This is a genomic window from Vibrio ponticus (assembly GCF_009938225.1).
In the GTDB taxonomy this organism is placed as follows: Bacteria; Pseudomonadota; Gammaproteobacteria; order Enterobacterales; family Vibrionaceae; genus Vibrio; species Vibrio ponticus.
Map to the genome: position 1 here is coordinate 346,029 of NZ_AP019658.1, position 57,671 is coordinate 403,699.

Consider the following 57,671-nt stretch of genomic DNA (forward strand, 5'->3'; position numbering starts at 1 on the left):
CCAACGCATAGGTTATGGCGAGACCAGACAAGGCAAGCAGTCGTTGCCAATAGATCTGCAATGGTCGCCAAATGGTTTGGAATATAACCGCAATGGCGTGGTTAAAGCAGGCAAACAGGATCAATAAATAACTGTAGCTTGCTTCATTGGTGAGTTGAATCAAACTCCAGACGAGGATAATTTCAGCCGTGGTGAACCAAGGCCACAGCTTACGCGTGGTTAAAGTGTAAACCGCCAGCTTAAAACCGGTTGGCAACAATAGACCAGCCAACAGAACATCATGAGAAAGATAGAGGCTGACATTCCATAGGCAGAACCAACAAATTACGTAACCTAGAATGGCAAAAGTGTAACTAAAGCCATGAGTTAAAATCAGTTTTGGTAAATGTTTACGCCGGGCGACTTCACTCATACCGTTTCATCACTCAGCAATTTGTGCTGCAGTGCAAAGCGAATCAGATCAACGTTATTGGAAAGATTTAGCTTACTCAAAATATTGGCACGATGAACATGGATGGTTTTGTGGCTGATTGAGAGTTTGTTGCCGACCTCTTTAACATCGAGACCCTGAATTAAATGATCAAATACCTCACGTTCGCGCTTAGTCAGTTCTTGGAGAACAGATGGCGAAGAGGAGGCGTTGCTCAGATTGATGAGTGCATCAGTACATAAATAGTGATCGCCTGCCGCGACTTTGCGAATAGCGGTGACTAACTCTTCAGGTCCGCAACGCTTTGATAAATAGCCAAACGCGCCCACCTCAATCGCTTTACTCACAAATGAAGCGGAATCATAAATGCTAAGAATAATCGCTTTTAATTCAGGCTGTTTTTTACGCAGTTTCTCTAATAGAACTAAACCACTTTCATCAGGCATTGAGATATCAATCACCGCGACGTCAATATTGGATGCCGATAGCACGCGATACGCCTCATGAGCGTTATCAAATTCACTGTGGATTTTTATGTCTGGTTCACATGCCAATAACTGGGCAAAACCTGAGCGAACCATAATATGGTCATCGACAAGAGAGACTGAAATCATAGCGACATCCTTGATGGGAACGCTTGATGATTACAAATTCTTACAGGTGTTTCAAAGTCAACACGTAACTCTGTGATAGCGGTCGAGAATTGGTTTTGTGAAATATTTCTAGTTTTTTTAGTATCTTACTTGCTTTAGCGTGAAAGTTAACCCGCTGGGATTAGCGGGTTAATCAATTGAAAGGATTATGCTTCCTGCGGCTCAGGGCAACTAAAGCCACGGAAGATATTGGCTAAGGTAATCGTGGCGAATAGCACAATTACTAGCGATAAGTGCCAAGCTTGGCTGAGACCTAATTGGACTAACGCCATACTGACAATTGACGATACCACCATCTGACCACCGCCCGACATGGCTGCGGCTGCGCCAGCGTGTTTTTTGTATGGCAGCATGACCATTGCTTGGGCAGTAGGCATAGCAATACCGTTGCCAAGAATCATCATCAGTTGTCCCAGCATCAGATAAAGTGGTTCAACCGGGCAGAAGAATAGCCAAGTTGCCGCGCTTAAGTGCAATACCGGCGTCCAGAGCAGCATTTTTTTACTGCCGATGATTGGGCGGATGCGATTACAAATACTGGTACCCGCAAGCATCCCAAGGGCTGGGATGATCGCCCACATCGCGTATTCGTCAGACGTCATGCCAATTTGGTTCTGCATAATGAATGGCATCACTGAAACCGTGGTGATCATCAAAGCGAAGTTAAGCCAACCAATGCTGGCAAAGCTCATGAAGTAACGCGAAGTGATAAGATCACGGTACTGCAGCAGCATCTTCTTAGCTGAGGGCACTTTCGAACGTTGTGCGACGGTTTCTTGAAAGCGAAAAGCAATAATGATCCAAGCCAGCAACACGTAGCAAAGCAATGAGATAAACACCATGCTCCAGCCGAAATGGAAGTTAATAAAACCACCGATCACCGGTGCAAATAGCGGGGTAATCGAGGCTGCCATGGCAATGTAGGACATGGCTAGCGGAAGATCGGGTCCACTAAAGCGATCGCGGGTCGAGGCGCGGGCAAGCACAGCGCAGCAGCCAGTCCCTAAACCTTGTAGAAAACGTCCGGCAATCATACCGGTAAATGAGTCACTCAAGCAGATGATCATCACCAAGCCCGTCATGGCGATCAGTAGCCCACTTAGCAGCACCACTTTACGCCCGAGCGCATCAGAGATAGGACCATAGAGAAACTGCGATGGACCAAAGCCAAGTAAGTAGATACTCACTAACAACTGTGCTTGGTCGAGTGAAATAGAGAAGTCTTTAGCGATCCAAGGCAGAGAAGGAAAAACTAATCCCATGCTCAATTGCCCAACGCTAATGATCAGGCAGGCGAGCAGTATGGTTTTGATATCGAAAGCTTTATTCACGATTCATCACCACCACGCTGGTGGATGTGTCCGCGACGTCTCAGTCCGCCTTCATCATCAATTTTGTTGAGTTTTGCTTTGACTCGTTTCACCGTTGATAGGCTAACATCACACTGTTCGGCAACGCTTTGTAGTGTGTGTCCCTCTAAGAGTAAGGTGGCGATTTGTTTGTGCTTGGCGCGATCAGCAGGGCGTCCACGGAATTTTTGCTGCCAAAGCTGAGGATCATTTTTGATCGCTTGGCGTCCTTGTTCAGCAGCAAAAAGGCGATGCATGGTTTGTACTTTCTCATAGCCAAACAGCAAACTGAGTAGGGTCTCACTCTGTTGTGAATTTGGCTCGAAGCAAATGGGCTCACACATTAATTGCAGTGTTACTCCTTTGTTTAAAAGCAGCCTTACGGTTGCGTTCACTTGGCTAAAGTCTTTGCCAAATGCGGTTAGCCACCAGATGACGACCGTATCGCCATCTTGAAGCGCATCAAACATCTGCTTAAATGCTGGTCGCTCTAGTGGGGGGACAAATCCACGAACTTGGTCTTCGATGTGTTTAGCATCTGGAGCAAAAGCGCGCAGCGCGGCAACATGCTCTTGATAGGCTTGATTCTTGGGTGAAAAGCGGGTGTAGAGATACTGCGTCATCGTTATACCTCAACGACTAAAATGGGTCATATGCTGTTATGGGTCATAATATAGTATGGCTCACAAATATTCACAACACCAAATGAGCCATTTGGGGCAAATTGAGAACAGTTTGAGGGTGATAAGTAGACAACTAAAGTGGGTTGAATGGAAGCGTAAAGCTCGAGATAATCGATAAAATGTTTTTGTAAAAACAATTACTTTGTGTGGAATTTGCTCAACTTTGCGTGTGAGAAATTTCTTACGCCAGAACGGATTGTTAACGGTTAACTAATTGGGTAAACGCCAATACAATACGCTAGTTGTTATATTGGTTGTTATACATGAAGAAAATCTGTTTATTCCCTTTGCTGGCACTTTCCCTGCCAGCTTTTGCTTCTCCATACGTTGGATTAGAGATGGGACGCGCTGTCCCTCACCATGATATCAAAGTGGTTGATACCACAAAAAATATCAGCATTAGCCCAGACTCTGACGATATCTTTTTAGGTTTACATGCCGGGTATGTGTTAGATAAGAGTTGGGCGGTAGAGTTTGGTTATCAGAAAAATCAATACACCGGCACTCATAATACGCATTACCAAACGACGCTAGAGAGCACGCAGTTTGCCCTCGCTCCGGTATACAAAATGTCTTTGACTAACGATCGCGAATGGGATCTAAAAGTGAAAGTCGGCGCGACTTATACCCAGTATGATTTCACGGGTAAGAATACGGTTGTTAGCGGGTCGAAAAGCAGTAATGAGCTGGGGTTGATTGGTTCGATTGGCGTAGAGTATGAGCTAATGCCTGAGCTTGGTGTCGGGGTTAACTATAAATACCAGTCTGACAGCTTCTCGAGTGCCAGCTACTGGACGGTTTCAACCAGCTATTACTTTTAGTACCAAGCAGCGTTAAAAAAGGGTCTATGACAGACCCTTTTGACTTGCTATCAAAACTCACACGTAATTAACTGATATTGATGTCTCTTGCCTGAGGCATATCAGGCTCGATTTTTGGCACGACTACGACCAACACCCCATCGGTAAACTCGGCATAGATGTCATTGGCGTTTAGGTTGTTGTTGAGAGTAAAACTACGAACCATCTTGCCTTCGTAACGCTCTTTATGAATATACTTGCCTTCACTTGCGTGTTCGTCTCTTTGTAAAGTAGCCGCAGATATTGTTAGAACATTTTTGTCGTAAGTTACTGAAATATCTTTTTTATCAACGCCAGGTAAGTCTGCAATAAGTTCAAATGCAGTCTCTTTTTCTATGACGTCAACATTCGGTGAAAATTGACCATGGCTCCAGCGAGCATTGGTGTGTGGAAGAGTCGCATCCAATAAACGGTTGAAGTCTGACCAAGAGTCTCTCGGTAGTAAACTCATAATCATTTCCTCATGTGGCTTTCGCTTCACTTAAAGCGTAGGTCGCCTAGAGGGCAAATCAACCTTAATAACATTATTATTAGTGTGGTTATTGTAAATGATAAAAAAGAGCGGGTTTTCTTACCTAAAACTCACTCTTTAGTTGCATTAAAAAGCCCGTTACCGGGCTTTCAAAGTGAGTTAGCGCTGAAGTTTGAATTCTCTTAACATTCGGCTTTGATTCTCTGCCAGTTCAGATAGGAAACTTGACGCTTGGCTCGATTGTGCAATGCCTGTGACGTTTTGTTCAATCACATCTTTGATGCCGTTGAGTGACGAGCTAATCTCTTCCGCCGCGTGAGCTTGTTGCTCTGCTGCAACCGACATCTCTGCTGCGCTGTTATTGATACCAGAGACAGAGCTTTGGATTGATACCAGCTTATCAACCGCTTCCTGAGACGATTGATGCACGGTTACCACTCGCTTCAAACAGCTATTAACTCGTCCTTGTGCCAAATCTGAGTTTTCTTGCAGTTCGGAGATGATATTTTGGATACGTCCAGTTGATTGTTGTGTCTTTGCTGCTAAAGCACGCACTTCATCGGCAACGACTGCAAACCCGCGACCATATTCCCCCGCTCGGGCGGCTTCAATCGCGGCATTAAGCGCCAGCAGATTCGTTTGCTCAGAGATACTGTTAATCACCCCAGCAACTTCGCCAATGCTATGACAGCGTTGTTTTAACTCTTCAACCACTTCGGCTGTTTCATTGAGTTCTGATGTGAGAACCTCAGCGTAGCGTTTGTTTTGCTCTACAATCTCATGCCCATCATAGCAGGCTTCCAGCGCTGACGATGCATTGGACTCGGTATGTTTAGCGGTTTTGGCAACTACACTTGATGAAGTCGACATTTCAGTTACCGCGGTCGCAATTTGATCGACTTGGCTACTTTGTTGTTCTGCGTTAGCAGAAGCTTCCGTCATGACCGCCGCCAACTGAGTCGAGGATGAGGAAACCTCATTGCTTTGGTCACGGACTTCGTTGATCACTTTCGACATTGTCAAAATAGATGCTTCCATATCTTGCGCAAGTTTGGCGAACTCATTACGTCCTTTAATTTGAGAATGGACAGAGAGATCTTTTTTCGACATCGCGCTAAGAGATGCTGATAGTAACTTAAAAATATTGAGGATATGTTGCGCCAAGTAGAGCGTCATGATCGTTGCGACGGTTGCCGCGAATAACCAAGCAGCGATTTGGATCAGGCGCAGTTGTTCAATTGCAGTGTTGCTTGCGGTGGTTGCAGCGTGTCGATGCTCTAAGCTGATTTCAACGATAGTATCAATCTGCTCTCTGACATTTGCTGCGTAATCTAAGCGACGAAGTTCGGTTTGTGCATCTTGTTGTAACAACTCAATCGCGCTGTTCATTGTCTTGGTGAATTCATCAAAAGTGAATGCTTTAAAGTCAGACACCGCAGGCACATAGTTAAACTGAGTCAGTGTTTTTTCGGCATTAGTATGGAACATCTTCATCAAGTCGACGTCCACGAGTTGATGCATAGAGATGATTTGTGACAGTCTAGAGTAGAAATAGTCTAAGTTATTGACTAACTTTTGCCCTTCAACAGTCCATGTAAACGTTTCAAGGTCATCATTGTTTTCTGCGTATTCATCGACTTTGTTAACCATATAAAACAATGGTTTCCACATCTGTGGCGTTTCTAGCCACCAAAGATCGTATATTTTTTGGTAATTATCTGAGGATTGTTCTAGAAGATCTTTGTAAGCAGCCATGGATTGAGTGATTTGTGTAATGGCGATGCGTTCTTGCTGAGTATCTAGAGTCGCTAGAGAAAAGGACTGTTCAATGATTGCGTTGATATTTTGAATCTCGCTGTCAATCTTCTCCATTGGCTCAGACATGCTATTGACATCGCCACTGAACATATCGCGAGTCAGGATTCGTACGTTCGCCCAGTTCTCATCGAGTTTTGCTGCCGCTTCGGATCTTTCGACCTGCTGAGTAACGATATCTGATTGGTTTTGCACGTGGTCTAAATTGATGTACATCAGCACGAGAACGCCGGCAAAAAGAGTTAATGTAAGAGTTAGAGGGAGTAGTAGCAGCGATTTTAGCGAAAGCGTGGTAACCCACTTAGGAATATTTTTAGTCATTTGTTTCTACATCCATATTTGTAACAGTTTGAATTCAAGTTCGTTCTAATGATCGAGATCTGCCTTCTGTGGGCATGACGACTATGATTACGCCTTTCATGTCAGAAAATACTGACTGCAATAGATGAGAACCAACAATTAAAATTGCTCCTAACAATAACTATTTGAATTGATGGTATTTTGAAGGACGGACGATAAAGTTAACTTTCCTTTATGATTTAAAATAACAATAGATATAAATATGCACTTATTTTTATAGTGCATTATTGCAATAAGATTTTTTCTGGGCTAGACGAAGATTTAAGCTTTGCTACCTAACTTGATTGCTGTTTAAGTGTTTTATATAAAACCAAACGATAGAGCTCTGATGCATATTGTAATTTGTTTGTATCGACAAAATTATTAAATGATGGAAAAGCCTGACGAAACAGACCTGAAGACTTGGTTGATGCAAATTGCCCTCTATTTCGCTGCGGTGTTTTCTGCAACTCGATTCAATTACAACGCTCTGAGTCCTATTGATGGACTTCATTTCGGAATATTCATCTGCTACTAACCACGTCTATACAATATTGGCTCCCTTAAGCTCAAGTTTAATATAACCATTTGTAAGTTTGTTTCTTGATACCTTTGATAAGTAATTGAAAACAATAGGTAGATAGAAAGAGGAAATAATAGTGCTCAATATCACTAAAATGGGGTTAACTGTGATACTTACGACATCTTGAATTTATATTCGAGTCGCTTTTTTATCCAGATCACATTTGCTGTTTATTTAAGTGTATTAATTAATCGCCTTGTATAATACTGAACTCGTCAACCCACTAATTGCTTTCAACGAAGGAACATAAGATGAAAATGTGCCTCAATATGCAATACGAAATATGGCTAACATCGTTAGCTTGGTACACACGCGACCATACGCTATCTATCTTACCTTCTTCTGATCACATCTAGGGCAGCCTTGCCTCATCGGGCTTGTACTAGCTTGATGGTTCAACTATTCAAAATCTAAACGTATTCATAATACAATTTCCTCCAATTGATTGTATTTGGCTTTCTATTAGTTTTTGTTTTGGTTGTTTAAATAAATTTAATTGAATTATGTCGCCAAATTAAATCTTAATTAATTTGGTCTAAAACTCTACATCTTAATTTAAATAAGATGCGAGTAATTATATTTAAAATAAAGTGCGTGAGCACAATATAGAAATAAAAGGTATTATAATGGAAAACTTCAAACACCTACCAGAACCATTCCGTATTCGCGTTGTTGAGCCAGTAAAACGTACCACTCGTGAGTACCGTGAAGAAGCCATCCTAAAAGCAGGTATGAACCCATTCTTGCTAGATAGTGAAGATGTGTTCATCGATTTGCTAACCGACAGTGGTACTGGCTCTATCACGCAAGAGATGCAAGCAGCAATGCTACGTGGTGATGAAGCATACAGCGGCAGCCGCAGTTACTATGCGCTTTCAAACGCAGTGAAAGAGATCTTTGGTTACGAGCTGACTATTCCAACTCACCAAGGTCGTGGTGCAGAGCAGATCTACATCCCTGTACTAATCAAGAAAGCGGAAAAAGAGCGCGGTCTCGATCGCACTAAGATGGTGGCGCTGTCTAACTACTTCTTTGATACCACTCAAGGTCACACTCAAGTTAACTGCTGTGTGGCGAAAAACGTCTACACTGACGAAGCTTTCGATACTGCAGTGACTGCGGACTTTAAAGGTAACTTTGACTTAGAGAAACTAGAAGCTGCAATTCTAGAAGCGGGTCCAAACAACGTTCCTTATATTGTAAGTACTATCACTTGTAACTCAGCCGGTGGTCAGCCAGTTTCAATTGCTAACTTGAAAGCAGTGTACGAAATGGCACAGAAATACGGCATTCCAGTCATCATGGACTCTGCACGTTTTGCTGAAAACGCATACTTTGTTCAGCAGCGTGAAGAAGGCTACAAAGATTGGACTATTGAGCAAATCACCTACGAAACATACAAGTACGCTGATGGTCTAGCAATGTCTGCGAAGAAAGACGCGATGGTACAGATGGGCGGTCTACTTTGTTTCAAAGATGAATCATTCATGGATGTGTACACTGAGTGTCGTACTCTTTGTGTGGTTCAAGAAGGCTTCCCAACATACGGTGGTCTAGAAGGCGGCGCAATGGAGCGTTTGGCTGTGGGTCTACGCGATGGTATGCGTCAAGAGTGGCTAGCTTACCGTATCAACCAAATTGAATACTTGGTAAATGGCTTAGAAGCAATCGGTGTGGTTTGTCAGCAAGCTGGTGGTCACGCAGCATTCGTTGATGCAGGTAAACTGCTTCCACATATCCCTGCTCACCAATTCCCAGCGCACGCATTAGCTTGTGAGCTTTACAAAGTAGCAGGTATCCGTGCGGTAGAGATTGGCTCAATGCTACTAGGTCGCGATCCTGCAACAGGTAAACAACACCCATGTCCAGCAGAGCTGCTACGTTTAACGATTCCTCGTGCAACTTACACGCAAACGCACATGGATTTTGTTATCGAAGCATTCCAAAAAGTAAAAGAGAATGCGAAGAACGTAAAAGGTTTGGATTTCACTTACGAACCTGCAGTACTTCGTCACTTTACTGCTCGCTTGAAAGAAGTTGAGTCAGAAGTAACAGCAGCGCCAGAAAAGAAAGAGCTAGCTGAAGCTTAATGTCATTGGCGTGCCCAAATTGGGCACGCCTTATCTTAAGCCCCACTATAAAAAATTACTTAGCTTAAGAGACAGTCTTATCCAATAACGTGAAATATAACAAAGAGATATACATATGAAAGGATCTCCCTCACTATTAGGTGGCTCGTGTATTATCGCCAGTGTGTGTGTAGGCGCGGGTATGTTAGGGCTCCCAAGTGCAGGTGCTGGCGCATGGACGACTTGGTCTGTAATTGCAATTACATTAACAATGGCGATAATGACCATTTCGGGCTGGATGCTGTTAGAAGCGTTTAAGCACTATGATTTAAAAGTTTCATTTAACACTGTAACCAAGGATATGCTTGGCTCGGGTGTTAACAATTTCAATAACTTAACGGTTTATTTCGTTGGCGGTATCTTGTTGTATGCCTACATCACTTCTTCAGGTCTGATTCTGGAAGGGTTGTTAGGGATCAACAGCAAAATCGCTTCAATTCTGTTTGTATTAGTTTTCTCTACTTTTGTTTGGCACTCAACTCGAGCTGTAGATCGCATCTCTGTTGTTCTTATCGCTTTCATGATTTTTACCTTCGTGTTTGGTGTGTCTGGCATGGCTTCAAACATCGATCTTGGCGTATTGTTCGACACGGCGAATAAGCAAAATAGCTATGCACCTTATGCAATGGCGATGTTACCAGTGGCGTTGACCTCTTTTGGTTACCATCACTCGGTATCTTCAATGCGTGCATACTATGGTGAGGAGCGTCGTGCAAAATATGCGATTTTAGGCGGCACCGTTATCGCTTTGACGCTTTACCTACTTTGGATGGTCTCTATATACGGTAACTTGCCTCGTAACCAGTTCGGTCCTGTGATTGAACAGGGTGGTAACGTTGATGTATTGTTGTCTGCGCTTGGGTCAGTGATTGCTTCTGATAATGTGGCAAATGCGATTAACAGCTTCTCAATGGCAGCACTATTGTCATCTTTCATTGGTGTAGGTCTGGGTGTGTTTGACTTTATCGCCGACCTATTTAGATTCGATGACACTAAGCAAGGTCGCACTAAGTCATGGGCAGTGACTTTCTTCCCACCATTGATTATGTCGCTACTGTTCCCATTCGGCTTTGTGATTGCGATTGGTTATGCAGGTGCAGCGGCAACGGTTTGGGCATGTATTGTTCCTGCGATGTTGGCGTACAAATCGCGCGCTCGCAAAGATGGTCATGAGGGCTTTATGGCACCAGGCGGCACTGTGATGCTGGTAGCCGTTATTGCTTTCGGTGTGTTAACAGCGATTTTCCACATCCTATCGATGCTCGGTATGTTGCCAGCCTTCCTGGGCTAAATCTTAGTAGGTGAAAAATAGACCCTAATGGGTTCTTGTGTGGAGTTGGGTACTTATCTCACGGTAAGTACCCTTTTTCTTTATTAGTGCGAGCTTAAGCCGCTGTCTCGTTTGGTTGTTTAACGCGTAACTTGTTACGATTATCACGACTTGAGCGAATCAACTCATCACCGGTCACCATCGATTCTGACTTTGCTAAGCGATCGTAAAGCAGCACGTTAACTGAAGCTGCTAAGTTCATGCAACCAACCGTTGGGACATAGACTACGTGATCTGCGCGATCGGCGATCTCTTGTGGAATGGAGCCATCCTCAGGACCAAAAATGTACACTGCTTTATCGGGATGCTGAAAATGGGGCAGTGGTGTTGCGCCCAAAGCCAATTCAACACAGACAACTTGAGTGTCTTGCGGAATTGCATCCAAAATGGAGGCGACTCCTTTTAGTGGCGTGTGTTCACTGACACTTTTGGTATCGGTCGCGAACTTTGCCGCGCGATCATAGCGTGTGCCAGTGTAAAGTACTTCGTTTGCTTGATAGCAACCTACCGCGCGCATTACGGCGCCCACATTTTCAGGGCTTTTAGGGTTGATGAGTCCGATTATCGCTAGGTTGTCTTTCATTGGTTTATCTCAAACAAGTATGCAGCGTAGGTCACTGCGAAAGGGCGGCATTCTAGCAAAGCCAGTTAGATAGCAAAAGATTAAGGTTTGCTTCAAACCCTGTGGGTCTCATGGTGGGAAATGAAAAAGCGATGCCAGTGGCACCGCTTTGAAGAGAGAGTTGTAATGAGTCAGCCGCTTATCGACGTTCGCGTTTAACGATCTCAAACTCAAATTCATCCGGGTAAAGCACGACGCCTTCGCCTTCAGCATCCGGGAATACAACGATTGATAGTTCGTCTTGCTCTAGCCCCATAGTCCAACGGCTTTTCCATTTTGCGATAGAAATCGGCTCAGCAGTAAAGCCTTCCCATTCTTCTGTTGCCCATTGTAGAGCGTGCTCTTCAGTTGGCCATACCGGCACACACTCTTCATCGTCGGTGTTTAATAACACACTGCCATGCTCATCGATCAACAACCAGATTTTCTTAGTCTCTGCCGACGTTTTGAAGAAGATATTAAAGCGCTCCATTGGATCGCGAGGAATGGTTACAGAAGCTGAATCACTCATATATAGCCTTTTAGTCAAGATTGCCTTAGCAGTATATCGTGCTTTGTTCAAAAGGGGCAGTGAAAGGCGAGCCAATTGTGGATAACAATTTCTGATTGTCGTATCGATAAGCATTGCTTTATGACTATTTATTTGGTTTGCGTATCGTGGTGGGGAAAGTGAAGGAATTGAGGCATTTCTGGCACTAAAAAGCTTCGCTCAAGAGTCAAATGGCGTTAAAACGTCGCGCTCTATTGATATTGAGTAACAAACAAAGTGGAAATGCTTCGTGTAGTGAAAACAGAGTGAGTTTGTTGTCGTTTTTCTTATAGGTTAAGCGTGTAGGATATTTCCTGCATGGGCGGTGATTTTAGGGTAATAGGGCTGTTTGTTTTTTGTACGGATGCAAGACTGGAGTATCGAACTCGTTTGATTAGTCGAAGTACAAACTCGCGTTTTTGAGGCAAAAAAACGTGAATTTTAAGATAGTGGTCGTTCTTTTAATGATGGTGTTAGCTGCACCTGTTTCAACTTATTACTCAGTAATGGTGTTGGATGGCATTGCCGTACAACGCTTAGCTGTGATGCTATCGTTGATTGTGATGCTGTTATTTGCGTTATTGGTACGTGCAAAGCTGAAACAAAAGGAAGTGAATGACGACATTGCCAACTTTCTTATGGAGCTACATAGTTCTTATATTGCCTCATACGAGAGCTTAAAGCGCAATGTGGCCAAGACGGAAGAGTGCTTTCTTGATTTGGAGCAGATCTCTGCTTCAACGGTAGAACTCTCTTCAACATCGCAAAGTGTCAGTAATGAAGCAGCGGTGGCAAATGAAGCAACCGAAGCGGTGCTTAAAAACTTGCACAGTGGCCGCCGTTTAATGGAGTACGATAGCCAAATTGCTCAGCAGGTATTTACCTCGATTAACGATTCTGCCCCTATTTTTAGTAAGTTGTTTGAGTACTCAAACAACATTAATGGTGTGGTTGATACCATCAACCAGATCTCCAGCCAAACGGCGTTGCTAGCATTAAATGCTTCGATTGAGGCTGCGCGAGCAGGTGAGCACGGCAAGGGCTTTTCTGTCGTAGCCAGTGAAGTACGTAAGCTTTCATTGCAAACTCAGCAGAATACCTTAGTGATTAAAGAAGCCGTTGAGAAGCTCAATACTTTCAGTGCAAAGGCGCAAGATCATATCAATAAAAACCAAGCGATCATTAAGAAGTCATTTGCTCTGTCTAAGCAGTTAAATGATGCATTTGAAATGATTAATACCAGTACGGAAAAACTCGCGGTAATCAATGCAGTCGTGCATGAAACCTCGACCAGTCAGACGGTTGTTGCCACCGATCTTTCTCAGCGTATCGAAGATTTGCATGGCAAGCTCAATATGAACTTAGCGTCGGCGAAAACAATTCAAGATAAGAATGAGTATATTAAGTCTTTGGTGAAACAGATGAAGCAGTTTGCGGTTGAGAACCAAGAAAATGTTTCACTTTAATACGCTAAGTGGCAGTAGGCGCCTCGTTGTAAAAATGGCGCTTTTAGCGTTGATTGCCTTCACTAAGCCCGTAATGGCGAGCAACAATACTTGTGAGAATTTTACCGCTTTGTTCGCCGAGAGAGATTTCGACAAGATAGAGGTGATGTTTGAGCGTGCGGCTCAAGAATTGGGGTACCCTAAATCTTCGATATATCTGAACCAATTCTATGCGAAATCACCTAAAGAGCAGATCATGGAGTTAAGACGTGTTTATCGTGGCTGTTATTCACTGAAAAACAAAGGTGAGTTGTTGGTGAACTTGTTGAGGTAGTTTCGCGAGCGAATAACTTCGTAGAAGAGAGTAAAAAGCTTGTTGAAGTGGTCATCAACAAGCTTTTTAGTGATTACTGGCTATGGTACGACGATTTGTACGTTACCAATCGAGAAGTCGATACCTTGCAGTGTTTGTTCGCCTTCCACCCATTCTGGCAAGATTGACACGGCTTTATCTATGTTTCTGAGCGAATTGATATTGATAGAACCGTCTTTTCGCGTAAATAGATCTTTTAATGGTACTTGAATTTGCTGCCATCCTTTCTCTGCAGTTCCAGCTGGCAGGAAGTATGGCTCAGAATTACCATGGGTACTGGACTCCATCTGAACCTGGAAGCGTTTAGTTGGGTGATTAGCATAGTTATCTACATAAAACATGAATTGCAGAACGCCACTATCTACATAGGCTGACATATCTTTGAATGATTGATCTTGAGTGGCGAGCACCAAGCCACCATTTTCTCCGGCCGGAGCATTCGTATATTCAATGCGAATATGATCGTGCCCCCAGTGTAGGGTGGAATTTCCAACAGTCATCCAGTTGGTGATTGCCGTCGCCCAACCTGTAACAGGCACAGCAAACACTTTGCTTGCTTTGAAGGTATCACTAGGGTCATCAGCTTGGAGTAAAGCACTTGTGTTGTCACACTCCAAAACATCTGGTTGGGTTATTGAGTTCGTTACAATACGGATATTGCCAAGATCAAAATTGAGATTGTTGTCAGATACTAACGAAAATGGCGATATAGCATTAGTGTAATCCATACCAGCATCACTGAAGCAGGTCAGCGGGATCTTAATAGTTTGAGGTGCTCCGTTATAGCTAGCTGTATAACTACTGGTTAGTGATACTTTGCCTATATCAGCATTGTTCTCTTTTTGGCTAGTGACGTAAATTTCTTGGTCATTAGTTGGTAAACTCATGGCACGAGTAGAAAACTGCAATGTTGATGTAGCAGGATCAACGTTTAAATTAATATGACTGCTATCACTACTTGTGAGTGCAATTCTTCCCGATTTATTGTCAGTGATAGTGACGTTTAACGTACCATTGGCTTCACCCGATACATTAGTGACACTAATGTTCCCTTGAGAAACGCTATTGCCATCTACGATGGCTTCAACTCCATTACTATCTTTGATGACCAGAGTAAAAGCGCTATCACCATTTGGTGAGTATAAAGGGATCTCTTGCGATGCAGGTGGTGGTGTCGGGGTATCAGGCTCGTTGTATGGATCATCCAAACAGCCAGCTAAGCCTGCCGTGCATATTAGAGTTGCGAGTAGCTTTTTGTTAAAAACATTACTGGTCATATCGTTATACCGCTTAAAATTTTGTAGGGATTAATTTTGTTTAAACGTTTAATTGGTTAAAGCATGTCCATATTGGCTTTACTAATCAAGTAAAACGTTTAAACGAGTATTCGATTTTGTGATTGTGACCAAGTTTTGGCATGGTTTAACTGAATGTATATGGCTGAATAGAGTAATGCTAATTATCCTTTTGTTATAATAACCTATTGAATTTAAATGATTAATTTGTTTTGTGGTGCTGTTTTTTATTCAGAAAACAAATAATATTGTAACTGGATCACGTTTACACAACTAACGGTATTGACGACCGCGAACATTTATCACAGATTAATAGAAACGTTTAAACTTGAGTCCAGCGAAATAAAACGGAATTCTACAATGATAAATACAAAAAGTACTCTCGCAGCTGCCGTGCTGTTTGCCCTCGCTAGTAATGCATTTGCAAGCGATGTGGTTATTAATGAATTATCTGTTCGTGACCATCTTTACCCAGCGCAATTTAAAGCAGAATTGCAAAATAACCTTAACTTCTTTAGAGATGGTGTCGGCGTAGACCCTGTTGCTAAAGTTCCTTTTGACACTGTTTCGATCGTGGAAGGTAAGGTAAAACCGCATTACTACGTAAACACTACAGAAATTGGCTTGTACCTTAATATTTTGGTTGAAGCTGAAAAAGCAGGTGAAGGCAAAGCCTTAACACGTATCGCGGAAGTGCTTGATGTATTGGAAGAAACTCCGACATGGAAAGGTTTATATTTCTGGCCGTATGATATTGTTGAAGGTAAGCTGAAACCAACATCTGACGGTATTGTTCCTGCGGTTGATAACGCCAACTTAGCTCTTGCACTCGCAGGCGTAGCTGGTGCATACCTGGATGAAACGGATGCCGAGAAACAAAAAATTGTTGAACGTGTTGAAGCGATTCTCGTTGGACAAAAACAAGGCTGGTTTGAAATTTATGACCAAGGTCGAGGTCTGTTGCATGCGGGATGGAGCACTAAAAATGATGCGGCGCTTCCTTACTACATCGACCGTAAAGCGAATGAAAGCCGTTTAGCACCACTTTGGGCTGCGCTTATTACGAAAGAAGCGGGCGATAAAGCCATTCCTCAATCTGCTTTCGATAATATGGAACTCTATACCCATAAGTACACTTTCAATGGTAAAGAATACAATCCAATGCTGACTTGGGATGGTGCTTATTTCCAAGCTATGCTGCCTGCAATTTGGCTGAATGAGCAAGAGTTGATGCCTGATTACACTATGGTCAAAGACATGACTTTCTTGCAGATGACTTATGCTGCGAAGCACAACATTCCACTGGTATCTTCTTCTGCGACGGTTGATGACGCTTATGCAGCATTTGGTGTCCCATTCCTGTCAGAAAGCAAAGTGAAATTCAACAATGAAATTCATGAAGGTACAACTGGCACGCCACATGCGCTCGCACTGTCTTACATCGTTAGCCCGGAAACATCAGTGCAAGCATTGAAAGCGCTGAAGAACTACTACCCGCAAATTGAGTCAGAGTTTGGTTGGTATGATGCTGTTGATTCACAAGGAAAAATGTCAACCAAGATCCTATCTCTTGACCAAGGAATGTTTGTTGGTGCGTTCTTAGCTGATGAAATCAACGCAGATGTAGAAAAGTACTTAACGGCTCGTGGTTACATGGCTGATGTTCAGCAGATGTATCGCAGTTATGTTCCAAACAACGGTTAACAGTGAGTGGTATTAGTATGAAACAACTAACGGCACTTGCGCTCGCTCTTACTGCCGCATCCTCATTACCTGTATTTGCAGAAGGGGTGAAAGCTGGCTTCTGGCAAGACGTTGAGCTTGACGGTTATGCAGCGCTAAAAGAGCAACCTCGTATGTGGGATGGCATTGAATTTCCCAATTATGGTGCGATTACCACCACCAGTTTTGAGGGATTAGAAGACGTGGGAGGCTTTGGTGATGTGTTGATGGCTTCAAATGAGTCTGTCGCAACCATGAAGCGAACCCGTGTTCTGACTGGTTTTGAATATGAAGAATATGTCTATGACAATGCACCAAGTCAGCTATTTCAATCGATTATCTTTGCAGATGGTTCAACCAAGATAACGGATAATTTCCGATTGGCTTACGTGCTAAAAGAGACGCATAAGTATCGTGGTAAAGACAAAGTCTCGGAAGGCAATGCACTTCTGACTACGGAATTAATGCCACGTTATGAGAAGTGGGTAAACGAGTCATTTAACTATGCGATTGAGTTTGGCTATGAAAAAGTAACAGGCTTTGAAGAGAGTACGCGTTACCAGATCACGCCAGAGCTGAATTTTACCTTCGGCAATCACTTCTTGCACCTAAACCTTGAGTCTGGTTATTGGGATGAAGAAGGGGCGATGTTTTATGAAACGGAACCGCTTTATGTTTATCGTTTAAATAACTGGATCAATCTTGGCACTAAGTTCTTATATCACGAAGATAAGAATGACTTTGCGTGGACAGAAACAGCGATTAAGCCGCTCGTACAGTTTAAGTTCGATAGTGGCGTATATCTGGAATTACGATACGAATTAGGTGAAACCGAAATCTTTGATGGTACTGGGTATGATTACAACAACTATGCGTTATACACCGAAATTCCGGTTAACCAGTCAATAAGTCTGCTAGCAGATCTAGCGTATCGTGACCATCAACAGCGCAATGGCAATCAGTACACTTGGGGTGACAAAGAGGGTGTGTTTGCCAAAGTTGGCGTGATTTGGACATTCTGATCAAAATTGCAAGCAATATAAGTTATTAACCAATTGGTTTATTTAAACTTATCGAGATTGCTTCCTAACACTGCTCAAAGCCCTTCGGGGCTTTTTTTATGCCTAATTTAGAGGTTGTTATGAAACGAATATCTATCCCTTTTGTTGCTTCTACTCTTGCTTTAATGATGGGCTGTGGTGGTTCATCTGATAGTCAAACGTCTACCCAGTTACCTAGTCACACGACGATCACGGCAATTGAACTTGCCCCACATGTCTATCCAGCAGGGTTTGAACGGTCACTGCAAGATAACATCGATTACTTTCTGGATGGCATCGGTGTCTCTAGCAGCACGCATTTGCCATACGACCACGTATTGGTTAACGGTGAGAATATAGCGGTCTCTTCTTACACTAACATTTCAACCATTGCTTTATATATCAATGTCTTGATAGAAATGGTTGAAGCTAACGATGAGAAAGCGATCACTCGTTTAGAGCGAGTCTTGACACAATTAGAAGCCGCACCGAAGTGGCGTGGATTGTTCTATTGGCTCTACCAATTTGAAAACCAGAAATTAGCCATTAATCAAGATGCGACGGCATCGGCTGTCGATAACGCAATTACGTCGTTTACTTTAGCTGGGCTAGTTGGCGCTTTTGAAAATCATAGTAATGAACGTTTAAACGCAATTGCAGCTCGGGCGGAACAACTACTGACGGCACAGCAAAGTGGTTGGGAAGCGCTTTATGATTCAACTAGAGGATTATTGAGGGCAGGTTGGAGCAATAAATCTAATGATTTTCTTGGGTACTACATCGATCGCAAAGCCAACGAAAGCCGCCTGGCGCCTCTTTGGGCGGTGTTAGTGAGCGAAGGGCGAGTGCCAACTACAGTGTTTGAAGATATGTGGTTAATGACGGGGAATGTGGAGCTTAATGGAAAAACAGTAAATCCACTACTGACTTGGGATGGTTCTTATTTCCAAGCTATGTTGCCAGCATTGTGGCTAGATGAGGCGAGTTTAATACCGGATTATCAGATAGTGACTGACTTTTCTCGTATCCATGCAACTTACGCTGACAAGTACAGTATTCCATTTGTTTCCGCTTCGGCTACCGTTGCTGACGGCTATGCCGCTTATGGTCTAGAAAGCGTCTCAGAAAGTTATCGTAAATTTGGTAATTCGATCGAGACAGGAACAACAGGTTCTCCGCATACTCTAGCGCTCTACTACATGATAAATGAAACGGACGCCTTAAATCGTTTAAACAAACTTAAACAGGATAACCCGCAAATAGAAACCAGTGCTGGATGGGTTGATGCTATCAATGACCAAGGAGAAGTCTCTCGTAAAGTCATTGGTCTTGATCAGGGGATGTTTGTGGGTGCATTCATTGCTGAGTCTATACGTGGCAACGTTCATCGCTATTTAGCTTCAAGAAATTATCAAGCGACTCTGGAGTTAATGTATGACGACTTTGTTGCTGATGAAAACTTATCCGCTACCCCGTAACACTAGATAAAGATCACGAAACGTAAGAGTAGTTGTATTTATAGATTGATTAAAAATCTCTGTATCGCTACCCTTTGTTGAAACGTTTAACATAGCTTTTGAATAGGAATAAAAAGCCAATGGCAAAGGTTACACTCGAAGGCATCAATAAGGTTTATGACAACGGTTTCCACGCGATTCATGATGTAAGCTTAGACATCAAGGATGGTGAATTTATGGTGCTAGTTGGACCTTCAGGATGTGCGAAATCAACCATGCTGAGAATGGTTGCAGGATTAGAAAGCATTACCAGCGGTCAATTATCAATTGGTGACAAGGTGTGTAATGACTTGCCTCCAAAAGACCGCGGTATTGCGATGGTTTTCCAAAACTATGCGCTATACCCACATATGACGACCTATGAAAACATGGCGTTCGGTTTGGAGACAGCTAAGAAATCAAAACAAGAAATTGAACGTCGTGTTGCAGAAGCTGCTGAGCTACTAGAGATTACTGAGTTGCTCGATCGCAAGCCGAAGCAGATGTCTGGCGGTCAGCGTCAACGAGTGGCTCTCGGACGCGCAATGGTGCGCAAACCAGAGGTATTTCTTTTTGATGAACCGTTATCAAACCTTGATGCTAAATTGCGTGTATCAATGCGCATGCGTATTACGCGTTTGCACCAGCAGCTAAAGGATTCCGGTAGCCCTGCGACCATGATTTACGTTACACATGATCAGGTGGAAGCAATGACGATGGGTGACCGTGTATGCATTCTTAACAAAGGCAGTATCATGCAAGTTGATACACCGATGAACGTTTATCACAATCCAAAGAATCGCTTTGTAGCAGAATTTATTGGTTCGCCAGCAATGAATATGCTAGGTGGTAAAGTGGTTAAATCGGGCGATGCGGTTGGTGTTAACTTAGGTGGTAAAGTGCTAGATCTGCCACAAGAGCGTCACGCACGAGCAGAAATGTGGCTAGATAAACCCGTTCATGTAGGTATTCGACCTGAGCATATCGCTGTGTGCAGCGAAAGTAATCCCAATACGTTATCAGCGGAAGTTGAAGCGATAGAGGAACTTGGCTCGGAGGTATATATCCACCTTAATGTACTTGGTTGCCGAGTGGTATGTAAGCAGTCAGATCGAGAGCAGATCCCAGTGGTTGCAAGCCGTTGCTATATCGAACTATTCATGAGTAAGTGTCATCTGTTTGATGATGCGACTGACAACAATATTTTTTATTCTTAATTTTTGCGGCGTCTGGAGAGTATTCGCAATGTACCCACAAATTAATCAACCGGCACTGAATGTCGGTGGTGAAAAACTCAATATGACATTTAGCCCACAGGGCATGTTGGCTGCTATTCGCAGTGACAAACTGATGGTATCGCTATTTGAAACACCAACTGGTGAACACGCAATCAGCAATATTTACTTACGCACATTTGAAAATGATGTGGTAACAGCAACGCCGTTGCTTTTTTTTAACCAACAAATTGAAACGTTTATACAGTCAAGTGGTCTACCTGCATGGCGCACGACAACCGACGTATTCCAAGCCACTGTTGCAGTAAAAATTGTCGAGAATGCTTTCTTTTACGACGTTGAAGTGTTGAACACCAGTGGTAGCGATTTCAACTACGATCTCGTTTACGGTCAAGACCTTGGCTTAGCTGATGAAGGCGCAGTGAAAACCAATGAAGCATACTGTTCACAGTACCTTGATCATGAGGTGTTTAATTCATCTGAGTGTGGTTTTACGTTATGTAGCCGCCAGAACTTACCACAAAGTTCAGGTAATCCTCGTATTCAACTTGGTTGTTTCAGCCCTATCGTTGGTTACAGTACAGATGGTTATCAATTCTTCGGTAAACAATTTAAGTTTACTGGTCAGCCAGCGGCGCTGGAACTGCGTGAACTAGCGAACGAAAAGTACCAATATGAATTTGGCTATGTTGCTTTGCAAACTGCGCCAAGCATTGCTCAGCCAAACAAGGCAGCTATCCATACTTTTTATGCGATTGTGGAAGCCAATTGTTCTAGCTCTAACTGGACTCAACCCGTTGCGATGTCAACGATCGTTGAATTGCATGCCAAGGCTGGCTGCTCTCAACTCGAGTCAGCGCTGAAACATCAGCCCCAAGCAAAAGCGGCATACATCAATGGCGCAGAGCTTACTGAGCAAGAGTTAGTTGATTGGTTTGGCGATGAGCGACGTTTCGCTGAAAAGCAGGGCTCTGAATTGTTGTCATTTTTCTATGGCGACAGCCAATACGTGACGCTAGCAGCTAAAGAGCGCTATCTTGAGCGTGCAACGGGTCATGTCATCGCATCAGGCAACAATAAAGATTACCGCAACCCAATCATGAGCGCGACGCATTACATCTACGGTGTATTTAACTCGCAATTGACGCTAGGCAATACTTCTTTCAACAAGCTATTAGGTGTATGTCGTAACCCATTGAACCAGTTTGCTAACAGCGGTCAGAGAATTTGGGTAAAACAAGGCGAGCAATACCAAGTTTTGGGTATGCCTTCAGCATACGAAGTTGGTACTAACTACTCTCGTTGGATCTATAAATACGGCGATGGTTTCATTGAAGTACGCTCGTTTGCTTCTGCAGAATCGCCGCTCATTCAACTTGAGATTGCTACTCATGGTCTGAATTCTTTACTCGAAGTTGCAGTGTCTCATCAATTGGTGTTTGGCAATAACGAAGGTGAAAGCAAGATCTGTGTGAGCCAAGAAGGTAAAGGTTTCGTTGTTCGCGGTGAAAATGAACTGATTGGTAAGTTCGGTAAAGATCTAAGTTTTGCAATTGAGCCAAGTGCCGAGCTTAGCGAGTGCGATATCTTCACTAATCCAGAGACTAACTCTGCTGAATATCTAGTTCTTAAAGGTATTGTTAGCGATAAAGCTCGCATTGCTATTGGTGGCGAGTTTAACGGTGTGAATTCAAAAGGTAAGTGGGTTGATTTTGATGAAGAGACGGCAAAATGCCACTCTCAAGTCAATCAACTGACTAAAGGTTTCAAGCTGCATTTTGAAGCCGATGAATTGAACAGCCAACGTCTGAATGAGACGGTACATTGGTTTACACATAACGCCCTTGTGCACTACAGCACGCCGCATGGTTTAGAGCAATATTCAGGCGCGGCGTGGGGTACACGTGACGTATCGCAAGGCCCGTTTGAGCTGTTTATGTCGATGCAAGAGTACGCGAAAGCTCGCGACTTGCTTAAAGAAATCTATAGTCATCAGTATCAAGAAACCGGTACGTGGCCACAATGGTTTATGTTTGATCAATATGCGGCAATTCAACAAGAAGAGTCACATGGTGACATCGTTGTTTGGCCATTAAAAGCACTAGCCGATTACCTTGCTGTGACGGGTGACTTCGAATTGCTCAATGAAATGTTGCCATACACACTAGCGCATCATGGCTTTGCGAAGAGTGAACAAACATACTCACTGTTTGCACACGTTGAACGCCAAGTTCAGCACATTATCGACAATCTAGTCCCTGGTACTTCACTCTCTTGTTATGGTGATGGTGACTGGGATGATACTTTGCAGCCTGCGAATCAGTCATTGCGTGAAAATATGGTTAGTGGTTGGACGATTCCGCTTACCTTACAAGCATTGAAGGGCATGGTTACAGTGCTAGAAAAGAATGCATCACACGTTGAGTTCTCTGCGCAACTGGCGCAGTTGGCACAAGCAATGGAGCATGATTACTACCACTACTTGATTAAAGATGACACCATCGCTGGCTTTATTCACTTTGATCGTGCCGAAAATGGCGAAGTGAAAGAAGTGGAATATTTACTTCACCCTGCTGATAAGAAAACAGGTATTAAGCATCGTCTGCTGCCTGCGAGTCGCTCAATTATCTCCGAGACATTCTCGCCGGAAATGGCGCACAGCCACATGGCAGTGATCAAAGATCGCTTGGTTCATCCGGACGGTGTGCGCTTGATGGATAAAATGGCTGAATATAAAGCGGGTGAACAAACGTATTTTAAACGTGCAGAGTTAGCGGCGAACCTGGGTCGTGAAGTCGGCCTGCAGTACTGCCATGCGCATATTCGTTTTATTGAAGCGTTATGTAAGCTGGGGGATGCAGAAGCGGTATTTGATAACCTGTACAAGATTATTCCTGTTGGTATTCAAGATGTGGTTCCAAATGCAGAGCTACGCCAGTCGAATGCATACTTCTCGAGCTCTGATGCCAAGTTTAACGACCGTTACATGGCTTACGATAACTTTGAAAAAGTACGCTCTGGTGAAGTGGCAGTGAAAGGTGGCTGGAGAATCTATTCAAGTGGTCCAGGGATCTATTTAAATCAATTGATTAGTAGTGTGTTCGGTTTACGTTTCGACAACCATGATTTGGTTCTTGACCCAGTTATCTCGCCACGTTTGGGCAAGGTTGCTATTGAATACGAAATCGAAGGTAAGTTGGTTAAACTGCTCATTTCACCACAACAAGGCAGTCATACACCTAAAACGATTAAACTGAATGGTCAAGACGTACCATTTGAGTTAATGCCTAACCGCTATCGTTCCGGTGCGGCGTTGGTATATCGTAAGTGGTTGAATGAAAACTTAAATCAGAACGATAATTTACTTGAGATTACTCTTTAAGAAATGAGGTTAATCCGGAAATCCGGATTAACCTCCCGTATTTCTAACGCTAATTCAGCAATAATTGTTGCTTAATGCGCTTTCTTGGTAGAATCGTTTCAACAAAACCAGTTGGCGGTTAATGATTCTAAACAAGGACATAATTTATACATGACAGTTACGATTAAAGATGTAGCCAAAAAAGCAAACGTGTCGATTGCGACCGTTTCTTATGCTATGAACGGAAGCACTCGTATCAGTGAAGCAACACGCAAGCACGTGCTTAGCGTTGCCGCAGAAATGAATTACGTAGCAAATAGCAATGCAAAACAACTCAAGCAGAAAAAGAGCAATGCTATCGGTCTATTCTTCAACTCATGGTTTGGTCCTATCTACAGTGAATTAGTGAAAGGTATTGAACAAGTATGTCATCAACATGGTTATGACCTAGTGGCATGCAGTATGTACGGCAATGAAAATTCGACTGCACATAAATACATTCGAGACAGAGTCGTTGACGGTGCCATTATTCTTACCAACTCGTTTGATGATGAGTTCTTAAAGGCTATAGCGAAAAAGGATTTCCCAATTGCAGTTTTGGACCGCGAGGTTTCAGGTCCACACATTTATAATATTTTGATTGATAACTTCGGCGGTGCGTTTGCTGCCACTAAAGCCTTGATCGCTTCTGGATGCGAAGAGATTTATTACTTTGGTGGACCGAATGACTCATACGATGCTCAAAAACGCCTTGATGGATACATCTCTGCGCTTGGTTATTTCAAAATTGCTGTAAATGATGACTTGCTGGTTGAGAGTGACTTCACTGAGAAATCAGCGTACGCACAAATGCTCGAACTGCTCGAAAAAGGCAAACAGCCGAAAGCGGTTTTTGCAGCGAACGATGAAATGGCTATAGGTATTATGCGTGCTGCAAAAGAGCACGGTATCAATATCCCTGAAGATATGAAGCTAGTCGGTTTTGACGATATACATATGGCTGAATTGATGATTCCTAGGTTGACGACCATCTCCCATCAGAAAACAGGTATGGGTGAGTTAGCTGCACAAACATTGATTGATGCACTTAGCGGTGAAAAAGACCTGGAAGAATTACGCATCCTACCAACTAAGCTGATCTCGAGGGAAACTTTGTAGGGTAGATCATGAAGAAATGGTTAATCGGGTGTGCGCTTGCCCTTAGCTATCAAACCTGTGCGGCGGCTGCCACTAAGTTAGAGGTGATGACGCCTGCAGGTAACTATATGAACTTCGTTCGTCAGGAAGTGATTCCTGAATTTAATAAACGCTTTCCTGACGTGAAAGTGGTGGTATCGAACGATGAGAACCTAGAGACACGTATGGCTGCCGGTGACTTGCCAAACCTCTATGCAGGGGTGTTTGGCTACCAACCGGCTAAGTATGCCAAGATGGGGAAATTGGCATATTTTGATCAATTCGAAGGTTATCAAGAATTGGTTGAGCGTATTGATCCGGTATTTATGCGCAAAAATTTTGGTCGCAGCTACTACATTCCATGGAATGTGACCACCCAGCTAATGATTTATAACAAAGAGCTATTTCGTGAAGCGGGATTAGACCCTGAACAACCGCCTAAAACTTGGGATGAGTTTCTTGTTGCGGCGAATAAAATAAACCAACTGCCGCCAAGATCCGATGGCAGCCCAGTCTATGGGACAGTGCTATGGAATGACGTCCTATCGACGGGGAGCTGGTATTGGGGGATGCTTGCTCAGTTGTATTACAACTTCAACGGTGGTGAATATACCTTGTTAAACCGTTTTGGTACTCATCCCATTTTCGATAAGCAAGACGCCAATATGGCGACGTTTCTCTCGACTATGCAGCGAGTACAGCAGTATGCCCCACTTACTATGGAGAAGAGCTTTTTCTCAAGAAACATTGGTATGTGGCCACAGTTTGGTTTCGGTTGGAAAGCCAACTTGGCGGAAGCTGCGCAAAAGCCAATGGTGATTGGTGAAGATGTTGGGTTAGCGCCGATTCCAACTCTAAACAAAGGTGAGCAATCTTATTCGACGTTAGATGGTCGCGCACTGATGATCTTTAAAAGTGATCAAGAACTAGAGCAGTTGAGCTGGCAGTTTGTCCAAGTATTGATGGATGACGAGCTAAACCACAAAGCGAACATGACGCTTGGTCAGCTTCCAGCGTTGGTATCGTTGAAAGAGCGCCCTTATTACAAGAGTGCTGAGGCAAAACCGTTTGTGGAGCAACTTCCTTATACCATCATGAGTGAACCATTTGCACAGTCGGCAGATGTGGCCAATATCATTTTGCAGCAATACTCCAAAGTAGTGTTGAAAAAAGAAGTAACACCTCAACAAGCTGTCGATGCAGCAAGTCAACAGGCTAAAGATATATTTAAGCAATAATATATCAACGGATTAGTGTGGTAAAAATATGAAAAGAAATAATCTCATTATGGGATATGTATTCCTTGCACCTTGGATTATATATTTCACTGTTTTCTTGATGTATCCATTCTTCCTTTCTTTTGAAAGTAGTTTTTTGAATGTGAATATTTTACTTCCGGAAAATACTAAGTTTGTTGGTTTGGCAAACTGGATTTCTGTTGTAACAGATACGTTATTTTGGAAGTCACTATTCAACGTGTTATTTAACCAGGTTATATTTGTATTTCTGAGTTTTATTATTGGCTTGGGTTTAGCTTTGCTGTTAAATGAAATTAAATTCATGGCAAGCTTCTTTCGAACCATTATGTTCATACCAGTGATTACTTCGATTACGGTTGCGATGGTGATCTTTGATTTTGTTTCTGGACCATCCGGTCCAGTGCAAAGTGCGATGGTCGAATCATCTATGTTAAGCGAGCCTGTTTTTTGGAAGTTTGAGCAATGGTTGCCAATGCCTGTGATTGCAGTGTTCAGCGCCTGGAAGTGGTTTGGTGTTCAGATGATCATTTTCCTTGGCGGTATTGCAAGTATTGATCGTTCTTTGTTTGAAGCTGCTGATATCGATGGCGCTTCGTGGTGGCGTAAAACGAGCAAAATCACACTGCCAATGATCATGCCGCAAATCATCTTTGTTATGACCATGAATATTATTAACGGTCTACAGATGTTCATCGAAGTATTTATGAACTTTGATTTAAGTGGTGGTCCTTACCAATCAGCATTAACACCGGTTTTATATCTCTATCAAACGGGTTTTGAACAGATGAAAATGGGTGAGGCGTCAACGATAGGCTTGATGCTTGCTGCTGTTATTTACTTGTTAACCATGATGCAGTTGAAGATCACTAGCAAGGAAGATTAACGATGGAAAAGAATAAAAATAAAACCATATTAATTTATGGCACTTTGGTACTCGCTTCTATATTGGTAATGTATCCATTCTTTTATATGATTATTAACTCATTCAAGACTGGTCCAGAAATTATGCATTACCCGAACAGTCTACCAAAAGAGTGGTCATTCAAAGGCTATATTGAAGTATTTGAGTCAGTGAATTTGTTTCGCGTATTCTTTAATACTATTTTCATCTCAGTTTCTGTTACTGTGCTAAATACTTTGTTCTCTTCAATGGTTGCGTATGCCATCGTCAAAACTAATCTTCCAGGACGTGAGTTTTGGTTAAAAGTTATTTTGGGTTCGATGATGATTCCAGCCGTACTTTTTACCATTCCTACTTACATGATGATGTATGAGTGGAACTGGATTAATACATACCGAGTGTTGATTATTCCAGGCTCGATCAGTGCGTATAACATCTTCTTGTTGGTTCAGTTTATGAAGCAGATTGACAACGCTTACCTTGAAGCGGCACGCATTGATGGCGCAAGTGAATTCCGTATCTTTAGAAAGATTGTCTTACCAATGCTACGCCCTGCGCTGGCTACTGTAGGTATTTTGACCTTCATGGGGGCGTGGAATGACTTTATGGGACCGCTACTGTACGTTCGTGATGAGTCATTAATGACGCTGCAATTAGCCTTGTATAACTTCCAAACCGAAGTTCCGGGAACGAACTTGGAGCAGTTATGGGCGATGACAACCATGATAGCTGTTCCTGTGGTTATTGTTTTCTTCTGTTTGCAAAAGAACTTCATTAAAGCGTTTACCGGGGTAGGGGTGAAGTGATGAACAATATGATCAAGTGGGGCGCTTTAGCAGCACTGGTGCTGGTGGCGTATAGCGCGGCATGGCTTAAAACCTATAACCTTTCTCAGCAGTACTTCGAGTTTGCAACTGAGCAACAACAACAAGGTAACGTGATTATTGCTCTGAAAGGGATGAACAAACTGGAGCTGCGCCGAGGTGATGAGTATTTAGGTGGCTATCAACAAGTTATCGAAACCTGGGAAGGGGCGGTGCTTGGTCCTAAGCCTAACTATTACTACCAAGCCTTAGTGAAGCCAAACGAGATTATTAATCAGTTGAGTGCGAAGCAACTAGAAGAGTTTATTCAGATTTATGTCGAACTAGATTCTCGCTATGTACCAGAAGTTGCGGATCAACTTCAACAGGTAGCAAGTGATTCAGGTAACGTGCAACTTGCCAGCGAAATGAGAGAGTTTTTGGCTGAAGCCTTCCCTTACTACAAAGCTCAGAGCAATATGGAGTAACCGATGGAAAAGTATCAAGATGCGTCACTACCTCATCATGAGCGTGTAGAAGATCTCTTAGCGAAAATGACTGTTGCGGAGAAAATTGGTCAACTTTGTCAGTCTCCGATGTTGGAATACGCTGACAACCGTGAGGTCTATTTAGCTAAAGTCAGCCGAGGTGAGTGGGGCTCGCGTATTCTTGCCGATACCGCTTGGGCTGGGAATGCGCCAGGCGAAACGGTTGACCCAAATCAATTGAATGAAATCCAAACAGCGGCGGTTGAAGGCAGTCGACTTGGGATCCCAATTATTTTTGCTCGTGATGTGATTTACGGGCAAAAAACTGTGCTGCCAATCCCGTTAGCTCAATCATGTTCATGGAACCCTGAGTTAGTTCAACAAGCTTATCGCTGTATTGCAGCGGAAGCGGCATCCTTAGGCATTAATTGGACTTTTGCTCCGATGCTCGACATTGTGCGCGATCCTCGTTGGGGTCGAGTTATTGAAAGTTCAGGTGAAGATCCGTTTTTAACTAGCCAAATGGCAAAAGCAGTCGTAAAAGGTTTCCAAGGCGACGATCCTGCCGCGGCTGACAGTTTAGTTGCCTGTGCTAAACATTTTGTCGGTTATGGCGCTTCTGAAGGTGGGCGTGACTATGATACCACCGAGATCTCTGTTAACACTTTACATAACGTTTATCTGCCACCATTTAAAGCAGCAATTGAGGCGGGGGTTGCGACTGTGATGTCTGGTTTTAATGATCTTGGTGGCACGCCAGTGACAGGTTCTAAAACGCTGGTTCAAGGTTGGTTAAAACAACAACAAAGATTTTCTGGCATGGTTGTTAGCGATTGGGGCTCGATTTCTGATCTGGAGTACTTTGGCGTCGCAAAAAATGGCACAGAAGCTGCGGTTAAAGCACTTCAAGCCGGCATTGATATGGCGATGACCCATGAAGCTTATGAGGATTTTGTCGCATCAGCGTTAGAGAAAAATCCTGAGTTGATGAACTATGTTGATGACTCTGTACGCCGTGTTTTGCTAACTAAGTTCCGAGCCGGGCTATTTGAAAACCCTTATGTTGACCCTGAATCTCACAAACAGATGTTGGGTAAATCTTCCCACAGCGAGATGGCGCTTAAGCTTGCCGAGCAATGCTTGGTGATGCTGAAAAACAACAAGGCTATTTTACCGCTACAAGACAGCGGTTTGACCGTAGCCGTTATTGGTCCGCATGCTGACTCAAAACGCCAGCATCTTGGTTCTTGGTGTCTTGATGGTAAAGCCGATGATGTGGTCTCTATCATTGAAGGTATTAAACAACTGAGTAATGCAAACACGGTCATCACCGATGATTGTGCTTTTAGTGATGAGATGGTTGAGTGCGCGCATCGTGCTGACGTTGTGGTGCTATGTGTTGGAGAAAGCCACCGCAGAACGGGTGAAGCAAGAAATATCGCCGAGCTTACCTTACCTGCTGGTCAAGAGCAGATGATTGAAGCGATTGGTAGAACGGGTAAACCGTTAATCGTCGTGCAATGTACTGGGCGTCCAGTGCCGTCTGCTGCGATTGAGCGCTATGCAGATGCGCTAATCTATGCTTGGCAAAGTGGCACTCAAACGGGCAATGCGGTAGCTCGAACACTCTATGGTATTAATAACCCGTCAGGTAAACTAACCATGACTGTACCAAGATCAACCGGTCAAATTCCAATTTACTATGCGCGTAAAGAGTTGGGCAAGATGAGGGCGTTTCAAGAGTACCAAGCGTATAAAGACTCTCAGCATACGCCACTGTATCCGTTTGGGTATGGGCTTAGCTTCAGTCAATTCGAGTATTCCAACTTGGTTGTGAATTCAGATCGCTATTTAGTGGGTGATGATATCGAAGTTGCTGTTGATGTACGCAATAGTTCAGCAGTCGATGGTTACGAAGTTGTCCAATGCTATATTTCGCAAACGGGCACTTCAACGACACGACCTAAGCGCGAGCTCAAAGGCTTTGCAAAACAGTTTATCGCGGCAGGCGAAGAAGCTAAGGTTCGCTTTACCATTAAGGCAGATGAACTAGCGTTTTACGGAATCAATGATCGTTTTGAGCAAGAAGCAACACAATTAAAGATCATCGTGGGTAAAGATTCTGACGCGATACTAGCAGTGTCGGTACAAATAGAGCGTCAAATCTAACCAGTATGCGTTTTAATAAGACATCCTCCCTTTGAGGATGTCTTATCACTTATCACTTATCACTCAGCGCAATTTTGCCCGCTAAACCAATCAGTAATACCCCAGAAACACTTTCAAGCGCGCGCGAGTAGCGCATCGAGTTGGGGTGGCTGAATAGCCAACTGCCTAATGTCGCGTAGAGCAAATTGCAACCCGTTGCCAGAGCGCTAAAAATTAGCCCGAGCATCAGCAGTTGTGTCGATGTTGCCCCTGCTGATATATCGATAAACTGCGGCAAAAAAGAGAGAAAGAATAGGGCGACTTTGGGGTTGAGTACGCTAACGACCACACCCTGCATAAAGATGTTACGATTAGAGTTTGTTGATTGGGTCATCTGTAAACTGTTGCCACCACGCCAAGCGGAAAGCAAAGCTTGGATACCCAGATAAACAAGATAAGCGGCACCGAGCCATTTAACCGCAGTAAAAGCAAATGCCGAGCTAACAATAATCGCTGAAAGCCCGAGGCATGCCGCGAGCGTGTGGACAACATAGCCAGCACCTAAACCAAGTGCGGCTTTGATGCCTGTGGTCATTTTGCCCTTCATCGTATTGGAGACAATGTAGACGACATCAGGACCAGGAATAAGGTTTATCGTTAAACAGGCGATGACAAATAGAAGTAGTGTGTTGATATCCATATCTTTCCTTCCTTGGTGTCGTTTTATGATATTGATTGCGCAAAAAACAATCAACCCTGCCTTGTCAGTCCATTTGCAAATCACTTCTCATTTTGCTTAGTGACAAGTTCAACCTCAAAAAAATTGATACTGACTTTAGTGTTAATAATCAGAGTGTTGAATATTAAAACTATCAATAGTTAATATCAGTATTATCAATAGCATTGAACTGTTGGCGTCTCTATCCAATACTTATCTTCGAGTTTTACGTCCTTTTTTGCGTGTCATTTTGAGATGAAATTTGACACTAAACCGCTTGGTTTGAGGTTACTTGGGTATAAAAATAATGAAAAACAGACAGTTAAATTTTTGGGTGAGTGGGATTTGTTATTTTTTAAGCACCACGCCGGTATTGGCAGGCTCTGCCTTGGTGTTACCTGGCTTGCATCAACCTGGTACGGATCTGCAAGGTAATCCGTTAACCAGCCACCAAGTGATAGAGTGGGAGTTAAACCATGCTGATATCGTGTTTGGCTCATACGCGGACAAAAGTGATAACGAGCGAGTCAAAGCGCTTGGCTATATGTATAACCAAAAGCTCGAGCTAAACAGTGGCGCTGTTGAGAATCAGGTGCGCAATTATGCAGAATTAAATGGTCTCAACTACGAAGATTTCTTCCTCCATTTTGCTGAAGACACGGTGTTAGCGGAAATTGAGCCTTCTCATGGCGAGAACACGATCCTCAACCGTAAGCCAATGATTGTTGGTTACACCGCTAGTGATGATCACGCGGGATTCTGGCTCTACCAACAGCCATCATGGGATGCCGACGTGTTTGCTAATCATCAAAATGGTGGCGCGTTATATGTGTACCATGCTGAGCAGTTCGATCGTCTGGTGCTAAAATTCAGTCAGTTTGCACAAGGTGGTTCCTTTATTGTTGAATATCCATCGGCTGTTGATAGTCGCGGTGAAGTCACACAGTGGTCGCGGTTTGATATCAAGAAAGACAAAACCGACAACATGACTAAAAACCAAAATGTTATCTGGCAAATGCCGAGTGATTGGCAGCGTGCTACGACTCATGATGGCAGTGGAGCCAGTTATGGTGGCGGGCAATATTTTGGTTCTACGTTTCTGCGAGATGGTGGTCGGCTCTATGCGGTGAGAATTACTTGGCAAGGTAGTGAGCAAGATGTGCGTCCAAGGCTTAAAGAAGTCAAACTCAAAAATAGTTTCCCTGTGGTTAAACTCACCGATGCGCCCACACATACACCAAGCGGCAGTGAGATCAATACGTGGCGCAAGGTGCGTGGTTTTGATGTCTCAGCGGATCTCAATCAAGACAATTACTTGTCTTGGAATGAATACAAAAATCGCAGTAATAAAAATGCCACGGCGCGCTTTAGATGGGAATCTCGGGTGATCCCATTTGGACGAATGTGGAGCCAGAACTCATCATGGGCAATCACCAATATAGCCAGTTCAGGCTTCCTTGATGCGATGCATGATTTCTACTCAGTTGAGTGGGCGGAGCAAGGGCTCAATGGTGCATACAATGATGATACCAATAAGTTAATTGGTGCTAATCAGTTTACGGTTTACTCCGGCGGGACGGTGACTGAGCTCGGTTTGGTAGTTGATAGCGATGCGGCTGACACTCTGTATAAGCAGCAGTTTTCTTCTTTTCTCAATCGTCTCGCACAGAGAGAAGCCGATGCGTTGATCGGGCTGAATATCGGTACTGCCAACCTTTATGGACGTAATGGTCAAACGCATTTGGTGGATGCGGGCTCACTCTATTTACGCGAGCATTACTTGTTTCCATCTACAGGATTTACCGGTTACGCAGGCATCGCTAAGTTTTGGGACAATTCAGCACTGGCTGAGCAGGGAAATAGCGTAATTTTTCAAGCGACGACCCGCTACGGGAGAGTGCAATACTTTGGTTATAGCCAAGAGAACTGGCAGCAAGATCAATACTCAAGCTTGGCGGCGTTTTATCTTAATTTTCACCCACAATACAGCTATTTCAATCAGTGGAATAACGGCTTTATTTATGGCAGTGACAACACCACCGAGAGTAATTTTTGGCAGGCTGGTGTTGCTAAAAACATTGCCTATCAGCCTACTGCGTTGCAAGCGATTGACATTGGTGAGCCCGCTAATGCGATTCCGGTTGGATACCAAGCTATTCCGTTGATGATGTCTACACTGACTCCTACGCCTGCCGACTACACTATCGTCGGAGATTCGACCGCAACATCTGTTATGCATGCTGATCTACCTAATGGCGCGACGAAGTTGCTTCCAACTTACACTTACTTTGCCTATCAGTCTGAGCGTCAAGTGGTGAATGGGGCACCCGAAGAGATGGTGCTTGCGCGTGAGTTCAGCAAAGGAAGGGTGCTTTATCGCACTGATTTTTCTGGACGGAATGCCGCTTACTACTCAGCAGAGCCAATCACGATTACTTTGCCGCAACCGATGCGCGTGGTCGATAGCCAAGGCAACATAGGCGATTATGTTTCACAGGTAGAAATGGGTGGTTATCAGGGGATGATATTGCTCTATTAACGCTAGTGTTTTCAAATGGGCTCTCCGATGAGCCCGTTATAGTGCGCTTTAATGCTATATTAAGCCGAAATTTGTTTAGACAATCGGACTAGCGAGAAGGTTAAAAAATCTGGTCGAGCAATAAGTTGGTTTCGGTTTGCACAATGCCTTTGATTGAGCGAATCCGCACTAATAATCCGCCAAGCACCGAGAGGTTTTCCGCTTGGACTTCAGCTATTAAATCCCAATGTCCATTGGTGTGATAAACCGAAATGACTTCATGGAAGGCTTCTAACTCTTTGAGTACATTCGCTTCATCTTTAGCTTCGACAGAAATACTCATAATGATCTTGACTGTGTGTGCTTCAACTTCAGCCTCGTGTTTGAGTTTGACGGTATAACCGAGGATCACTTCTTCTTTTTCTAACTTGTTGATGCGATTTTGCACCGTCGCCCGCGATACTTTGAGTTTATTGGCTAGGTTCACCACTGACATGCGGGCATTTTTTCTCAATAGAGCCAATAGTTGGCGATCAATATCATCTAGGTTACTCATTGCAAAACTCAAAATAGAAAGTGGCTTTAGCATAATGCCACATTTAGCTATCAAAATGATAATTTTGCTTAAACTTTTGTGCATTAATCTGTCTTTTTGTTGGCTCAACTTCGGCTTAGAATGAGCCTGAACAACATAAAAATACAATTAAATCTCCCTCTCTAACTAAGAGTGTTACCGAGTGGTTGTTAAGAACAATGACTCGGTAGCAATTGGTGTAAGAAAGGGAACAGTGAGACTTAAGATGACATTATTTCTAGATGTAGATGCACTATCCAAATTAGTAAAAGCTCAAGGTTGTGAGACCTTTATGGGCGGTTTACTCGAGTACATGCAACAGGACTTTTCTCGTTGGGAAGAGTTCGATAAATCTGCTCGCACGGCAGCACATAGTGAAGTGGGGGTGATTGAACTTATGCCAGTGGCTGATCAGCAAAACTACGGGTTTAAATTTGTAAATGGTCACCCATCAAACCCTAAGCACGGTCTCTCTACCGTTATGGCGTTTGGCGCATTAGCCGATGTGGCGACAGGCTACCCTCGATTATTGTGTGAGATGACCATTTCGACCGGTCTGCGCACTGCGGTTACTTCGGTAATGGCGGCGAAAGCGTTGACTCGCCCAGATTCTAAAGTGATGGGCTTGATTGGTTGTGGTGCGCAGAGCGAGTTTCAATCGATTGCTTTTCATAAATTACTTGGCATCACTGAGTTACGTATCTTTGATATTGATAGCGCAGCGATGGATAAATTGGCGAATCACTTACTAGCATACCCAGAGCTTAAAGTGGTTGCGGCAAACTCAGCCAAAGAGTGTGTTCAAGGTGCAGATATCGTTACAACCGTAACCGCAGATAAAGCTTACGCAACTATTCTGACTCCAGATATGGTTGAGGCGGGCATGCACATTAACGGTGTGGGTGGTGATTGTCCGGGCAAAACGGAGCTGCATATTGATGTGCTGCGTGCAGGCAAAATCTTTGTTGAGCATGAGCCACAAACTCGTGTTGAAGGAGATATTCAACAACTGCCTGCCGAGCATAAGGTGAATCCATTGTGGGAAGTGATTGCAGGTAAAGCTCAAGGGCGTGATAGCGCTGAGCAAATTACCATTTTTGATTCAGTAGGCTTCGCACTCGAAGATCTTTCGGTATTGCGTTACACCTATGATTTGGCAACTGAGCTAAATATCGGCGAGCAGATCGAAATTGTGCCGCGCATGGCAAACCCGAAAGATCTGTTTGGCTTGATGATGAGCCGCTAGACCTAATGATTGCTGAATTGAAGTTATAACCAAGGCGAACTAAAAAGTTCGCCTTTGCTTTTATAAGCGCTGACAAGTTAGTATGGAAAATTGCATCAGCCCGCGATGGACCGCCAAATGACACCTCAAATCAAACATCAAATGACCTCGACCGTTTGGGGCATGCTTATACTGCTTTCAATATTGTGGGGCGGGTCCTTTTTCTTTGTCGGCGTCGCAGTCAATGAATTGCCACCGTTGATTATTGTCACGTTGCGCGTGAGTTTAGCCGCTCTAACGCTTTGGGTGATTGCATTGCTCACGGGGCATCGTCCTCCCAAAGATTACCGTGTATGGGCAGCCTTTCTTGGTATGGGGCTTCTCAATAATGTGATTCCATTTCTGCTGATTGTTTGGGGGCAAACTCAGATTGCTTCTGGTTTAGCGTCAATTCTAAACGCCGCGACGCCAATATTTGGCGTGGTGGTCGCAGGTCTCTTTTTACCGGATGAAAAGCCCACATCTCTTAAAGTGTTGGGGGTGGTGATTGGCTTTATTGGTGTGGTGACCATGATAGGTTTACCGGCATTGGGCGGCGAAAGTCCTTTGCTGGCACAGCTAGCGATATTAGGCGCAAGCACCAGCTACGCGTTTGCCAGTGTGCATGGTCGACGCTTTAAAGCGATGAAGATCAGTCTAATCATGTTGGCAGCCGGGCAGGTGACCGCATCGAGTCTGGTTTTATTGCCTATCGCACTGGTGGTAGAAAGCCCAAGTTTGTTTGCCAATGTAAGCTTGCATACTTGGCTGGCAATTTTGGGTCTGGCGGTGGTCTCGACCGCGCTGGCTTACATGTTGTACTTTAAGATCTTAGAGCTTGCTGGTGCGACGAATGTTTTATTGGTAACGCTATTAGTGCCGGTCTCTGCAATTTTACTTGGCGTCGTATTTTTGGATGAATCCTTGCAGCCAATCCACTTAATTGGCATGGCGCTTATCGCGCTTGGCTTGTCAGCGATTGACGGGCGACTTTGGCAAAAGCTGCGTAATCGAGCGCGAGCAAACTAGCCCGATTACAACGTCACGACTTCGAATGCTGTCAGTCAGGCATGTTAATAGGTAACGCGCTGGTATGTTTGACCTCATCCAAGACAAATAAAGTCTGTGCTTCCCTGACCTCGGGGAAGCTACGCAGCTCTTTTAAGATAAACTGTGACAACTCTTTGTTGGTGCGAGCAACCACTTTCATTAGGTGGTCATAAGGACCAGATAGTGAGTAACACTCTAAGATGAGTGGGTGTTCGCAAGCCGCTTTTTTAAACTCATCAAACGCGGCTTCATTACGTTGGTCAATACTTACTTGGATAAACGCGACCACACCAAATCCTGCTTTCTCGGCATCCAACATTGCACCGTACTGTTTGATCACTCCGGTTTCTTCTAATTGCTTGGTACGCCTTAAACACGTGGATTCAGACATATCCGTGGCTTTAGCCAATTCAACAATGGATTTTCGACCATTCTCTTGCAGATGAGAGAGTATCTTTTTGTCTTGTTTAGTCAGCATGACGTAATCCTTCAAAATGACAGGTAGATATGAATGAAGCCACCATAATAGCTTGAATTAGAGGCGACTTTGACGACTAAATTCACATCTTTTCGCATAAAATCTATTCAGCGTTACGGATTAAACAAGGAACAATTAATGGCAACAGAAAAGTTTTTCCACGTGGGTGAATTAAACGCAGAGCAACCCCAACCGACTCAATATGAACCATCAAAGTTTGCGAAAGCGCGTCATCCAGAGCCTTATCGTTTTGAAGTAAACTTAACCGCTGAAGCGGGTGATATGCAGAAAAAAACCGGCGTCGTATCCGTCAACATTCCCGGTTTTAGCCCAGTCAAACTCTATTGCGATGAACAGCCACCAGTGGGTAATGATACCGCTCCGCCGCCGCTTGCGTTCTTTTCTGCGGGAATTGGTTTCTGTTTGATGACACATTTAACCGACATTTTGAATGCACGTAAAATCCAAGTGGATTCACTGAAGTTAGAGCAACGTATTGTGTTTAAAACTAATCTAGGTCACATGCGCGACCACGGTTACATGACCGATGGCGGTTGTGACATCGTTGAAACACACGTGATCATTGAAAGCCCTGAGCCAGAAGAGAAGATCAAAGATCTGCTCAATGAAGCGGAAAATGGCTGTATGGCACACTATGCATTGCGAAATCCAATTCCTTGGTCAACTAGACTGGTTTATAACGGAGAAGAAGTAATTAGCCGTAGTGGTAACTAGTCACGATTTCGTTGATCTTTATTAATAGTAGTGATGGACGTTTGCGCAAATATTTACGTTAGGTATTTGCGCTTTTTTTATATTTTACAGGAGGCGTTATTTAAATTAAGCCGCTTAGTTTCAGCTTGAACATGTACTGTTTGGCAATACTAAATGTGCGTAATGTCACATATTTGATGGTGACTATAATTGACCTATCCCGTCGTTATTGCCACTGAAGTCATTGGCGCTGTGGGCAGAGGTTTATGGGGTTGAGTTCTAAACAATTTCAATAATATCATTCTCTTAATATAAAAATTGCCTTGGATGATAGAGTGTTTCAACTGTTTCTGAGAGTTTGCCGCTGCGTTAAATAATGTATCCATCATGCAGCAATACATAAGTTAATGCGCGTTAAGCATAGTAAAAATGCAAACTATTCATTTTACTCATAATGTTAAAGGACTAGTATTTTGGAGTCTTCAGAGTGCCTATTTGGTTCTCATATCAAAAATACTTCCGCCACGTAAAACTGAACGATAAGTACGTTTCATATGAGAATTAATCTGTATAAGGAAACTACCTATGGCTCAGTTAGTCGATGAAATTGTATTTCAGTCCGGGGTCAAGCTAAATAACCGTATCGTGATGGCGCCAATGACCATCCAATCTGCGTTTTTTGATGGTGGCGTTACTCAAGAAATGATCAATTACTACGCGGCACGCTCAGGTGATGCAGCGGCGATCATTGTCGAGAGTGCGTTTGTTGAAAACTATGGTCGAGCATTTCCAGGTGCGCTAGGTATCGACACCGACAGTAAAATTGCTGGCTTAGCGAAATTGGCAGCGGCAATCAAAGCCAAAGGTTCAAAAGCGATTTTGCAGATCTACCATGCTGGTCGTATGGCAAACCCTGAATTTAACGGTGGTCATCAGCCAATTTCTGCCAGCCCTGTAGCGGCTTTGCGCGACAATGCTGAAACGCCACTTGAGATGACCAAAGATCAAGTCGAAGCGATGATCGACAAGTTCGGTGATGCAGTAAGACGCGCTATCGTCGCTGGCTTTGATGGTGTCGAAATCCATGGCGCTAATACCTACCTCATTCAGCAGTTCTTTTCACCACACTCAAACCGTCGCCGCGATAAGTGGGGCGGTAATATCGAAAAGCGCACTAGGTTCCCACTAGAAATATTGGCGAAGACTAAGCAAGTTGTCGCTGAGCACAATAAAACCGAGTTTGTCATTGGTTACCGATTCTCACCGGAAGAAATTGAACAACCGGGTATTCGCTTTGACGATACCATGTTCTTACTCGATAAGCTTGCCGCGCACGGTTTGGACTACTTCCATTTCTCAATGGGCAGTTGGCTGCGTAATTCGATTGTTACGCCAGAAGATCAACAGCCACTGATTGATAAATACCGTCAGATGCAATCTGAATACGTCGCGAAAGTGCCAGTGATTGGTGTGGGTGGTATTGCCCAGCGCGTGCATGCTGATAAAGCCCTAGAGCAGGGCTACGATATGGTGAGTATCGGTAAAGGCTACTTAGTTGAGCCAACTTGGGCTGGTAAAGTTCTGCGTGATGAGCCTTGCGCTGAGTTTGCGGACATTGCCCAGCAAGATGCGTTGCAAATTCCAACTCCGCTGTGGGAAATCATGGATTACATGATTGTCGACAGTGCGGCAGAAGCGTTGAAACACCAACGCATTAAAGAACTGCAAAATGTGCCAATCAAGTTTAACTCTGGTCAATATACAGCGTATGGACGTGGTCACAATGGCGACTTACCGGTTACGGTAACCTTCTCTGAGGATCAAATCCTTGAAATCGTTGTCGATTCTTCAAAAGAGTCGGATGGTATCGCAAACCCAGCGTTCGAGCGTATTCCACAGCAGATCCTTGATGGACAGACGCTTAACATCGATGTGATTTCAGGGGCGACAGTAAGTAGCCAAGCTGTATTAGATGGGGTGTCCAATGCGGTTGATTTAGCTGGTGGTAACTCAGAAGCATTGCGCTGCAAGGCAAAAGAAGCGGTGGTATGGTCTTCGAAAACCATTAAAGAAACGGTGGATGTCGTCGTCGTCGGCGGCGGTGGTGCGGGTTTAAGTGCAGCACTGACAGCACTTGATAAAGGCAAGTCTGTTATCTTGCTGGAAAAATTCCCAGCGATTGGCGGTAACACGGTTCGTACCGGTGGTTGGGTCAACGCTGCAGAGCCTGCATGGCAAAATGATTTCCCAGCTCTACCGGGTGAAAAAGAGACCTTAATGCTTTTGGCGAAAACGCCAGAATCTGAGTTTGTTGGTCAGTACCTTGAAGATTTCCGCGTACTAAAATCTCAGCTTGATGATTACTTTACCGCTTTGGCTAATGGTGAGCAGTACTTGTTTGACTCTGTTGAACTACACCGTATTCAAACCTATCTAGGTGGTAAGCGCACTGACTTAAATGGCGAGGCGATTTTTGGTCAATATGATTTGGTTGAAACGCTGACTTCTCGCTCGATGGAATCGATTGATTGGTTGAGTGACAAAGGTATCGACTTTGACCGCAGTGTGGTTGAAATCCCTGTAGGGGCGTTGTGGCGCCGTGCTCATAAACCAAAGCGTCCAAAAGGTGTTGAGTTTGTCGATAAACTGCAAAAACGCATTCAAGAGCAAAATGGTCGTATCATTACCGATACGCGCGCGACAGATTTGATTGTTGAAGAGGGCAAAGTCGTTGGTATCAATGCGGTTCAAGCGAACGGAACTCGATTAGAGCTGCGCATTAACCATGGTGTAGTGCTGGCGTCTGGCGGTTTTGGCGCGAATACGCAGATGATCAAAAAGTACAATACCTATTGGAAAGAGATCGCCGATGATATCAAAACCACTAACTCTCCAGCTCTCGTAGGCGATGGCATTGAAATCGGCGAGAAAGCGGGCGCTGAATTGGTGGGTATGGGCTTTGTGCAATTAATGCCAGTAGGCGATCCTAAATCTGGCGCTCTGCTAACAGGTTTGATCGTTCCGCCAGAGAACTTTGTCTTTGTTAACCAACAAGGTAAGCGTTTTGTTGATGAATGTGGTAGCCGTGATGTGTTGTCATCCGCCTTCTTTGACAATGGTGGTCTGATTTACATGATTGCCGATGAGAATATCCGCCAAACTGCGGCGAACACATCTGATGAAACCATTGAGCGCGAAATCAAAGAGGGCATCATCATTCAAGCCGATACGCTTGAAGAGCTAGCTGAAAAGATTGGTGTTCCGGCAGAGCAGTTAACCGAGACGATTGCTCAGTACAATCACTGTGTTGAACAAGGGCAAGATCCAGAGTTCCATAAGAGTGCGTTTGGTTTGAAAGTCCAGCAGGCACCATTCTACGCCACACCACGTCAACCATCGGTTCACCACACTATGGGTGGTTTGAAGATTGACACCAAGGCGCGTGTTATTGGCACTGATGGTCATGCTATTCAAGGGCTATACGCGGCAGGTGAGGTGACTGGGGGTATCCACGCGGGTAACCGTTTGGGTGGTAACGCACTCATCGATATCTTCACTTACGGTCGTATTGCGGGTGAGAGCGCTGCGGATTCAATTTAATTATCTGAATTTTTAGCGAGATAGGGGGGAGCGACGCTTCCCTCTTTTTTCTTTTTAGTCAGCGAGTTAGCAGAAAGTAGAAGCTGTATGACCAATTACCGCACCAGTTTTCAGATGATGGGAACCATTATTGAATTAGTGGTTTATCACCCAAATGGTGAGCAACTGATTCGACAGGCTTACCAACAACTTCAGAATTATGCCCAGCGTTTTACAGTGAATCAGCCAAACTCTGAATTGATGGCGGTGAATCACAACGCGGGTATCGCTCCAGTTACGGTTGAAGATGACTTGTTCCAATTGATCAAGCTGGCAAAAGCGCGCAGCCAAGATCTCAATAACCCTTTCAACATTGCGATTGGTCCGTTAGTCAAAGCTTGGCGAATCGGTTTTAACGACGCCAAAGTGCCGAGTCAAAATGAAATCAAAGCCAAGCTTGGTTTGGTCGACCCAACGAATATCTTGCTGGATGAAGCGAATAAGTCCGTCTATTTAAGCCAAGTCGGGATGGAGATTGACCTTGGAGCAATCGCCAAAGGTTACTTCGCTGATCAAGTAAAACGTACGTTAGTTGATGCGGGTGTCGAGCATGGTTTTATTAGTCTTGGTGGCAATGTGCTGACTATTGGCTATTCACCGAAAAACAGCAACCACGCTTGGAATGTCGGCATTCAGAATCCACTAGCCGCACGTGGCGATGTGTTACGTGCGGTGCCTTTGAAAGGTATGTCTATGGTCACTTCGGGTATTAACGAGCGCTATTTTGATGTTGATGGTCAGCGTTACCATCATCTGTTGGATGCAAGGACAGGCATGCCAATTACCACTGAAATTGCCAGTTTGACCATCATTTCCGAGCAATCGGTCGATGGCGAGATATGGAGTACAGCAGGCTTTTTACCGAGTGTGGCTGAGGCAATGGATTACATTAATGTGCAAGCGGGCATTGAAGCCGTCGCAGTATCAAAGGAGGGGGAAGTGTCAGTGACGAACGGTTTAGTGGATCAAGGCGGGATGATTGTGCCCGCCGAGTTTTGAATATATTGCCGCTAGGACTTGGCATCAATCATCCGCACCGCATTTGGCGCATTCTTGATAGGTGCGTTCACCTTCACTGATCACCACATAGCTACTGACGCACTTGTCGCACAAAGCCAGTTTCGGGTAGGCGATTTTCTCTTTCTTAGAGCTGATATCGCCTTCGGTAACGTAAAATTGTCTCATGAATTGCAATTATTAGCTGTGAGAGAGGATGGAGTATAACTGGCTTGATGCGGTTTGTCTTGCTAGCAGCTGCTTCCATCAAAGCTTTTGTATAGAGGTAGCAGCGCCAGCATAGTAGGGGAATTAACTCGGCATTAAATGCTATTCATTCGTTATTTCACTGACACTTAATATCTGCGCAATGTTGGCTACTTCAGCGAGTGCTGTTTGATGTACCACTTCCGCGGGAATCACTTGGTCGAAAAGTGGTAGTGCGCAAGTGGCGCAAGCATTGTGAGCGATAGTTGCTTTAAGACCGTACTCGATGGTCGCACGTGCTGTGCTACTCACACACATATGGGTCATCATTCCTGCAAGAACCACATCAGTTATACCTTGCTCATTGAGAACTTGAGCTAAGTTGGTGGCCGCGAAAGCATTAGGATAGTGCTTGATAATGACGGTTTCACCGTCTTTAGGTGCCACAGTCGGGTGGATTTTTTGTCCTTCAGTGCCTTCTAACATAAATCCAAGCTCTGGGCTGGCGGCAAGGTGTTGAATGTGGATGATTGGTTGCTCAGTTTGACGAAAGTGTGTTAGCAATTTTTGCGCGTTAAGTGCCGCTTTACTCGGTTCAAAAAGCGTCATTGCGCCACCTTCAAAATAGTCATTCTGAATATCGATAATGATTAGTGCTTGTTTAGTCATAGGTGCTCTCCTTGATTTGATGTGGTTACTTTACACCCAGTACCAGCCATTTATAATGTCCCAAATGGACAATTTAAGGTCAGATATGGACAAGGGAAGGATTAAGGTTGTGATCCTCGAAACAGAGCACGTCATGGAGTCGGCTGCTGCTGGGATCAGCGATATTTTAGCGGTCGCGAACTACGTGTTAGACGCTCCGTTATTCATGGTGACTAAGGTTAATTGTTCAGAATTACCCGTTGAGTCTGTGCCTGATGTGGTATTTATTCCGCCGCGAAAAATTGGCGCGGATATCCATTACGACCCAACTTTACTGACAACCCTAAAGCAATGGCATGGGCAGGGGTGCACCGTGGCAGCCAACTGCGCAAGTGTGTTTTGGTTGGGGTACGCGGGTTTATTGGAAAATAGAGCCGCCACCACTCATTGGAAATTGTGCGATCAACTTGCGAGTGAATTTCCTGCAATGGCAGATGTTAAACGCCATGAGATGGTCGTCGACGAAGGCAGTGTGGTGACGGGTTCGGGTCTATTTGCTTTCCAAGATTTAGCTCTTCATCTTATCGCTCGTTACGCAGGTTTTGATCTTGCTAAAGAAGTGGCTGATATTTGTCTGCTGGACTTCTCTGGACGGCTACAAGCCTATTACGAGCGTTTTTTGCCAGACTTGAGCCATGGGAATGCGTTGGTCTTGAAAGCTCAGCAATATTGTCATCACACGCCATTAGATGAGCAAAGTAACAAAGCCATGGCGGATATTTGCTGTGTGAGTGAGAAAACCTTAACGCGGGCGTTTAAAAAGGTACTCAACCTGACCCCACAACAGTATCGACTGAACTATAAAATGGATGTCGCCAAACGAGAAATGAACATCAATAAATCGACAGTAGAACAGGTGGCCTTTTTGTTGGGGTATAACGATGTGAGTAACTTTACCCGAGTATTTAAGAAGGTGGTGGGAATCACACCGACCCATTATCGTTCAAGGTTTGCCACAGACTAAATTTGCTCAATATGAGATGTAATTGGTTGATGATGATTGTTAGACAGGTAAACACAAAAATAGCAAAGCAGATTGACGAATTACTCCGCCAATCTGCTTATAACGCGGTGACTACGATTTAGGATCGATTGCTTCTTGCAAGCCATCACCGAGAAAGTTGATGGTTACTACAGTACATAGCACCATAATGCCCGGATATACGGCGGCCATTGGGTAAACCCAAAGAGCTTCACGTGCGTTTTGCAACATGTTACCCCATGATGGTGTTGGTGGATTAATACCAAAGCCTAAGAAGCTTAAAGCACTTTCGGTCAGAATCGCCACCCCGATGCCAAGAGTCGTTGCAGTAATAACCGGAGCAATTACATTTGGTACGATATGACGCATCATAATAAACCAATGGCTCGCACCGTAACCAATTGCTGCTTGTACGTATTCGCGATGTTTAACAGACAGTGTATTAGAGCGCACTAGACGAGCGGCAAATGGCCATCCTAGCAGTGACAAGACGACCACTAGGCGATAGATACTAAAGCTATCGCTGCGCACGAGCTCTTCAGAGAAACCCAGTTTAGTCATGTCGATACTTTGGATCAGGATCAGTAGCATGATGCCTGGTAAGCTGATGATGAAATCTGCAGCACGCATGATAAAGGCATCTACGCGCCCACCGTGATAACCTGCGATCACCCCCAGTGTGGTACCAATCACTGATGTGACGATTGCCGCCATAAAGGCAAACGTCAGTGATACCTGACCGCCAAGCAGTAGGCGAGTCAATATATCGCGACCTAATTCATCTGTGCCGAGTAAATGAAGATCACTGGGACCTTCATAGCGGCTAAATAAGTTATCTTCAAATGGGTCGACACCTAACCATTGACCGATAGTGCCAGCACCAAAACAAACTGCAGTAAGTAGAACGAGAAAGACCATGGAAACCATAGCCAGCTTGTGACGTGAAAGTCGCTGCGCCACTTGAATCCATGGGTTTTGACTACGTTTAACAATATAGCTCATTAGCGATTCCCCTTTGTTAAATCAATACGAGGGTCAACTTTCGAGTAGAGAATGTCGGCGATAAAGTTCATGATCAAAATGGCAAACGTTGCGACCATAAAGCACAGCATTGCCACGTTGTAGTCATTGTTGTTGATTGAATCGACCGTTAACTTACCAATCCCTGGCCAACTAAAAATAGTCTCAGTAAGAACCGCGCCACTCATCAGAGTTGCAACGTCCATCGCTAATACCGTGATCATTGGCAACATGCCGTTTTTAATACAGTGTTTGAAAAGTACTCGGCTAGAAGAGGCGCCTTTGGCTTTGGCTGTGCGGACAAAATCCTGTCTGAATACTTCCAACATACTTGAGCGCATAAAACGAGAGATAGAAGCGATACTCAACAATGTTAGGCTTAAAATTGGTAGTGCCATATATCTGAGTTTTTCCAGTCCTTGGACGCCTTCTGCTTCGCCTGTGCCACCGGCTGGGAATATTGGCAACATCACTGAGAAAACCATAATCAGCATCAGCGCAAGCCATGCCGCAGGTGTAGAAAGGAAGAAATAGGTAATACCGCTTATGATGTAATCCGTCGCTTTGTTTTGTTTCACGGCACAGATAATACCGATAGGCAAAGCAATAAAAATAGACAGTAAAGTGCCGCTACCAACGAGTAGCAAGGTGTTTTTCATTGCATCCCAAAGTACATCGATAGCGGGCATTTTGAACACACGCGAATCACCAAGGTTGCCTTGTAAAGCATCACCTAGCCAAATGAAGTAACGAACATACACAGGTTGGTCTAAGCCAAGCTCTGCTTTGAGACGTGCAATATCTTCTGAAGTGATATTTGGGTTACTTTGCGCAAGCAGATCAATAGGATCGCCAGGCATTAGCCCCATAAGGTTATACGCAGCAAAGGAAGCTAAAAATAGCACCAGCACCATTTGCAAAATACGTGAAATATAAAAGCTCTTCATAATACATCCGAGTTATTTAGTCTGCTTTTGTGGTTTGTCGAGTTATGCAGATTTACGTTGTACTTGATTACGGCGACGGGCATTGCCGATATCAGGTACTGCGTTTAGCAGCTCTTGACTGTATGGGTGTTTTGGTTGGGCGAAGAAAGCTTCCTTCGTCGCTTGTTCTACTAGTTCACCACTTTTCATCACCACAATGTCATGAGCGAGGTGGTAAACCACCGCCATATCATGGCTGATAAAGAAGAACGCAATACCGTGTTCTTGTTGTAGATCTTTAAATAAGTTCAGGATTTGAGATTGAACCGATACATCAAGTGCAGAAAGAGGTTCGTCAGCAATGATCAGTTCCGGTTTGAGCATTAAGGCGCGAGCAATCGCAATACGTTGTCTTTGACCACCGGAAAACTCATGCGGGTAACGTGTTAGCACATCTTCATGCATGCCAACCCATTCCAGTACTTCTAGTGCGCGAGCTCGTTGTGACTGTTTATCGCCTATACCATTGACCTTCATTGGTTCGATCAGAGAGTCAAGGATTGGCATACGTGGGTTTAATGCAGAATATGGGTCTTGAAATACCAGACCAATTTTTTGTCTGAGTGGACGTTGAGCTTTGCTGCTTAATCGAGAAACTTCTTGCCCAGAAATTAGAATATCACCCGAATCCGGAGTTTCGAGCATACTTACCATACGTCCAAGCGTGGACTTGCCGGAGCCTGATTCGCCAACCACTGCGAGCGTTTTACCGGCTTCCAGAGTCAGGGATACGTTTTTCGTCACGTGAAGCATTTGGCGCTCACGTCCAAAAATAGAACCGGGATCTAAAATGTAGTGTTTTTGCAGATTTTTTACTTCAAGCAAGGCCATTATGATACACCTCCAATGGTTGCTTTGCGCTTCTTAGCCACTTCCACATAGTGATCATACAGTTCAGGACAGCGGTCGCGGAACGTGTAGTTGTCACCACGCATGTCGAGTGGTGGAACACTACCGGGAATAGCTGGAAGACGGTCTACATTGACGCCAACTCGAGGAATGGTATCGAGTAAGGCTTGGGTATAAGGGTGTTGAGGGTTATCAAATATTTCGTTTACGTCTGCAAACTCAACAACTTGACCTGCATACATCACCATCACGCGATCAGAAATTTGTGAGACAACCCCGAGCGAGTGGCTAATAAACTGAATCGCTGTTCCGGTGGTCTCGCGTAACTCTTCAAGAAGGTCGAGAACTTGAGCTTGAACGGTTACATCGAGCGCCGTAGTCGGTTCATCGGCAATCAGTACTTTCGGCTTGCATGCCAGTGCCATGGCAATCATAACGCGTTGGCGCATGCCGCCTGAAAGCTCATGAGGGAAAGCGCGTGCGCGTTTTTCTGGAAAAGGAATATGCACTTGTTTCAACATTTCAATGGCACGATTCATCGCTTCTGCTTTGGATACGTTTTCATGAATGATGAACATTTCGGCAACTTGTTCGCCGATAGTAATTACCGGATTTAAGGCGGTCATTGGCTCTTGGAAGATCATGCCAATGCCTTCGCCACGGATTTTTTGGTAACGCTTTTCAGACATCCCAACTAGGTTTTCACCTTGAAACAGGATTTCACCTGATAGTTTGAGCTTTTTATCCAGTAGCCCCATAACTGAGAGAGAGGTGAGTGATTTACCACAACCTGATTCACCAACAATGCCGAGTATTTCTCCCGACTTAATCTGATAGTTGACATCCTTTACTGCAAAGTGTGGCCCTACGGCCACACTCATATTGCGGACGTCTAAAATGATTTCACTCATAGACTTCCCAATGACTTAGTTACTACGTGTCCAGTTCTCTACCCAGAAGCTTGAGTAATTCTGGTGACCAGTTGGCTCAACGCCTTTAAGCCATTTAGGTAGAATGTAGCTATCCGCGCGGTAGTAGAGTGGGATGGCTGGCAGTTGGGTTGCGTAATGGTTTTGGTATTGCTTCCAAAGCGCCATACGTTTTTCAACGTTTAGTTCTGCTTCGATTTGGTCGATCAGCTTATCCATTTCTGGGTTTGAGTAACCACCAAAGTTTTGACCCGCCCAGTTATTTGCTTCAGTAGGAATGAATTCTGAGTGCATCATTGTACGTGGTGTGTTTTCAGGAGCAGAACTCCAGGCAAACATGGCCAAACCTTTGTGCTGACGCTGAGTTAGAGTGGTACCGAAGTAAACACGCGCAGTTTGGTTGTTAATAACTGCTTTGATACCGACTTTTTTCCACTGACCTTGAGCGAACTGTTGTACAAGCTCACGCGTCTTGTTGCCAGAAGTGGTCATGAACTCGAGTTCCAGTGGTTTGCCGTTCTTCATTTGAACGCCATTCACTAGCTCGTAACCTGCCTCTTTTAGCAGTGCTTTCGCTTTTTCTGGGTTGTAACCATAGAAAGGCGTTTCTTTAGAGAATGATGCATCGAGTGGGCTCACGTTAGAAGAAGCGACTTGTTGCTGACCTTCAAATAGTTTCTCAGTGATCAGCTCGCGATCCAATCCATACAGTAGAGCTTGACGGACGCGCACGTCTTTCAGATGTTCGTTTTCTAGTTGCAGATCTAGGTGCTCGTATAGAGAAGCCGGACGAATGTCGACTACGTATTTGTCACCAAACTTTTTCTTAAACTGCAGAGCTTGGTCCAGTGTGAGACCGAGTTCTCCTGGGATGTAGTCGATATCGCCTGATAGAAGGTTTGCTTGCAGTGCTTGCGTATCAGAAATGATTTTCAGCGTGATATCTTTAAATTCAGGTTGTTTACCTTTCCAATGTTCGCTTGCTTCAAGTCTAACAAATTGACCTTGTTTGAGCTGAGCAATAGTGAAAGGACCATTGTACAGACCAGGGTTATCAGCCTCAGTTACGTACTTAGTTTTTAGGTGGTACTCTTTCGGGTTGGCATCGAAAATTGCTTTTTCAATATGCGTAGGTAGCGCATTCGGGATGTAATCTGCGTTGTATTTGTATGAAACGCTATCGACGAACACTTCGACAGTGTGATCATCAATCACGTTTAGTTTTTCAATTTTTTGCAAAGTAGCCAGCTGAGCGTTGCCTTGAACTTGGTCTGATGTCGCGACTTCGTGCCAGAAAGCCACATCTTTAGCCGTTAACGGTGTACCATCACCCCAGAAAAGGTCTTTCTTTAGCGAGATGGTCATCTTCACACCTTGCTTACTTTCACCCTCTTTGGCATCTGGACGATCAATGATTTCTGCTAGACCGTTCTCGAACGTCGGTACTTCTTCACATAAGAAACACTCAAGTTTCCAATCTGGGTTGTAGCCAAGTGTATCGCGGTAAGTAAAGCCGTGTGTGTAGGTTTTGGCCACCATGCTATCAATAACAGGGTGAAGCGTAGATGGGTATTGTGAGATACCGATAGTAAGCTTATCTTCCGCTGCAACGGATGCACCACTAAATAAAGCCGCAGCGGTTGCAAGTGTGACTAGTTTTAATTTCATTCGTTTTGATCTCCTTATCATTATTAATGATTAACAACGTTAGTAGGGTCGTAGGATAAAAATTAACTCCCTTAAGCTACGCCCAAAAACAACCATTTTAGAGTCTCATTATCTGCTCATTAATTGATGAGCGAAAATTCTGCCGTTTAGCCTGATGACAAGGTTAATATTCTTCATTATGTCAATAGTCGGCAGTCTAATGGCGTAATGCTAACAATTTTTAGTTGGCTAACCAAGGTAAGGCGTGTGAATTTATGTTAATGATTTATTTGACAAAAATGAATTTAAGTTAATATTTGCTTAAACTTAAAGGGTCGCTCGCACTACTAATGAAAATCATACAAATGACAATTATTGTTTATATGATTTGTGTCGCAAAGTGGTTTTCATGGTGTGGATATATGTGATTTATAAATAATCTTTCGATTAGTGAGTAATTGCAGGGATATATTTTGTGAATAACGATTGCATTTTCAATGTCATGGTTGATGATTCTAAATGTCTTATTTTTGCTAATGATGGATGGTTTGGGTTATAACTCATATTTGCTCGTGACGTGCTTCTAAAATATCCTTATCTTTTATCGAATTATGGTGAAAAAGATAAGGGCATTACTAAATTAAAGTAAAAAATATTCCCTTACTTTAATTGATGTTTTAGTGCTTTTTTCCCAGAAGGGCTGAGATATTAAATAAATATCTCAGTGGATTGCGCCAGACGGACTGAAGTAATCAAACATGTATGTGACTTCAGAAGCAATATTGATAGCTTTGCTTACCCAAGCTGTGGTGATTATTAAATGTCATATGTGTTTACATCGAGCCGTAGGTGGCAAGTAACCCTATAGGAAGCAATAGAATCCACTGTGGTAGTGTAAAAAAGACACGAAGTTTAAAGAAGTACCAGCCAACACTGATGAAAACTAAAGTAAATAAGAGATAAAGCAGACCAAGGAGTAGTGTGGTCGTATAGAGTTGGCTGAAGCCAAACCAACCTGTGTATGTAAGAATTAAGGAGTTAAAAAGCAGAGTGGTTGAAACTAATTGCCCCACAACTTTGCGGAGCGGGGCAATTAAGGGTTACTGTTGCGTGTTATAAATTGGCTTCAAAACATAATTAAGGTCATTGTAGTTCTCATAAACAACGACGGAATTACCGTTTGAGTCAATTGGTAATGAGTGGTACCAATCAGAATCTGAACCATCTCCGAGTCCCAAATTACTTAAATTGAAGGTAGAGGAGACAGCACTTCTGGTGTCGAAGTGATAGTTAAATATCACATTATGAAGTAGACCTGTTACACCATCTGGCGTTGAAAATGCGATTAAGTCATCAAACAAAAAATCGTGCCTATCAATCTTCCAAGTTTGGGTATCCATGGTAACCTCCTCGGTTTCTAGGTCGAGGATAATGAAGGCGAGTCCTAAGTATAATTCGCCATTAAAGCTGTCTCTATAACTTACGACTGTCGTTACGTTATTGTAATTGCTGTTGTAGTAAGTTTTAACGACTTCACGCACATCGCTCCTGTCTACAAAGGTTCCGTTTAGGGCTGGGATTGGAAGGTGACCCGAGCCAACACTAACGCCACCTATTGTATAAGCGAAGCCTGTATTGTATTGGTTAACTCTGACTATCTTACTCCAGTCTTGACAATACATTCTCGATAATGGGTGTGTGTGGCATTTTCTCGAAGAAAGAGTTTCAGACGAGATTTGTGTCATTTCTGACAAGTCATCACTGACTAGATAGTATTGTTCCCCAAAGTGACTATCAAGCAAGGTAATATACAAGTTGCCATCAGCGTCGATAGAAACAGATCCTCCATCGGGATCGCCCCAAGCGAAATCTGGGTCTCTAAATGGATAAGATTTCCATGTTCCATCCGTTTCCATTATTTGTATAAAGACCGTGCCCGATATCGTCTCCGCACGAATGAAGGTATTTTTGTAAGGTTCGTAAGTGGTTGCATCATTTAGCGTGTCAGGAAAACGCTCAAAATTAACAACACTAACGAGTTGTTTGGGTGGCTTCTCTTCACCAAGTGCATCTATTTTAAAAATGATAGGCTTGGATTTGTCTTTACCATCATCAGCGTTAATGAAGACAGTGTAATTACCTTTTTCAGGCACTCCTGAAAGGATACCATTTGAAATTGTAAGACCTTCAACCATTGGGGTGATATCGAATGTTAACGAGTCACCATCTCTATCCGAAAATAAGATGTTCAAGTCAATGTCTGTGATTGGTTCACCGTCATAAGTAATGCTAACATCCTGGATTGTGCCTTCTACTTTTGGTCTAAAATTTTGATTAAAGTTGAAGCCATTATTATTTTTGTCAAAATTCAGGGAGTACTCCTCGAGGTCTTCTGTATCTATGTTACTTATGGCGTTTCCTACAGAGGAAAGAGTATTCAATATCAGGTTTGTCTCCGATGGGTGATCGCGAAGCATGTCGTTAATAACCTGGGATATTGACTTGAACTGTTTGTTGGTTACATTTTCACTTTTAGTCCAGTCGGTTGAGCTGATTTTTTTGAGCTCATCAGGTGTCCCCAAACTTGGAAGTTTTTCGAAGACTTTAGTGTAAGGGTCTTCGTCATCGAATGTTGCGGCGAGTGTAGACCATGGTGAGAGTACGGTTTCACCATGAGCAGCTACGTATGTTTGTCCAGTCGACGCAAGACCGCGGTCTTTATCAATAGACACTCCCGCGCGAATGATTGCAATTATATCAATGTCGTTAAGTTTTGATTTTTCGAATGTCGCGATCCCATTTGCGTTTGTGAGCGCGGTTTCTTCATCTGGGTCACATTGACCGTTTTTATTCGAGTCGAGACATACTGTCGCCTTTTCCCAGACTCCATCAATAACCATTACCGAAGCAGTATCGGGGGATGACGCATTTGAAGAGTCAGATGATCCGTCCCCTCCTCCTCCGCAGCCAGCTAAAGAGAGAAGGATTAGTGAAGAAAGCGTAGTACGTTTGTTTATGTTCATTTTCTCGATCCCTATCCAATTGAGTAGGGATAGATTTAAACAAACGTCTTACACAAAACCAACTCTACTATATAAATAACCATGATTTTTGATCTGTTTTAGAATATCCATCAATATGGATATGTAATTTGTAAAAATGTTATTTTCATTATTGTATACAACGGGTATAAATGTGCGATCTATATAATCGAAAGTTAATTTTGGTTTTGCTGAGTGCATGAAAGTTCGTGTTATTGTAAGTGTGAAAGTGGTGGGTGGGTATTCCCATGTTAAATGGAAAACTTCTCCTTTATAGTGTTGAATGCTGTTTTATTATAATGTTTTTAAATGGAATTAACCCTTTGTAATAATTGAAACTGGTTCTTGAACTGGCATGATTTCATATTCAACCTTTTTCTTGCGCGCTCTTTAGATGTTTATTTGTATTGGTGTATAAATCTTGACTTGAGGAAGGGTTTCACTGGGTCCACCTGACCAGCAAATACATGTACTAATGTGGTAAATAGGCCAAGTATGCCTGCGCTCAATATCCAGATATTCATATTGCATCCATTTTGCTGGGAGGTGTTTTTATTACCTTAAGTTATTCAGTGCTATGGTTAGTATCAATGGTGGCGCGATACATAAATGTTGTGTGATAAAACTGGAGGCACATCGCATCTGTGGTTCTGACATCGTTAGATTTATTTGTAACGAGAGCCTTGCTAGAATGCGCCCGACATGTCACTGAACTGATTATCCAGATAGTTTATTGGACAGTTTGATGATGCTAAACAACCCTACTAATTACTCTCAATAAATGACAATTACCTATCGCTTAATTCAAAAACATGAATTTGCCATGATGGCGCAAGTAGAGCAGCAGTGCTTTGGCGCTCACGCGTTACCCGATTTCTTTTTCCGCCAAGCGTATGATTGTTGGTCAAAAGGTTGCTTTGCCGCTTTTAAAGAGGATCAAATGCAAGCGTTTTTGATTCTGGCGCAAAGCGAAACGGCTGAGATTGGTTGGATTCTTTCTGTGGCCGTTGCCCCTGAAGCGCAAGGTCAAGGCATTGGGCGTAACTTACTTTCTCGTCTGCTTGAGCAGAAGCGCTATCAACGCGTGCGATTGACGGTTGACCCTGAAAACCCAGCGGCACTGCGTTTATACCAATCGTTGGGTTTTAGTAAAATTGCAGAAGAGGCGGATTATTTTGGTCCTAACCAAGCGCGCTGGGTGATGGAGTATCAATAGTTGAAGGATACCAACCAGAATCAGTATTTTACCTATTCCAATTGGTATTCGGTTCAAGCTCGACTTCAGGTATAGCGAGCGCTCAGTACTTAATCCGTTGTCATCGTTACTGGTTGTTCTGCTTGCTTATGGGTAACGATACCCAAAACAACCATGGCGACAGTTGGCACAATCCAGCTGGCAAAGTAGTGGTATAGCGGCATATTGCTCTCTAACCATTGGCTTGCCGCTTCTGGCATGTAACCGAGAATGTGTAACGCATCAACACAGCCAAAACTCAGCGCGGTAAACGCGGTTACGACCACCATAACTTGCGGCAACTTATAGCGCACAGGTGCCATGATCATTAGTGCAATCGCTACTGGGTGAAGCGCCACAACCGCTGGCAATGTAATAGCAAGTAACTGCTCTAAACCGACGTTGGCAATCAAACCAGCCAGTACCATTGTCGTTACTACGCAGCCTTTGTAGTTCACTCTGCTAAAGGTGTTGTCATAGAACTCACTGCCAGCGGTCGTGACGCCAATTGCCGTGGTCAAACACGCTAAGATCATCACAGCCCCAAGCAATAGCGAGCCAAACGCGCCGAAGTGATTAAAAGTGAACGCAGTTAGGATATCGCCACCGTTACTAAAATTAGACCCTAGGTATGAGCTGGTTGAGCCAATGTAAGCCAGCGAAATATAGACAAATGCCATCGCGACGGCGTACATCAATGCCGCAATCAATGTGTACTTTGCCGTAGCTTTCGGGCAATTTACCCCCATGCTGCGAATTGCGCGAAAGATGATCCAACCAAAACCGATAGAACCTAATGCATCCATCGTCATGTAGCCTTGTGTCAAACCTTCTGCAAAGGCACCAGATACGTATGGACCCGTTGCGGTGGTGAGCTCGCCTGCTGGGTAAACCAAAGCCGTGACAGACATTACCACCAAGATAGCCATTAATGCTGGAGTTAAAATTTTACCTAGGTTGTCGATTAACTTACCGGGATACAGGGCAAATAGAATGGTGCCAACACAGAAAACCAGCGTGAAAGGGATCAAAGCGGCATCACCAAACATCGGCGCAAAGCTAAATTGGTAAGCGACGGTAATCGCACGTGGGATCACGAACGCAGGACCAATCACGATAAAGACCATCACCCAAAAACTGGTCGCCAAAGGCTTAGGAAGGGCGGCGGTTAATTTGTCTGAGCCGTTGACAATAGCCACCATTACTAGTGCCATCGCAGGCAGACCTACGCCAGTTAAGAGGAAACCAGACATTCCGCTAAGAAAGTTCTCACCTGCTTGGTAGCCCAAAAATGGAGGGAAGATCAGGTTGCCTGCGCCTAAATACATGGCGAAAGTCATAAAGCCCAAAGCGGCGATATTGCGTGCGCTTAACATTGTTATTCCTCTTATGTTTCGCTTGAAAGAAACTGAAAGGAATAGGAAATGTATGTGGCAATCCCGTCAGCTTCTTTTCAAGCTGACAGAAAGTTTAGATGTAGCCTGTCAGCCCTGAATCAGTTTCAGAGAGAGCAGGAGGATCGCAGCAGCAACGCCAGATGGGCGTTTTAAAGCGAATTGTGATTGCGCAGTTGCTGACATGAGTCGTGATCCTTAATGATAAAAAAACACCAAGCAATACTTTTGCCTTGGCGTGCTTTTACCCTAACTAACATAAGCCTATTGGCACAACCCCGAGGTGGAAAATAAGTCAAAATGAACAATCATTGTTTTTTGGTGTGGTTATTTGTACTGCTTTTTGATTACTTTGTTGGTGTAAATGACTTTTCATTTTGTTAACAATACGGTTATTGACGTATTTTTAGCCTGATTTTCAAAATAAAATATCTCTCTTTCTTGCATGCGAAACCAATCCAATACTATAAACGCAGACAGACACCATATTCAGGCGACCTTCTCAATATGAGAGCTTACTAACACGCAGGGCTTAGTACTTAAGGTATTCTTAATTTAAGTGAAGGAAGAGGATTCTATTAATGTCAAAAAGCTCCAAGCTTCATAATGAAGACAAATTGGTTAAGAAGGCACTTGAGATCGGCGGGAAGATGGCAAAGATGCAAGGCTTTGATCTGCCTCAGTCGCCACAGCCATTAAGAGTAAAAGCGATTTATCTGTTCTTGGTTGACGCCAAACAAATCACCCCATTACCTGAAAGCAAACTTGATGGAGCGAATATCAAACACAGACTGGCAGTTTGGATTCACAGCGCGTTACCGGATAACGATCCTTTGAAGTAGACATTCTGATTCTATGATCAGTGAGCGCAAGGCGAACCGAATGGCTCGCCTTGTTTGATCTTGATAGCAGCCTTTGAGGCATTAGGTATCATTGATTTACAAAACAGAGCCGAAATTGTTAATGATATGCCGAGAGAAGCGATACAATGTTGGTGTTGCCAGAGCGCAACATGGAATACTCATTCACAGCAACGTTAAAGTAACCTCACATGTCTAAAGATTTCGATTTCACTACAGAATACACACTCGACAAGCCTTTCTTTGCAGAGTGTTATGATCAAACGAGCCAGCCAGTTAAGTTCCCAAAAGCGTATTTGAAAGGGATACTCTTTCTAATTTTTGGTGTGGTTTTACTTGAGTTTGAGCTATTACCAAATGGTTATGTCGGTTGGTTCTTTATCGTGTTGAGTGTGATTGAAGCCTTCAGTGTGTACTGTAAAAGAACTTGGTGGCTATGGCGACAAACCATTAGCTCAAGCCGTGGCAACAAAGTGACGCTTCAAATCAACACTGATGGTGTGCGTTATAAAAGCGGCAAAATTGACCGTCAACTCGCTTGGCGTGAAATCGACCAACTAGAACAGAGCGAGCTAGGTTTAATTCTTCATCTGGGCAAACAGCGCCAATATGTGAGTAAATCTTGCCTAAACGAACAGGTGGTCGCGTTTATGGTTGAGCAGCATGCAGCGGCAAAATCGAATTAACGTTATTAGTACATGCTCGTAAGCGAGTTTCAGCAAACAGAGGCGAATCGATGGGTTCGCCTTTGTTGATCTTGGGTTTGATTTCGGCTTTGGATTGTTGCTGAACCCTATGTATGATTCTATATTTTTGCACCGTTCATCTAAATGTTGGCTTTAGCTCTCGGTTTATAAAAGAAAAGTTCCGATAAAATTAGCATGATTAAGGACTTAGATAGAAAGATCCTGTATTTAAATATAGAATTTTTCGGTCTAAGAACTGTTAGGCTTCGAGGGCATATCATAGGTATGAGAATGAAGATGGATTACAAAAAGAATATACAATTGGCACTTACTCTTGGTTTTGAAGAGAAGTTTGATGAAAATGCCTATAATGGAAAATTCTATGTTAAAGATGGTCAAATCTGGATCCACGATATAGAGGCATTGAAGCGCAAGTTAAAAATTGATAGTGATAATGAGCTTCGAGAGCTAAATTATGACGTTGATAGCTACTATAAGTATGTTGGCTTTACTAATGCGATGGTTGATAGAGAAATTGCCCATATAAAAACTTTGATTGACAGCAATGACTCTGTCTTATCTGGACGTTTCGATCTATTGGATGACACTGATGTATTACATGGTATGGCAAGTTTGTCTGA

Annotated in this window: 48 protein-coding genes (2 of these 48 cut by a window edge); 27 read left to right on the plus strand and 21 right to left on the minus strand. The window is 43.7% G+C overall.

The features are described from left to right. The 4 genes from uhpB to GZN30_RS16095 form a co-directional block, all read right to left on the minus strand. Positions 1-412 carry the start of a signal transduction histidine-protein kinase/phosphatase UhpB gene (gene uhpB, locus GZN30_RS16080; RefSeq protein ID WP_083627133.1) on the minus strand. 1,193 nt of this gene lie to the left of the window's left edge, so the window shows 412 of its 1,605 coding nt (coding positions 1-412); the start codon lies at positions 410-412; the stop codon falls past the left edge of the window. Next, complete coding sequence (locus tag GZN30_RS16085; RefSeq protein ID WP_075648381.1) at positions 409-1,044, minus strand: response regulator; 636 nt, start codon at positions 1,042-1,044, stop codon at positions 409-411. Before GZN30_RS16085 ends, uhpB begins: the two co-directional genes overlap by 4 nt. A 185-nt stretch (positions 1,045-1,229) precedes the next feature. After that, on the minus strand, positions 1,230-2,414 hold the full coding sequence (locus GZN30_RS16090; protein ID WP_075648379.1) for a multidrug effflux MFS transporter: 1,185 nt from the start codon (positions 2,412-2,414) through the stop codon (positions 1,230-1,232). Next, entirely contained in the window at positions 2,411-3,055 is a 645-nt protein-coding gene (locus GZN30_RS16095; RefSeq protein ID WP_075648377.1) for a recombinase family protein, read from the minus strand. The genes GZN30_RS16090 and GZN30_RS16095 overlap by 4 nt, the downstream gene beginning before the upstream one ends. 323 nt (positions 3,056-3,378) lie before the next feature. Here GZN30_RS16095 and GZN30_RS16100 point away from each other — a divergent pair, with 323 nt between their 5' ends. Continuing rightward, the gene (locus GZN30_RS16100; RefSeq protein ID WP_075648375.1) at positions 3,379-3,936 is read left to right on the plus strand and encodes an AcfA family outer membrane beta-barrel protein; all 558 of its coding nucleotides are present in this window, start codon (positions 3,379-3,381) and stop codon (positions 3,934-3,936) included. Between the two features lie 67 nt (positions 3,937-4,003). On the opposite strand, the gene GZN30_RS16105 is transcribed toward GZN30_RS16100, so the two are convergent. Further along, positions 4,004-4,426, minus strand: a complete 423-nt coding sequence (locus tag GZN30_RS16105; RefSeq protein ID WP_075648373.1) for an Hsp20/alpha crystallin family protein — start codon at positions 4,424-4,426, stop codon at positions 4,004-4,006. Positions 4,427-4,606: 180 nt separating this feature from the next. After that, complete coding sequence (locus tag GZN30_RS16110; protein ID WP_075648371.1) at positions 4,607-6,583, minus strand: methyl-accepting chemotaxis protein; 1,977 nt, start codon at positions 6,581-6,583, stop codon at positions 4,607-4,609. A 1,227-nt stretch (positions 6,584-7,810) separates the two neighbouring features. Between GZN30_RS16110 and tnaA the strand changes: the two genes are divergently transcribed. Both tnaA and GZN30_RS16120 read left to right on the plus strand, forming a co-directional pair. Then, the gene (tnaA, locus tag GZN30_RS16115; RefSeq protein WP_075648369.1) at positions 7,811-9,274 is read left to right on the plus strand and encodes a tryptophanase; all 1,464 of its coding nucleotides are present in this window, start codon (positions 7,811-7,813) and stop codon (positions 9,272-9,274) included. A 115-nt stretch (positions 9,275-9,389) separates the two neighbouring features. Further along, positions 9,390-10,604 (plus strand): aromatic amino acid transporter, encoded by a 1,215-nt coding sequence (locus GZN30_RS16120; protein ID WP_075648367.1) that lies wholly within the window; start codon positions 9,390-9,392, stop codon positions 10,602-10,604. 94 nt (positions 10,605-10,698) lie between these two features. Here GZN30_RS16120 and GZN30_RS16125 read toward each other — a convergent pair whose 3' ends face one another. Together GZN30_RS16125 and GZN30_RS16130 are read right to left on the minus strand one after the other, a co-directional pair. Then, positions 10,699-11,226: an RNA methyltransferase gene (locus GZN30_RS16125; protein WP_075648365.1), complete on the minus strand. Its 528-nt coding sequence runs from the start codon at positions 11,224-11,226 to the stop codon at positions 10,699-10,701. Between the two features lie 178 nt (positions 11,227-11,404). Next, on the minus strand, positions 11,405-11,776 hold the full coding sequence (locus GZN30_RS16130; protein ID WP_075648363.1) for a DUF2750 domain-containing protein: 372 nt from the start codon (positions 11,774-11,776) through the stop codon (positions 11,405-11,407). A 452-nt stretch (positions 11,777-12,228) separates the two neighbouring features. Here GZN30_RS16130 and GZN30_RS16135 point away from each other — a divergent pair, with 452 nt between their 5' ends. Together GZN30_RS16135 and GZN30_RS16140 are read left to right on the plus strand one after the other, a co-directional pair. Continuing rightward, positions 12,229-13,260, plus strand: a complete 1,032-nt coding sequence (locus GZN30_RS16135; protein WP_075648361.1) for a methyl-accepting chemotaxis protein — start codon at positions 12,229-12,231, stop codon at positions 13,258-13,260. Positions 13,261-13,294: 34 nt separating this feature from the next. Next, positions 13,295-13,573 carry a hypothetical protein gene (locus tag GZN30_RS16140; protein ID WP_232060515.1) on the plus strand — a complete coding sequence of 93 codons (279 nt, stop codon included), beginning with the start codon at positions 13,295-13,297 and terminating at the stop codon, positions 13,571-13,573. Between the two features lie 80 nt (positions 13,574-13,653). On the opposite strand, the gene GZN30_RS16145 is transcribed toward GZN30_RS16140, so the two are convergent. Further along, entirely contained in the window at positions 13,654-14,889 is a 1,236-nt protein-coding gene (locus tag GZN30_RS16145) for a putative glycoside hydrolase (RefSeq protein ID WP_075648357.1), read from the minus strand. 378 nt (positions 14,890-15,267) lie between these two features. On the opposite strand from GZN30_RS16145, the gene GZN30_RS16150 reads away from it, so the two are divergent. The 11 genes from GZN30_RS16150 (at position 15,268) to GZN30_RS16200 (ending at position 30,557) form a co-directional block, all read left to right on the plus strand. Then, positions 15,268-16,611, plus strand: coding sequence for a glucoamylase family protein (locus tag GZN30_RS16150; RefSeq protein WP_075648355.1), 1,344 nt, complete (start codon positions 15,268-15,270; stop codon positions 16,609-16,611). A 17-nt stretch (positions 16,612-16,628) separates the two neighbouring features. Continuing rightward, on the plus strand, positions 16,629-17,651 hold the full coding sequence (locus GZN30_RS16155) for a hypothetical protein (RefSeq protein ID WP_197739799.1): 1,023 nt from the start codon (positions 16,629-16,631) through the stop codon (positions 17,649-17,651). Between the two features lie 119 nt (positions 17,652-17,770). Continuing rightward, on the plus strand, positions 17,771-19,147 hold the full coding sequence (locus GZN30_RS16160; protein WP_083627132.1) for a glucoamylase family protein: 1,377 nt from the start codon (positions 17,771-17,773) through the stop codon (positions 19,145-19,147). Positions 19,148-19,266: 119 nt separating this feature from the next. After that, a complete protein-coding gene (locus tag GZN30_RS16165) occupies positions 19,267-20,382 on the plus strand; it encodes an ABC transporter ATP-binding protein (protein ID WP_075648353.1) in 1,116 nt (371 codons plus the stop codon). A 28-nt stretch (positions 20,383-20,410) separates the two neighbouring features. Further along, a complete protein-coding gene (locus GZN30_RS16170; protein ID WP_075648351.1) occupies positions 20,411-23,782 on the plus strand; it encodes a GH36-type glycosyl hydrolase domain-containing protein in 3,372 nt (1,123 codons plus the stop codon). Between the two features lie 150 nt (positions 23,783-23,932). After that, a complete protein-coding gene (locus tag GZN30_RS16175; protein WP_075648349.1) occupies positions 23,933-24,919 on the plus strand; it encodes a LacI family DNA-binding transcriptional regulator in 987 nt (328 codons plus the stop codon). Positions 24,920-24,927: 8 nt separating this feature from the next. Then, positions 24,928-26,175 (plus strand): extracellular solute-binding protein, encoded by a 1,248-nt coding sequence (locus tag GZN30_RS16180; protein WP_075648347.1) that lies wholly within the window; start codon positions 24,928-24,930, stop codon positions 26,173-26,175. Positions 26,176-26,203: 28 nt separating this feature from the next. Then, entirely contained in the window at positions 26,204-27,079 is an 876-nt protein-coding gene (locus GZN30_RS16185; RefSeq protein ID WP_075648345.1) for a carbohydrate ABC transporter permease, read from the plus strand. Between the two features lie 2 nt (positions 27,080-27,081). Beyond that, complete coding sequence (locus GZN30_RS16190) at positions 27,082-27,903, plus strand: carbohydrate ABC transporter permease (RefSeq protein WP_075648343.1); 822 nt, start codon at positions 27,082-27,084, stop codon at positions 27,901-27,903. Further along, on the plus strand, positions 27,903-28,388 hold the full coding sequence (locus tag GZN30_RS16195) for a hypothetical protein (RefSeq protein ID WP_075648341.1): 486 nt from the start codon (positions 27,903-27,905) through the stop codon (positions 28,386-28,388). Before GZN30_RS16190 ends, GZN30_RS16195 begins: the two co-directional genes overlap by 1 nt. A 3-nt stretch (positions 28,389-28,391) precedes the next feature. Then, positions 28,392-30,557 carry a glycoside hydrolase family 3 N-terminal domain-containing protein gene (locus GZN30_RS16200; RefSeq protein WP_075648339.1) on the plus strand — a complete coding sequence of 722 codons (2,166 nt, stop codon included), beginning with the start codon at positions 28,392-28,394 and terminating at the stop codon, positions 30,555-30,557. A gap of 52 nt (positions 30,558-30,609) precedes the next feature. Here the strand turns inward: GZN30_RS16200 and GZN30_RS16205 are convergent, their stop codons facing one another. After that, the gene (locus tag GZN30_RS16205) at positions 30,610-31,236 is read right to left on the minus strand and encodes a LysE family translocator (protein ID WP_075648337.1); all 627 of its coding nucleotides are present in this window, start codon (positions 31,234-31,236) and stop codon (positions 30,610-30,612) included. A 325-nt stretch (positions 31,237-31,561) separates the two neighbouring features. Between GZN30_RS16205 and GZN30_RS16210 the strand changes: the two genes are divergently transcribed. Beyond that, positions 31,562-33,793, plus strand: a complete 2,232-nt coding sequence (locus GZN30_RS16210; RefSeq protein ID WP_139312202.1) for a hypothetical protein — start codon at positions 31,562-31,564, stop codon at positions 33,791-33,793. Positions 33,794-33,893: 100 nt separating this feature from the next. Here GZN30_RS16210 and GZN30_RS16215 read toward each other — a convergent pair whose 3' ends face one another. After that, positions 33,894-34,328 carry an Lrp/AsnC family transcriptional regulator gene (locus GZN30_RS16215; protein WP_075648397.1) on the minus strand — a complete coding sequence of 145 codons (435 nt, stop codon included), beginning with the start codon at positions 34,326-34,328 and terminating at the stop codon, positions 33,894-33,896. Positions 34,329-34,572: 244 nt separating this feature from the next. Here GZN30_RS16215 and GZN30_RS16220 point away from each other — a divergent pair, with 244 nt between their 5' ends. Together GZN30_RS16220 and GZN30_RS16225 are read left to right on the plus strand one after the other, a co-directional pair. Beyond that, positions 34,573-35,592: an ornithine cyclodeaminase gene (locus GZN30_RS16220; protein ID WP_075648335.1), complete on the plus strand. Its 1,020-nt coding sequence runs from the start codon at positions 34,573-34,575 to the stop codon at positions 35,590-35,592. A gap of 117 nt (positions 35,593-35,709) precedes the next feature. Next, positions 35,710-36,639, plus strand: coding sequence for a DMT family transporter (locus tag GZN30_RS16225; protein ID WP_075648395.1), 930 nt, complete (start codon positions 35,710-35,712; stop codon positions 36,637-36,639). 31 nt (positions 36,640-36,670) lie between these two features. On the opposite strand, the gene GZN30_RS16230 is transcribed toward GZN30_RS16225, so the two are convergent. Continuing rightward, a complete protein-coding gene (locus tag GZN30_RS16230; protein ID WP_075648333.1) occupies positions 36,671-37,138 on the minus strand; it encodes an Lrp/AsnC family transcriptional regulator in 468 nt (155 codons plus the stop codon). Positions 37,139-37,276: 138 nt separating this feature from the next. Here GZN30_RS16230 and GZN30_RS16235 point away from each other — a divergent pair, with 138 nt between their 5' ends. The 3 genes from GZN30_RS16235 (at position 37,277) to GZN30_RS16245 (ending at position 42,490) form a co-directional block, all read left to right on the plus strand. Beyond that, positions 37,277-37,873, plus strand: coding sequence for an OsmC family protein (locus tag GZN30_RS16235; RefSeq protein WP_075648331.1), 597 nt, complete (start codon positions 37,277-37,279; stop codon positions 37,871-37,873). Positions 37,874-38,437: 564 nt separating this feature from the next. Next, a complete protein-coding gene (locus GZN30_RS16240) occupies positions 38,438-41,452 on the plus strand; it encodes an NADH-dependent flavin oxidoreductase (RefSeq protein WP_075648330.1) in 3,015 nt (1,004 codons plus the stop codon). 87 nt (positions 41,453-41,539) lie between these two features. After that, positions 41,540-42,490, plus strand: a complete 951-nt coding sequence (locus GZN30_RS16245) for an FAD:protein FMN transferase (protein WP_075648328.1) — start codon at positions 41,540-41,542, stop codon at positions 42,488-42,490. A gap of 24 nt (positions 42,491-42,514) precedes the next feature. Here GZN30_RS16245 and GZN30_RS21325 read toward each other — a convergent pair whose 3' ends face one another. After that, positions 42,515-42,676: a hypothetical protein gene (locus tag GZN30_RS21325; protein WP_167521318.1), complete on the minus strand. Its 162-nt coding sequence runs from the start codon at positions 42,674-42,676 to the stop codon at positions 42,515-42,517. 141 nt (positions 42,677-42,817) lie between these two features. After that, positions 42,818-43,363: a cysteine hydrolase family protein gene (locus GZN30_RS16250; protein ID WP_075648326.1), complete on the minus strand. Its 546-nt coding sequence runs from the start codon at positions 43,361-43,363 to the stop codon at positions 42,818-42,820. A 109-nt stretch (positions 43,364-43,472) separates the two neighbouring features. On the opposite strand from GZN30_RS16250, the gene GZN30_RS16255 reads away from it, so the two are divergent. Further along, complete coding sequence (locus GZN30_RS16255; protein WP_232060516.1) at positions 43,473-44,366, plus strand: GlxA family transcriptional regulator; 894 nt, start codon at positions 43,473-43,475, stop codon at positions 44,364-44,366. 111 nt (positions 44,367-44,477) lie between these two features. Here the strand turns inward: GZN30_RS16255 and GZN30_RS16260 are convergent, their stop codons facing one another. The 6 genes from GZN30_RS16260 to GZN30_RS16285 form a co-directional block, all read right to left on the minus strand. Then, positions 44,478-45,386, minus strand: coding sequence for an ABC transporter permease (locus GZN30_RS16260; protein ID WP_075648324.1), 909 nt, complete (start codon positions 45,384-45,386; stop codon positions 44,478-44,480). Then, on the minus strand, positions 45,386-46,351 hold the full coding sequence (locus GZN30_RS16265) for an ABC transporter permease (RefSeq protein ID WP_075648322.1): 966 nt from the start codon (positions 46,349-46,351) through the stop codon (positions 45,386-45,388). The genes GZN30_RS16260 and GZN30_RS16265 overlap by 1 nt, the downstream gene beginning before the upstream one ends. Positions 46,352-46,393: 42 nt before the next feature. Further along, positions 46,394-47,221 (minus strand): ATP-binding cassette domain-containing protein, encoded by an 828-nt coding sequence (locus GZN30_RS16270; protein WP_075648320.1) that lies wholly within the window; start codon positions 47,219-47,221, stop codon positions 46,394-46,396. Further along, positions 47,221-48,150, minus strand: coding sequence for an ABC transporter ATP-binding protein (locus GZN30_RS16275; RefSeq protein ID WP_075648318.1), 930 nt, complete (start codon positions 48,148-48,150; stop codon positions 47,221-47,223). The genes GZN30_RS16270 and GZN30_RS16275 overlap by 1 nt, the downstream gene beginning before the upstream one ends. 15 nt (positions 48,151-48,165) lie before the next feature. After that, entirely contained in the window at positions 48,166-49,836 is a 1,671-nt protein-coding gene (locus GZN30_RS16280; protein ID WP_075648317.1) for a peptide ABC transporter substrate-binding protein, read from the minus strand. Positions 49,837-50,915: 1,079 nt separating this feature from the next. Next, positions 50,916-52,838 (minus strand): hypothetical protein, encoded by a 1,923-nt coding sequence (locus GZN30_RS16285; RefSeq protein WP_075648315.1) that lies wholly within the window; start codon positions 52,836-52,838, stop codon positions 50,916-50,918. A 799-nt stretch (positions 52,839-53,637) separates the two neighbouring features. Between GZN30_RS16285 and GZN30_RS16290 the strand changes: the two genes are divergently transcribed. Next, positions 53,638-54,072 (plus strand): GNAT family N-acetyltransferase, encoded by a 435-nt coding sequence (locus GZN30_RS16290; protein ID WP_075648313.1) that lies wholly within the window; start codon positions 53,638-53,640, stop codon positions 54,070-54,072. 89 nt (positions 54,073-54,161) lie between these two features. On the opposite strand, the gene brnQ is transcribed toward GZN30_RS16290, so the two are convergent. Next, on the minus strand, positions 54,162-55,466 hold the full coding sequence (gene brnQ / locus GZN30_RS16295) for a branched-chain amino acid transport system II carrier protein (RefSeq protein ID WP_075648311.1): 1,305 nt from the start codon (positions 55,464-55,466) through the stop codon (positions 54,162-54,164). Between the two features lie 599 nt (positions 55,467-56,065). Here brnQ and GZN30_RS16300 point away from each other — a divergent pair. From GZN30_RS16300 to GZN30_RS16310, 3 genes are all read left to right on the plus strand, one after another. Continuing rightward, positions 56,066-56,326, plus strand: coding sequence for a DUF5062 family protein (locus GZN30_RS16300; protein ID WP_075648309.1), 261 nt, complete (start codon positions 56,066-56,068; stop codon positions 56,324-56,326). A gap of 209 nt (positions 56,327-56,535) precedes the next feature. Next, on the plus strand, positions 56,536-57,030 hold the full coding sequence (locus GZN30_RS16305; RefSeq protein WP_075648307.1) for a YcxB family protein: 495 nt from the start codon (positions 56,536-56,538) through the stop codon (positions 57,028-57,030). 297 nt (positions 57,031-57,327) lie between these two features. Then, a protein-coding gene (locus GZN30_RS16310) for a hypothetical protein (protein ID WP_139312200.1) crosses the window boundary here: on the plus strand, positions 57,328-57,671 show its 5' portion. The gene runs 58 nt beyond the window's last position; the window shows 344 of its 402 coding nt (coding positions 1-344); it begins with the start codon at positions 57,328-57,330; its stop codon lies beyond the right edge, outside the window.

Bases quoted from the DNA above. Each gene is read 5' to 3' on its own strand.
- GZN30_RS16300 (WP_075648309.1), top strand. From the start codon at position 56,066: ATGTCAAAAAGCTCCAAGCTTCATAATGAAGACAAATTGGTTAAGAAG.
- GZN30_RS16145 (WP_075648357.1), bottom strand. From the start codon at position 14,889: ATGACCAGTAATGTTTTTAACAAAAAGCTACTCGCAACTCTAATATGC.
- GZN30_RS21325 (WP_167521318.1), bottom strand. From the start codon at position 42,676: ATGAGACAATTTTACGTTACCGAAGGCGATATCAGCTCTAAGAAAGAG.
- GZN30_RS16095 (WP_075648377.1), bottom strand. From the start codon at position 3,055: ATGACGCAGTATCTCTACACCCGCTTTTCACCCAAGAATCAAGCCTAT.
- GZN30_RS16150 (WP_075648355.1), top strand. From the start codon at position 15,268: ATGATAAATACAAAAAGTACTCTCGCAGCTGCCGTGCTGTTTGCCCTC.
- GZN30_RS16105 (WP_075648373.1), bottom strand. From the start codon at position 4,426: ATGAGTTTACTACCGAGAGACTCTTGGTCAGACTTCAACCGTTTATTG.
- GZN30_RS16230 (WP_075648333.1), bottom strand. From the start codon at position 37,138: ATGCTGACTAAACAAGACAAAAAGATACTCTCTCATCTGCAAGAGAAT.
- GZN30_RS16165 (WP_075648353.1), top strand. From the start codon at position 19,267: ATGGCAAAGGTTACACTCGAAGGCATCAATAAGGTTTATGACAACGGT.
- GZN30_RS16155 (WP_197739799.1), top strand. From the start codon at position 16,629: ATGAAACAACTAACGGCACTTGCGCTCGCTCTTACTGCCGCATCCTCA.
- GZN30_RS16085 (WP_075648381.1), bottom strand. From the start codon at position 1,044: ATGATTTCAGTCTCTCTTGTCGATGACCATATTATGGTTCGCTCAGGT.
- GZN30_RS16175 (WP_075648349.1), top strand. From the start codon at position 23,933: ATGACAGTTACGATTAAAGATGTAGCCAAAAAAGCAAACGTGTCGATT.
- GZN30_RS16125 (WP_075648365.1), bottom strand. From the start codon at position 11,226: ATGAAAGACAACCTAGCGATAATCGGACTCATCAACCCTAAAAGCCCT.
- brnQ (WP_075648311.1), bottom strand. From the start codon at position 55,466: ATGTTAAGCGCACGCAATATCGCCGCTTTGGGCTTTATGACTTTCGCC.
- GZN30_RS16275 (WP_075648318.1), bottom strand. From the start codon at position 48,150: ATGAGTGAAATCATTTTAGACGTCCGCAATATGAGTGTGGCCGTAGGG.
- GZN30_RS16240 (WP_075648330.1), top strand. From the start codon at position 38,438: ATGGCTCAGTTAGTCGATGAAATTGTATTTCAGTCCGGGGTCAAGCTA.
- GZN30_RS16305 (WP_075648307.1), top strand. From the start codon at position 56,536: ATGTCTAAAGATTTCGATTTCACTACAGAATACACACTCGACAAGCCT.
- GZN30_RS16225 (WP_075648395.1), top strand. From the start codon at position 35,710: ATGACACCTCAAATCAAACATCAAATGACCTCGACCGTTTGGGGCATG.
- GZN30_RS16110 (WP_075648371.1), bottom strand. From the start codon at position 6,583: ATGACTAAAAATATTCCTAAGTGGGTTACCACGCTTTCGCTAAAATCG.
- GZN30_RS16250 (WP_075648326.1), bottom strand. From the start codon at position 43,363: ATGACTAAACAAGCACTAATCATTATCGATATTCAGAATGACTATTTT.
- GZN30_RS16120 (WP_075648367.1), top strand. From the start codon at position 9,390: ATGAAAGGATCTCCCTCACTATTAGGTGGCTCGTGTATTATCGCCAGT.
- GZN30_RS16140 (WP_232060515.1), top strand. From the start codon at position 13,295: ATGGCGCTTTTAGCGTTGATTGCCTTCACTAAGCCCGTAATGGCGAGC.
- GZN30_RS16270 (WP_075648320.1), bottom strand. From the start codon at position 47,221: ATGGCCTTGCTTGAAGTAAAAAATCTGCAAAAACACTACATTTTAGAT.
- GZN30_RS16100 (WP_075648375.1), top strand. From the start codon at position 3,379: ATGAAGAAAATCTGTTTATTCCCTTTGCTGGCACTTTCCCTGCCAGCT.
- GZN30_RS16130 (WP_075648363.1), bottom strand. From the start codon at position 11,776: ATGAGTGATTCAGCTTCTGTAACCATTCCTCGCGATCCAATGGAGCGC.
- GZN30_RS16245 (WP_075648328.1), top strand. From the start codon at position 41,540: ATGACCAATTACCGCACCAGTTTTCAGATGATGGGAACCATTATTGAA.
- GZN30_RS16285 (WP_075648315.1), bottom strand. From the start codon at position 52,838: ATGAACATAAACAAACGTACTACGCTTTCTTCACTAATCCTTCTCTCT.
- GZN30_RS16220 (WP_075648335.1), top strand. From the start codon at position 34,573: ATGACATTATTTCTAGATGTAGATGCACTATCCAAATTAGTAAAAGCT.
- GZN30_RS16180 (WP_075648347.1), top strand. From the start codon at position 24,928: ATGAAGAAATGGTTAATCGGGTGTGCGCTTGCCCTTAGCTATCAAACC.
- GZN30_RS16280 (WP_075648317.1), bottom strand. From the start codon at position 49,836: ATGAAATTAAAACTAGTCACACTTGCAACCGCTGCGGCTTTATTTAGT.
- GZN30_RS16205 (WP_075648337.1), bottom strand. From the start codon at position 31,236: ATGGATATCAACACACTACTTCTATTTGTCATCGCCTGTTTAACGATA.
- GZN30_RS16235 (WP_075648331.1), top strand. From the start codon at position 37,277: ATGGCAACAGAAAAGTTTTTCCACGTGGGTGAATTAAACGCAGAGCAA.
- GZN30_RS16200 (WP_075648339.1), top strand. From the start codon at position 28,392: ATGGAAAAGTATCAAGATGCGTCACTACCTCATCATGAGCGTGTAGAA.
- GZN30_RS16210 (WP_139312202.1), top strand. From the start codon at position 31,562: ATGAAAAACAGACAGTTAAATTTTTGGGTGAGTGGGATTTGTTATTTT.
- GZN30_RS16290 (WP_075648313.1), top strand. From the start codon at position 53,638: ATGACAATTACCTATCGCTTAATTCAAAAACATGAATTTGCCATGATG.
- GZN30_RS16215 (WP_075648397.1), bottom strand. From the start codon at position 34,328: ATGAGTAACCTAGATGATATTGATCGCCAACTATTGGCTCTATTGAGA.
- GZN30_RS16260 (WP_075648324.1), bottom strand. From the start codon at position 45,386: ATGAGCTATATTGTTAAACGTAGTCAAAACCCATGGATTCAAGTGGCG.
- GZN30_RS16190 (WP_075648343.1), top strand. From the start codon at position 27,082: ATGGAAAAGAATAAAAATAAAACCATATTAATTTATGGCACTTTGGTA.
- GZN30_RS16195 (WP_075648341.1), top strand. From the start codon at position 27,903: ATGAACAATATGATCAAGTGGGGCGCTTTAGCAGCACTGGTGCTGGTG.
- GZN30_RS16185 (WP_075648345.1), top strand. From the start codon at position 26,204: ATGAAAAGAAATAATCTCATTATGGGATATGTATTCCTTGCACCTTGG.
- GZN30_RS16170 (WP_075648351.1), top strand. From the start codon at position 20,411: ATGTACCCACAAATTAATCAACCGGCACTGAATGTCGGTGGTGAAAAA.
- GZN30_RS16265 (WP_075648322.1), bottom strand. From the start codon at position 46,351: ATGAAGAGCTTTTATATTTCACGTATTTTGCAAATGGTGCTGGTGCTA.
- tnaA (WP_075648369.1), top strand. From the start codon at position 7,811: ATGGAAAACTTCAAACACCTACCAGAACCATTCCGTATTCGCGTTGTT.
- GZN30_RS16160 (WP_083627132.1), top strand. From the start codon at position 17,771: ATGAAACGAATATCTATCCCTTTTGTTGCTTCTACTCTTGCTTTAATG.